The following is a 57,671-nucleotide window of genomic DNA, read 5'->3' on the forward strand; positions in this document are numbered from 1 at the left end:
CAAAGTTGGCCAGCGGATTTTTCCAGATCAGCACACGGGTCTTGATGCCTCGGCGACCTCGAGCATCCAGCAGTTCACCGATGCGATCGCTACCGGGTTTGAAGCGCATCGCCGGGTCAAATCCCCAACTGATGATTTCGACACTCTTGTACGCCGCCTCGATGGCCTCGTAGACCGCACCGAAAGCCTCCTCGCCGTTGATCAGCGGAGTAACCCGCACCCCGCCGCGCGGAGGGTAAATGATATTTTTGGCGTACCAGTCCATGGTCAAGAAGATCACCTTGTGCTCCTTGGGCGTGAACGGGATCACGGTTGTGCTGTACGTCGTGGTCATTGGAGGGCTCCCTGCACTCAGAGGTGCTTCGGCGTGCTTGCGGGGTTCGCGATAGCGGCTCGAGCTGATCGGCCTGCGCGTGAGTGCCGGTAAACGCCAGCACTTGAAGGTGCGCAATGGTAGCCAACATGAACTGCGCAAGAAGTTGCGCAATTGCCCGCAGAGCACCGCTACGCAAGGGTTTGAAAAATTCAAAACAAAATGTTTCTTTGTCTGGATGTGGGATTACCTCAACCAAACCACCCGCCAATCCAGTGAGCCGAGCCCTGGCTCTGGAATGGTTTGCTGGGTGTTTTCGGTCAATTGCGTCTCCATCATCCGATCGACGGCGAGCTGTTCAGGGGGGGAGTAGAACGCCTTGTTGCACGGGGACACCCGCGTCCCCATAAAAAAGGCCGACCTGTCTAAACAACAGGTCGGCCTGGGGCAGCGCGGCTAGCGGTCAGACATGCTCGCTGCTTTTAACCGGCAGCGGCCTGTGCTCCGGCGCTTCATGGCCAGGGTCCTCCACGACCACCGGCACTTCATTGCCATCGCAGTCATGCAGTTTGCCATCGCTGAAGTAGTCGCCTTCGCGCAGCGCGGCCAGGTCCTGGAAACGCAAGGTGCGCTCAGTGCCGGCAGCAAATACCGACTGTTGGTCGGAGTTGCCAGTGGTGAAGTGGTTGAAGGTCAGGTTGAGCGCGATGGCCATGATTGCCGACGAACTGATGCCGGAATGGAAGATCGTGGCGAACCAGCTGGGGAAGTGGTCGTAGAAGTTCGGCGCGGCGATTGGGATCATGCCGAAACCGATCGAGGTGGCGACGATGATCAGGTTGACGTTGTTGCGGTAGTCGACCTTGGACAGGGTGCGAATGCCGCTGGCGGCGACCGTACCGAACAACACGATGCCAGCCCCGCCGAGCACCGAGGTCGGCACCGCGGCAATCACCCGCCCCATGAACGGCAGCAGCCCGAGGATTACCAGGAACAGCCCGCCGGTGGCCACCACGTAGCGGCTCTTGATCCCGGTCACGGCCACCAGTCCGACGTTCTGGGCGAAGGCGCTCTGGGTGAAGGAGCCGAAGATCGGCGCGATCATGCTCGACAGCATGTCGGCCCGTAGGCCATTGCCCAGGCGCTTGGAGTCGACCTTGGTGTCGATGATCTCACCGACCGCGAGGATGTCCGCGGAGGTTTCCACCAGGGTCACCATGACCACGATGCACATCGACAGGATGGCGGCGAAGTGAAAGGTCGGCATGCCGAAGTGAAACGGCGTGGGGAAGCCGAACATCGGCCCTTCGGTGACGCTGGAAAAGTCCGCCATGCCGAGGAAGACCGCAATCAGGGTCCCGATGACCATGGCCAACAGGATCGACAAGCGGGAGATCGTGGCGCTGCCAACCTTACTCAGCACCAGCACCAGCACTAGGGTCACTGCAGCCAGGCCGATGTTAGCCATGCTGCCAAAGCTTTCGGCATGGCTGTTGCCGCCCATGGCCCAGCGCGCAGCCACCGGCATCAGCGTCAGGCCGATGGTGGTGATCACGATACCGGTCACCAGCGGCGGGAAGAACTTGGTGATGCGCGAGAACACCGGCGTGATCAACAAGCCGATCAACGAGGCGGCAATCACCGCCCCCAGAATCGATTGGAAGCCGCCCTCACCGCCACTGCTGACAATCGCCACCATGGTCGCGACACCAGAGAACGACACGCCCTGCACCAGCGGCAACTGACAACCGAAGAACGGCAGACCCAGGGTTTGCAGCAGCGTTGCCAACCCCCCTGCAAACAACGATGCCGCAATCAACAGACCAATGTCTGCCGGAGAAAGCCCGGCCGCCTGGCCGATGATCAGTGGTACCGCAACGATACCGCCATACATGGTCAGAACGTGTTGCAGGCCGTAAGCCATATTCGCGCCGACCCCGAGGTTTTCATCCTCGGGCCGTTGGTGTGAAACAGAGGGCGTTTTCATCGTGGGGGGGTCCCTGGGTTTTTGTTATGCGCACACTGTATTCAACACCCAAGACAAATGTCCATAGAGTTGTATACAACTTGTCGGTCACATAATGGACAAGCATCCACCCCAGCTCGCTTCCAACCGTCTAGCCCGCACTTTCCGGGCTTTACCGCCGGTCGAAAAATAGCTGATCGATCGATCAGCTTTTTTCTGCCAATCCTTCACTTAGTGTTTAGCGGCGATCAATTCCGCCAGGGTCGCCCGGAGTGCCGGATGCTCAGGCACCTGGAGCGCGAACTCGCTGTGCAGTAACTCGATCAGCGCCTGCACGTCGCTGATCTCGCGCCGCTCGCTGGGACTGCCCAGGCGATGCAGCGCATAGCTGCCGTTGTTCAGGGTGCGGCGCACGCCCTCCCCGGTCCGTGCCACCATCAGGCGCTGCAGGAACGGTGAATGAGGGTGAGTCGAGACGTACCAGTTACCAATCTCGTAATCGATATCGCCCTGGCGCTGCAGGTCGAAGATATACATCGCCCGCCACTCGCCGGCGACCTTGGCCTGCAAGGTGTAGCTATCGTCCTCGCGGGTGATGCGATATGGCTCATGAGGCGTTGCCTGTTCCTGCTCGGTGTCGAGCAGCAGCGGTGCTGTCGGCACCATGCCGCCAAAGCCCACATCGGTGATGTAACGCACGCCATTGAGGGTCACCAGGGTCAGGCGATGGGTGCGTGCCGCCCAGGCGTCCTGCGGTGCGTTCATCACCACGCGCCCGGTAATACCGCGCACCTGGTACCCCAGGTGCTGCAACAAGGTCATGTACAGGTTGTTGAGCTCGTAGCAATAACCGCCACGCCCCTCATGCAGGACTTTGCGCTGGATTGATGGCAGGTCGAGGGGCACCGGTAACCCGGCCAGGGGTGAGAGGTTCTCGAACACAAAGGTGCTGGTGTGCCGTAGCTGCAGCTCGCCCAGCGCTTCCAGGGTGGGCGCGGGGGGCGTGGCAAAACCAAGACGTTCAAGGTACAGATCGATGTGTTCGAGTGCAGTCGGGGTCATGGGCGATTCCTTGGACATGGGGGCGCACCGGGGACCTGGGACAGTCGGGTGCCGTGCCGATGGGCAAACGTTATACGATAGCCGCCCTTGGCAACGACAATTGATTTCCCTCATCGGCCCGGGGCAGAAAAAGGTGACGCCCGACCATGCACATCGACCCGCAGCTGATCGTCCATCAAACCGCCCACTGGATCGTCAATCACCGGATCAACTCGCACCTGCCGGGCTACCTGATGCTCGGGGCCAGGGCCAACGTCAATGCGCTCCACGAGCTGCCCGCCGAGGCGCTGGCTGAACTGGGACTGTTACTGGCGCGAACCCAACAGGTGATGCAGAGTCAGTTGCAGCCAAAGCGGCTGTACATCGGCCGCTATGGCCACACCCCTGAGCAGCCCATTCACTTTCACTTCATCCCGGTGTTCGACTGGGTGGAAGACCTGTTCTGGCAAGACCCGCGCTATCGGCTACTGCAGCATTACGGTGCGCCCAACCCGCCCCCCCTCACCGATGGCGCAGAGCTGACGCTGTTTGTCTGGCGCGAGTTCTGTGAACGTCCCGATCCACCGCCCGTACCCGGGCTGTCCATCGACCGGACCATCGAACGCCTGCGCCAGGCCTTTAGTGCCGACTGAGGACATCGCTCGGACGCCCCTCGGGAGAGGCCACTTGCGTGCGGTTCCTGCCGAAGTTCTTGGCCTGGTACAACGCCGCATCCGCGCACTCGATGAGCCACTCGATGCTGTCGCCTTCCCTGGGCACAAACGCATGGCAACCCAGACTGACGGTCAAATGCCCCGAAGGCGCGCCGCGGTGGAGTATGTTGGCGTCCTTGATGCTGCGCCGAATCTGCTCGGCAATGACAACCGCCCCCTGGATATCGGTATCCGGCAACAGCACCGCAAACTCCTCCCCGCCGTAACGTACCACCAGGTCGGACGGCCGCTGGCAGCCCCCTTTGACCACCCCAGCCACCCGCGCCAGGCACTGGTCGCCAGCGACGTGGCCGTAGCTATCGTTGAAGCGCTTGAAGTAATCAATATCGAGCATGATCAGGCTTAGCGGACTCTGCTGGCGCAGCCCGCGGGCAAACTCGATCTGCAGCGCCCGCTCGAACAACCGCCGGTTCGCCAGGCCGGTCAGGCTGTCATGGGTGGCGATCACTTCCAGGCGCTCCTGGGCCGCACGCAGGTCTGCTTCGATGCGCTCACCGTTGCGCACCTGCAGCACAAACACCCAGCCGAACAGGCTGACACCGAGCACCACCAAGGCCACGATGACACTGGACTGCACCGCGTTGGCATACCAACCTCGCAGCACCACCGCCTCTGGAATGGCCGCCGCTACAACCAGCGGGTAGGCGTCCAGTTGCTGGTAACCGTACAGCCGCAGCTCCCCGTCCGCGCGCGAACGAATCATCGCGGTGCCCGAAGGTGCATTCGGCAAATGGTCCTGGAAGATCGCCCCTTTGGCCAGCGACTCACCGATGCGCAACTGCGCGCCTGGCCGCCGTGCCAGCAAGGTGCCATCCGCCAGCGCCAGCACCATCAAGGCGTGGTCGTCCAGGCTGAAACTTTTGAAGAACTGATCGAAGTACGCCATGCGGATGCCCGCCATCAGCACCCCCTGGAATTGACCATTGCGGTCATTCACCCGCCGCGACAACGGGATGATCCACTCACCGTTTTGCCGACTGCGGATCGCCGGGCCGATGCGGGCCTGCAACGACGCATTGTGTTGATGGAACTTGAAATACTCACGGTCAGCGACGCCCTGCCGGGTCGGCAACTCACCAAAGGAAGTCACCACCCACTGCCCTTGGCGATCGAATAGAAACAATCCATGTAACTGTTCCAGCGCCTGCACCCGACGGGCAAAGGTGCGCTGCAAGCGTGGGTTCAGCGCCACGCCAAAGCCGTCAGCCTGAATCCAGTCGACCAGGCTGGTCACCACCATATCGGCAGCCACGAAAGTATCTTCGGCCTGTTGCGCCATCGCTCGCGTGAGGTTCACCGAAGCGATTTGCGCCTGGGACAAGTCGTGATCCCGGGATTGCTCGAGCTGCAGGTACAGTAAACCGCACAGACTCAGGCACACCGCCGCAATAAAGGTGACCGCCGCCTTGCGCAGGGGTAAACGCTTCAATGGGCCGCCGAGCGTGTCGCGGGGGGCGTGAATGGGGGTTGGCAAATGCATCATCCTTGAAGGGTAAAACGCAGGCAGACGCCCGGATCCCTTGATCGACGGAGCTTAGTCTACGGCGGTGACGGGGGGCAAACCACCACTGCGCGATAACACCCGGACATACTTGTCTCACAACCAGTTCCGGCAGCCCCCAAGTGCTCTGCTAGGCTGAACCCTTCACTGTTATCGGCCACCCAAGGAGGAACGCATGAGCCATCGGGACCACCCGCCCACCATCGACACCGTGGTGTTCGACTTGGGTAACGTGCTGATTCGCTGGAACCCGAGAAACCTCTACCGCAAGCTGTTTAGCGATGATGAGCAGGCCATGGAGACCTTCCTGTCCGAGGTTTGCAACACCGACTGGAACGAACGCCAGGACGCCGGACGCCCATGGCAGGAAGCCATCGACGAAGCTATCGCCCGCCATCCGGCACAAGAGGCGCTGATTCGCGCCTACCGCGAGCGCTGGGAAGAAATGCTCGGCGGCGCACTGGAGGAGACCGTCGAGATCCTCGAAGAACTGCACGCCAAGCACGTGCGACTGCTGGCCCTGACCAACTGGTCGGCGGAAACTTTCCCCATTGCCCTTGAGCGCTTTGCCTTCCTGAACAAATTCGAGGGCATCCTGGTCTCGGGCGCCGAAGGCATCATCAAGCCCGCACCGCAGATTTTCCAACGGCTCAAGACGCGCTACCAGTTCGAAGGCCACCACGCGGTGTTTATCGACGACCATGCCCCCAACATCGAAGGTGCTCGCCGGGAAGGCTTCAATGCGCTGCTGTTCAGCAACGCCGAGCAACTGCGCAAAGACCTCACCACCCTGGGCCTGCCCCTATAAAAATGGTCGTGTCGAGCAACTGTGCACCTGTCGAACACCCGTAACGACAGCGGCTACAAAAACCGCGCCCAGCCCATCAACGCATCGGCGGCACCCGAATATCCCCCGAGCGACACTGGTTTTTCACTCCCTTGCCACACGCCTGGAACGACAGGTCCTTGGCCATGCACACCCGCACCTCCGACAACTCAGGGCCACGACAGATCACTGCTATGCCGTCTGACGGTATCCCAGGGTTGCTGCGGCGGAACATCTGCGTGATGTCCTGGGCAGAGAAATACACCTCCTTGCTCAAGGGTTGCAGCGGCTCAGGGATTTTCACCGCGCCAAGCGCCTTATCCGCCGCCGCCAGATAGCCCATGGCACCCAGCCCACTGCAAGTACCGTGCTTGGCCCACTCATGCTTGAGCAACGCCGGCGTGACAAACAGCGTCAGTCCCCGCGCCCGCTCGGCCGCCGACAACCGCGCATTCGGCGCGCAGGATTGCGGCCAGCCACCCTTGGCGTATTGCGGCCACAGACCGTGCAGCACAAACCCGTAGCCCTTGCCCGAACACTGGGCATTTTCCGGGCGCGTCAGACAAAAGGTCGGCGACCAGGACAACGCCAGCAGGTAATAGTCGAACACCCCCGACGCCGACTCGTTCTGCTGTTTATCGCGCGAAGATTGCGGCGCATTGTTCAGCACCACACTGACAATCGCCACCACACCAAACAGGACCCACACAGACAGTTTTTTCATTCACACACCTGAAAACGAAACAGCCAATCAGCCTATTGTGAGGGCTGGTCGAGCAAGACCAGAAGACATTCTTCTCCAGCTGACGCCGGCGACTGGCAATCACTCGGTCAAGTGCAGTACCTTGAAAGCGCAGACCACTCTGAACGCACGATAGGGAATCGGAATGAGCAAGGCAGACGAACTCGCCACGAAACTGAAGCAAAAACAAAAAACCCGTGTGGACGCCGAGGCCCGCGCCGACCTGGCCATTGAGCACTGGCCGAGCCAGGTCTATGACATGTACCAGCAACTGGAAACCTGGCTGGAACCGCTGACCCACGCCGGCCTCAACATCCGCCGCGTACCGACCCGCGTGTTCGAGCGCCTGCCATCCGGCGAGACCTTCAACTACGCCATCGACCAGCTACAGATCGAGGGCAACCACAACACCATTACCCTCGACCCCATCGCCCGCTTCACCATTGGCGGCACGGGCCAGGTCGACATCCGCGGCAAAGGCCAGGCCCTGTACATCCGCCGCACCGAGAACGACATGGCCGAGCCCGTATGGCAAATCCAGCCCGTGCCCCGCACCGGACAACCACGCCCCACGCCGGTAGCGCTGGATGAACTGAGCTTTCTCTCGGTGATCGAGCAAGGGCTGGAGCTCTGACAGTTCCTGACCGGTGCACAAGAGCGGGCGACCCACAGGGGTCGTCCTTTTTGTTTCAGCCAACGACGCTGCATCGATAAAGACCACCCTCCGCGCGCTACCTTGTATTCGAAAAATCATAGACAGCGTCAAGCCCGCGTCTCGGTCGACGCACCACGCATCCTGCAGCTCTACCGCTCGACCCGGCCCAGGGCAAAACCCTGGCAGTGATGTAAGTATCCGGTGGCTCGCAGTCCTCAACACCGTCAATCAACTGCGGGTACTGGGCCACTGAATGCGCACGCTCACCCTCCCCAACCAGTCCTGCGCACCAAAAGCCTTCCTCGAGTTCGATGCACACAACCATATGAAACGATCGCTGTTCTATGACCGGGTGGTGGATGTGATGGAAGAGCTGGTGAAGTTCACGGTGCTGTTGCGTGATCGGCAGGAGCTGAGTGGATCGGTATTCGGAGCGTAAGGAGACGGCGCAGGAGTGAGTAGGCGGGTTAATCAGTCAGCTATTTAGGAACGAGACAGCATCTGGATTAACCATATCACCAGCTCGTCAAAGGAATCAGCACGTATAAACGGCTATTGCTTGAATGCCACTGCGAGTGTCGCACACTATATTTAGCCCACCACTGCATTCGCATTATCCTCAATACTTTTCGAGCACACCTCTTGCTTCTGTAAGCCGCTGGAAAGAGAAACGACAATCCCAACGGTGCAACAGTCTCAACTTCGCCTAAGACATATCAGCATTTCAGTTGCACAGAAATTTGAATGCCCAGCCGGACTACAGCTTTAAATCGCCCCGCGGAAAAAGCAGTTCCTCCCGGAAAAGGGGCCCCTGAGTGATCAAATCGCAGAGTTGATCCGACGACTGGTCGAGCAGATTGCTCAAATACTGCGATAAACAAGGCTGCCGCGTTAGTCAACGGACACCATCAAAGGCTTGGAAACCGGGTGGTTTACCGCTTGCACGATATTTTTCATCAAGCTTGTTCGCGGTAGACGTATCCAATCCTCCGCCTCAACCGTAAACAATGCATCTAATGAGTTGACGTATATTAAGTTCACTCTCCCTTGTACAAATTCCAAGCCCGGTACAAATAATTGCAAACAACAGCCAAGTGATGGCCTAGCGGCATCACTGAAGAGCCTAATATCAAACTGTCATTTGTAGGACGTATGCTGATCCAACACAGGCTACATCTGAGGCGGGCGTAAGAACTATGCGCAGGGAAATAGGACTGTGAATGTAGGAAATAGGGAAGGATTCTCACTTGACGCTAATGCCGCCCAGCGATTAATCTCCCGCCCTTAGAGCACGGAAGCCGCCCAAATCCCCATATCAGCGCGCGGGACCCGGGCATTTCCTGAAATGAATTCACCGGCGCGCCCAGTCGCGCCGCTTTGCTGTGCGGTAAATATCTTGAAGCCTCGCTCCTCCTTCCAGATTCAAAAATCGGTCATCTTTGCCCTGGTCCTGCGCGAGGCCCGTGCGCGTTTTGGTGAACGCCGCATGGGGGCCGTGTGGACCCTGGTGGAGCCCATCTGCCATCTCTTGATCTTCACTTTGCTGTTCTCCCTTATTCGCGGCCGTACCGTCGCAGGCGTTGAGTATCCGGTGTTTGTATTGGTAGGGATGGCACCCTTCCTGCTCTATCGCAACACAGCCCTACGATTGATGGATAGCCTGCGGGAAAACCGCTCGTTGTTTGCTTACAAACAGATCAAACCGCTAGATACCTACGTCGCCCGAGTGCTGGTAGAGACCTGCATCAGCGCGGCGGTCTACTCGATTCTGGTCTTTGGCTTCGCTTGGTTTGGCTTCGATATGGCAGTGAGCAACCCGTTACAATGGTTGACAACCCTGGCTATCGGACTGCTGTTTGCCTTTGGCCTGGGCATGATTCTCGCCTTGGTTACCCATGCCTTGCCAAGCATCAAGCCCGTTATTCGCATGGCGTTCTTTCCTCTGTACTTCATCTCCGGCGTCCTGGTTCCTGCGTCCTATCTCCCTCAAGCCATGATGCCGCTGCTATTACTGAACCCTTTTTTGCATCTGGTCGAACTGATTCGCGCCGAAGTTCTCCCGCACTACACACCCGTCGACGGTGTGTCTGAAATGTACGTGATCACGCTCACGGTGATCCTGCTATTCATAGCCCTAGGTAGCTACCGCGCCCGCCGGTTACACCTGATTTCCACCAAGAACGGATGAGTACAGGCCAAAGTGTTCGAGCTTAAAAACGTCACCAAGTCCTACTTGACCCCCAAGGGTCGTCGGCATGTATTCCGCAACCTGTCGCTGTCGATTCCGCCAGGAAAAAATATTGGGCTCATCGGCCGTAACGGGGCCGGCAAGTCGACCTTGATGCGCCTATTGGGCGGTGCTGACATTCCCGACTCCGGCTCCATCGTCACCGATCAGAGTATTTCCTGGCCCGTGGGATTGGCGGGAGGCTTCCAGGGCAGCATGACCGGTCGCGACAACATCAAGTTTGTCTGCCGGGTCTACGGTGCCGAAGGCGAAGCGATGCGCGAGAAAATCCGTTACGTCCAGGAGTTCGCGGAGATCGGCGACTGGATCGACGAGCCGATCAAGACCTACTCCTCCGGCATGCGTTCGCGGGTCGCCTTCGGCCTGAGCATGGCCTTCGACTTCGATTACTACTTGATCGACGAAGTAATGTCGGTGGGCGACGCTCAGTTCAGACGCAAGTGCTCCGAGGTCTTCCAGGAAAAACTACAACAATCGAAGGTCGTGCTGGTTTCCCACACCATGCCGGAAATCGAAAAGCTTTGCGACATCGTATTACTGGTACGCGATGGCGGAATCCAGATCTACGAAGATGTAGCCGAAGGCATCAAGGCCTACAACAACTGACCACACACCCTCTTATATCGCAGCACCGTTCCACTTCAAGGATGCATCACATATGAGCAGTACGGGTAAACTCAAGAGTTGGCGCCTGGCAATTGGCCTTGTGCTCCTGCCACTTGTCTTGGCGGCAATTTACTACGGCGCGTTCGCCATCGACCGCTACGTCAGCTCCGCCCAAGTAGTAGTACGCCAGGACGGCGGCAATCAGGCAGCCTCGGTACCAGGCCTTGCGACCCTGCTCACCGGCACCAACCCGGCCTCCCGGGAAGAAACCCTCTACTTGCGTGAATACATCGTGTCCATGGACATGATGCTGCTGCTGGAGGAGCGACTGCACTGGGTCGAACAATACGCCGCCCAGCGCAGCGACATCTTCTTCTGGCTGAACAAAGACGCAGAGCGCGAAGACCTGCTCAAGTACTATCAGCGCATGGTTTCCGCCCATTACGACGAGACCACCGGCCTGCTGCGGGTTGAGGTGCAAGCCTTTACCCCGGAACTCTCGGAACAGATGCTGCGCACCATCCTCGAGGCCAGTGAGCACTTCGTCAACGAAGTCAGCCACAGTATTGCCCGCGAGCAAATGACCTTTGCCAAAGGCGAGCTGGAAACCGCGCGGATCAATTACGCCGAGCGCAAGACCGAACTGTTGGATTTCCAGAACGTAAACAAAGTACTGGACGGCGCAAACACCGCACAGAGCCGCGCCACCATCATTGCCGACCTGGAAAGCCAGTACACCAAAGAGCAGGCGATCCTCACCGAAATGCAGTTCAAGCTGCGCCCTGACTCACCTCAGGTGAAACAGCAAAAGCAAAAGGTCAATGCAATCACCCAGCAACTGGCCAAGGAAAAACGCCTGCTGGTCTCGTCACCGGGTGGCTCGCAACTGAACGTGGTTGCCTCGCGCTTCCAGCAATTGACTCTGGACGCCGGCATTGCCGAAGAAAGCTACAAGACCGCGGTAGCCGCTCTCGACAATGCCCGCATCGAGGCCAGCAAGAAGATTCGCACCCTGGTCACCGTAGTCAGCCCGAACACGCCACAACTCGCCCTGTACCCAGAGCGCTTGTATAACCTGGCAACGATCTTGCTTGGCTTGCTCATGCTGTACGGCATTACCCGCTTCATCCTGGCTTCGATCGAGGATCATCGTGATTAAATCCCTTGCTGTCCCACCAAAATTCAAACTGAAGCTCGCGGCGCTGACCCTGGCAAGCCTGGGCCTGGCCGGATGCGGCGGCACATTGTCCGGCGCTGGACCGTACAAGGGTGATATCGAAACCAAGAACGAGTCGTACAACCTGGTCGAAATCAACGCCAACACCATCGGTCCGTACATGCGCGGCGCCGTGCGTCCGGTGCAAGCCTCCATCGCCAAGCCGGTTGCGCCCTCCGCGCGCCTTATGGCGGGAGACATCCTGAACGTACTGATCACCGATAACGCTCCAGAAGGTTCGGCATTGTTTGCTCCGCTCTCCAGCGGCGGTACTCAACTGAAGACCCGCATTGATGACCAGGGCATGATCTCCCTGCCTTACGTAGGTCGTCAGTTCGTCGCCGGCATGACCCTCAACCAGGTTGAGGAAATGATCCGCAAGCAACTCAAGGGCGTAACTACCGACGTGCAAACCCATGTCGAGCTGGTTGGCGATCTGTCGGGCTCGGTATTGGTTGCAGGCGCTGTCAAATCTCCCGGCCGGTTCAGCACCTTGCAGGGGCCTCTGACCCTGCTGGATGCGGTCAACCAAGCTGGCGGCCCGGTCATGGAGCCGCACCTGGTGAACGTCACCGTGCGCACCGGCAGCCAGGTACAGCAGTTCAACTACGAAGATGTACTGTCCGGCAACAATATGGTGCTGCGTCCAAACTCGGAAGTTGTTCTGGATCGTGCCCGCAAGCGTTTCGTTGCCATGGGTGCTGTCGGCGAACCTGGCCTCAAGGACCTGCCAGCGCAAAACACCAGTTTGCTGGACGCACTGGGCAGCGTCGGCGGCCTGCGAGAAGCCAACGCCAATCCCGAGGGCGTATTTGTATTTCGCATGGGGGAAGGAACCAATCCAAAGCCTACGGTCCTACGTCTGGACATGCGTGACCCGGCAGCCGTTTTCTACGCCCGCCAGATCATGATCAAACCGGACGACACGATCTACGTGACGAACGCGGCAATTTATGAATGGCAAAAGATCATCTCGCCAGTCGTTCAGACCATGCTGCTGGGTCGCGCTACCGGGGCTTACAAGTAAGGATTTACCCAGACAACCAGATTCTTCGTTAGCTTGACTTGCGTACACCCCGGGGATTCGCAAACAAGCTGACGAAATAGCAAAAAAATTTTATTAACCCCCTGTCCGAACCGTCGAACGTCGCTGAACTGACGAACGCTCGATAAGCTACACGTTTACGGACTGACACCCTTCAGGATGAAAGATGCGCTTCCAGAAAGCTTTATTCATGTCAAACTTTGGTATCGACATGGGCTTACCCGAGTTCCGGGTAGGCTCGTACGCGACCTATCTTTTGCCATTCAGCAAGGTTTTTGAAAAAGCCACTGGAGGCGAATGTAAATTTCTGCTTGGTTCTCACACGCTCGACCTGCTCAATCGCAAGAGCAAGATTACTGAAATCAATGCAAAAAACAGTTTTGTTGTAAAAGGCAAGGAGTACGCCAGCCTGTTCGGCCTGGGTGACGACTTCCTGCTGGAAAGCTATAACGACTCCTTTGGTGACAAAGAAGAGCAGTACGTAAAGTATTTCAAAAAACTGTTTGGTGACTGGGCACCCGACGTAATTTTCTGCTGGGAATTCCCGACAACCCTGTTCAGGAAAATTTTCCCTAAGGCATTGGTGCTCGACATCATGCCCGGCGCATATATGCGCCCGCCCTACCCTAAAACAATCAGCGTCGATCCAGTAGGTTTGTATTCGAGCTCTTTCCTTAAGAACTACGACGAATCACAGGATTTCAAAGCGCTGGACGACACCACCGAATTCCTGAAAATTCGCGACCTGTACAGCCATTACTTCAATCACGACACAGACGTGAAAGACGTAATTCTTGACCTTGTCGATCCAACTCGCAAGTTCGACAAGTACTGGTTAGTCCCGATGCAAATCTCAGGCTATTTCGGCTTTTATGAGAACTGCAAGTACAAGGACCAGTTTGAATTCCTGACCGACGTATTGGAAAAAGCACCGAAAAATGTCGGCGTGATTGCAACCCAATATATCGGTAGCCTGGTGTCAGAAAAAACCCTGAACAACCGCAACCTTGGGTACATTCGAAACCTATATCAGAATTTCCTGTACAGCACTGAATTCGAGAAGCTGGACAACATTTCTCAATACATTACCCCATGGGCGGACAGCGTAATTACCGTATCCAGCACACTGGGCTTCCAGGCGCTGCTGCACGAGAAAAAACTGATCTCTCCATCGACGTCGCATCTTTCGTATATTGCGTCCGATTATGCTGACAATGCGCGCAAGCCAGATGAAGCCCTTATTGCTTCGCTGTTCTGCCGCCAGAACATACTCGTGGAAAAACTGCTCCACGACGTCGAGTACTTCAAAGCAATTCTCGTGGGTCTAGACGAACGCAAAAGTGACTCGGCAATCGACGTGCTTTCCGCACTGCCGAGACCAGCAAACCTTTATAAAGATTACCTGTCCTACTCCCCATTTAGCGGAGCAGACAACCAAATCAAAAAAATGGGTGGCATCATCAGCAGCAAGAAGAATTCGCTTCGCAGCCTGCTGGATCGCATTGAAAAATACGATGTGATCTCATTCGATATTTTTGACACGCTGCTGAGAAGAACCGTCTTCAAGCCAGAAGACGTATTTGTGCTGATCCAGAAGAAACTGGAATCCGAGCATAAAGACTTGCTCCCGGCAGTCGTTGTGAAGCGATTCCCAGAGTTGCGCGTTGGCTTCGAACGTCAATTGCGCAAGGAGTACGATCAGAATCACAACACCACAGACGTTTACGCGGAAAAGAACGAAGAGTTTTACACGCTCGAAGTTTATCAGCGCATGCTGGCGGCTTTTGGATTGAATGAGAGCCTTGCCGAACATCTGCTAGATATTGAGCAAGAGGTTGAGTTTTCGGTCCTGGAAGCTCGCTCGCTCGGTAAAGCGCTATACGATGTCGCCATCGCGAAAGAAAAACGCGTCCTGCTCATTTCTGACTTTACTCACACCGAGTCCTTTGTAAACAAGGCCATTACCCAGGCCGGTTACATCGAACATGAAAAGCTCTACGTATCCTCCGAGATCGGCCTGAAGAAACACTCCGGTAATCTTTTCAAGCATGTCCTTGCCGACCTTGAAATCAAACCGGAATCGATTCTGCACATCGGTGATAACTCGACTGGCGACTTCCTGCGCGCCATCAACAACTCGATATTCCCGACCAAGATCCTCTCGACCAGAGAGCGCATCAACCAAGTCTTCAAAAATCGCACGGTCGATCTGACTGTATTCGATCAGAGCTTCTACCTGCGCACCGCGGCCAACCTGTACGCCGAAGAGTACTACGATGCACTGTTGGTCGCAGGTGACAAACCCGTCGACAGCGCAAAGGAAAAACGCGACCTGTTTTCGACCCCGGGCGAGTTTGGCTTCCTGGCGATGGCCCCCGTCCTCTACGAATTCACTAAGTGGATTCTGGACAACGCCCTAGAACAGCAATGCAAAAAAGTACTGTTCTTCGCTCGCGACTGCTTCTTGCCATATGAAATTGCTAAAAAGCTGGTCCAGAGTGTAGAAAAGTATCGCGACTTGCAGCCTGTTTACCTTGCTGTTTCCAGAAAGGCGCTAACCTGCCTGAACCTGCACCAGCCGGATGATTGCTTCAAGGTCCGTATCGACGACTTCTCGCGCCACAAGACGCTGGCAGAGCTTCTCAGCAGTCGATTCAGAATCGACGCGAGTCGTGTGAGTGATAACCACCTCAAAAAGTGGAATATCGATGGCGTACAAACCCTGATCAAGGACACAACCCTTGGCGCGATCTATGGGCTGGTCCATGAATACCTGAAAGATGACTGGCAGGCATGGGACGACGTAAACGGCGTTTCCAAAGATGCATTCAGAGCCTACCTCGCAGAAAACGATGTAGCTAGCTCTGACGACGTTGTTGCTGTCGACTTTGGCTACAAAGGCTCGGCACACTCGGTCGTGTCCGAATACTTCTCCGCTAAATTCATCCCGCTGTTCTTCATGACCTACAACGGAGAAATGGGTAACGATCCTTACCCAGAGGCCCAAGCCTACCTCTTCAGTAATATGAACGTACGGCACAAGACCTGTACACCGCTCATTTCCCACAACCTGATCATTGAAACAATCATCAACGAGCCGTTGGGCAGTCTCAGCGCTTACACATTGGTCGATGGTCAAGTCCACCTTGAGCGCGAAGAATTTGAAAGCGACATGCACAAGGCCAAGATCCGCGCCATTCACAACGGCGTGCTGAACTTCAGCGACTTGTGGATTCAGAAAATCGAGCCCCTTGGCGCCACCATCAAGCTGGAAAGCAACTCAGCCACTTACTTGATGACTCAGTTCTTCTCACGCCCGGAAAACATCGACCTCGAAATTCTGCGAGGCCTGGTGTTTGACAACGCTTTCGCCGGCGCTGAGAACAACTACATCCTGTCCCCTCGCGGGGCAAATGACAAAGACATCTGGAAAGAAGGCTTGGCCCTCGTCAAGAAAAATGCAAAGCCGACAAGCGCCGTTGCTGCCGCCGCGAACAATGTAAAAAACATCACCACCGCAATAGTCAAGGCAACCGCCCCTATTGTTAAGGCTGCTACCTCGTCGGCACCAAAGCCGGAAGCACCTGCAAAACCAGTCGCGCCAAAAGCGCCAAGCGCTGCGGCGAATACGGCCCCCGCGACTCCAAAGCCGCCAGCGGCGCCAGCCAAACCGGTCGCCCCCCCGGCGTACACTGGCGAAAAAAGCTACAAATCAGTAAAATCCCTGCATCGATCGCAGTTCCTGCACGCGCTTTCATCGATCGCGTTTCCGGGCAAAACTTGCAACATCGATAAAGAGTGGATTGGCCTGGTTGAGTCGGAAGGCAAAAACCATGTTGCGATCAAGTTCCTTAAGGAAAATGGTGGTATTTGGAGCTCAGAACTTTCACTAAAAGACAAAGTTTACCTGTCAGCCTTCGGCGGGAAATAATCATAATCGGGTATGCGCACCAAAAGTTGCGCATACCCGACTGACAGAAGCTACGCGAATACTTCTGTCAGAGCCGAGAGCAACTCGCCTCCAATCATGATAAAAAATGAATAAATCCATAATTAAATCTTCAAGTCATTTTCACTTTATCGAATGTAAAGGGGCGGATACCGTAACTGTCATTTTTGCAGCTAGAAATGATCGCCCACCAAAATTTACTTTTTGGAAGGCCGGGAACGCACTGAACTCACACGTTATTTTTCTCAATAGCGATGTGCCTCAGTGGTATCGCACTGGAATACCTGGCATTTCAGGCGGTATCAGGGGGGCAGTCAAGTCTATCCTGGACTTCAAGAAAGACGTTGGAGCAAAGCGACTCGTCATGACGGGTAGCAGCATGGGTGCGTACGGCGCCTTGCTGTACGGCTCCATGGCCAAAGCCGATCAGGTGCTAGCGTTCGGTGTGGAACCTATCCTGGGTGTACCAGGTGGCAAGACCGATATCACTCGAAACCATTTACAGTATGTATACCCAGACCTCACTAGCCTTCACCTCCCTCCTACGACTGTCTACTATGGGGGAATGGACATCAACGACATTCTCGGGGCATGGTTACTGCGCAAGCGAAAGCGCGCCGAGATCATCTGCATCAATGAATCGCAGCATGACACGCCCGACTTCCTGAGCAGACAGAAGCGTTTGGGCACCGTTTTCAACGACATGGTTCTAGGCAACAGGATCAGTAACTTTGGCTACTCCGCAGGCGATGCGGACGACGACAAAACTGTTCATTTCCTATGGGTACTAAACAATTTACTCGTTGAAAAAAACTGGCTGGAAATAGGCAAGCGAATCAACTCGCACCCGCTTATCGCACTCAACAGCCCACTAGTTCAATACCTTCAAGGCATCGCCAACTTCCGCAATAATGATCTGAACGGTGCACTTGAAACCCTGGAACACATGACTACCCACACGCCTGGTTTCTGGGAAGCATGGATGAATCTTGGTGCAGTGAATCTGAAGCTCGGTAATTTCGAGAGTGCCATTAAGTCATGCTGGAACGCCGTAAAACTGCGCCCTCATCGCTCTATTGCACATGTCCAACTGTCACACGTCTATACGAAGGCCGGCCTGAACGAACAGGCATTTGATCACGCGGAATGGGCGTGCAAGCTCAACTATTCCCGGCCCGAATATTTCGACAATCTCGCTAAAATTGCCGACATCGTAAAGCGCCCAATTCCCGACAAAGAAATTCTGCAGTTGAATTACGATAGAAACGTCAAGGCCGCTCAAGAGAAGTTCGCTGATTACGACTTGAAATTCTCATAAGCATGGTCCCCTCTACTTCGTAAGCCTCTGCTCGATTTTTCTCTCGAAAAACATATCAGGTTTAAAAATGATCAAAATCACCCCAACCATCGAATGCTCCAACAACGCCCCCTTCGTCCTGTTCGGCGGCATCAACGTCCTGGAATCCCTGGACCTGGCCCTGACCGCTTGCGCCGAATACGTGCGCGTCACCGAGAAGCTGGGCATTCCTTACGTGTTCAAGGCCAGCTTCGACAAGGCTAACCGCTCTTCGATCCACTCCTACCGCGGCCCAGGCATGGAAGAAGGCCTGCGGATATTCGAAAAGGTCAAAGCTGAATTCGGCGTACCGGTGATCACCGACGTCCACGAGATCTATCAGTGCGCTCCGGTGGCCGAAGTGGCCGACGTGCTGCAACTGCCTGCGTTCCTGGCGCGCCAGACTGACCTGGTAGTGGCCCTGGCCAAGACCGGCAAGCCGGTGAACATCAAGAAGCCGCAGTTCCTGAGCCCGTCGCAGATGCAGAACATCGTGCACAAGTTCAAGGAAGCCGGTAACGACCAGTTGATCCTGTGCGACCGCGGCACCTGCCTGGGTTACGACAACCTGGTGGTGGACATGCTCGGTTTTGGCGTGATGAAGCGCACTTGCGACGACTTGCCGATCATCTTCGACGTGACCCACGCCTTGCAGCAACGCGATCCGTCGGGCGCTGCGTCCGGTGGTCGTCGCGAACAAGTGGCCGAACTGGCGCGTGCTGGCATGGGCGTTGGCCTGGCCGGTCTGTTCCTGGAAGCTCACCCGAACCCTGACCAGGCCAAGTGCGATGGCCCTAGCGCCCTGCCGCTGGACCAACTGGAGCCATTCCTGGCACAGATCAAGGCCCTGGATGACCTGATCAAATCGTTCGCACCGCTGAACATTGCCTGAAACAGCGGTTCTTGAAGCAAGGATTGTGAACATGGCAAGTACAGAACAACGGGTCGCGATTGTCATTCCGGCCCGCTATGGCTCGACCCGTCTGCCGGGCAAGCCGCTGGCCGACATCGCCGGCAAGCCAATGGTGCAGCACGTTTATGAACGTGCCCTGCAAGTGGCCAATGCCCAAGTTGTGGTGGTAGCCACCGACGATGAGCGCGTCGCGCAAGCGGTGCGGGCTTTCGGCGGTGAATGCGTCATGACCTCGCCGGACCATCCGTCCGGCACCGACCGCCTGGCCGAAGTCATGGCCCAGGTCGAGGCGGACATCTACATCAACCTGCAGGGTGATGAACCGCTGGTGCGCCCAGCCGACATCGAAGCCCTCGCTGCAGGCATGCTCGCCGATGCACACGTGAAGGTCGGTACCCTGTGCCACCCGATCGATGCGCATGAAGCCGGCAATCCCAACACCGTGAAAGTGGTGCTGGCCAATAACGGCAACGCCCTGTATTTCAGCCGCTCACCGATCCCCTACCCACGGGATGGCGAAGTCGCGCACTACCTCAAGCACGTAGGTGTGTACGGCTATCGTCGCGAAGTGCTGGCCGACTACAGCGGCTTGCCACAGCCGATGCTCGAGCACGCCGAGAAACTCGAACAACTGCGGCTGATGGCAGCCGGTTACTGCATTCGTGCGTATCTGGTTGAGCCGACCGGTCCGGGGGTCGATACGCCGGAGTGCCTGGAGCAAGTGCGGGCAATCATGAGCGGTCAGGCACCTGCGCCAAAGCCCACCCTCAACGACGTGCGCCTGGTGATCACCGATGTCGATGGCGTGCTGACCGATGGCGGCATCTATTACGACGCCACGGGCGAATGCCTGAAGCGCTTCCATGTCCGCGATGGCATGGGCATGCGCCTGCTGGAAGAGAACGGTGTGCGCGTGGCGGTGCTGTCCGGCCGCGACTCGGCGACGCTGCGCAAGCGCGTGGCTGACCTGGGCATCACCCTCTGCCAGTTCGGCGTCAAGGACAAGCAGGCCGCCTGCAATCAACTGATGGCCGAAGCCGGCGTCAGCGCCGCACACACCGCGTGCATCGGCGACGACTGCATCGACCTGCCGGCCTTTGCGGCCTGCGCCCTGTCCTTCGCAGTGGCGGATGCGCCGACGTACGTGAAAGCCGCGGCCACCCACACCTTGAACGCAGCAGGCGGTACTGGCGCGTTCCGTGAAGTGGCGGACGCCATTCTATTTGCTCAGGGCAAGGATGCCGTGCTTGGTACTGCGGCAGGTTATGCGCAGGTGATGGCGAAGATGGCACAGTAGTGGATGGATTAGCTGGCGCGGGCGAGCTGTTGGTCACCTTCGCCGACTGAAACAAAAAAACGGTAGGAGCCACTGGCTCCTACCGTTTTTTTTGCTGCTGAATAAGCCCGCTCAGGGGCGTCTCGACCCCGAACTTTGCGCCTGCAACACGATCAGTCGAAAATTTCGACGACGCCCACTACCGCGTCTTCGTGATTGGTCACCGCCAGGGCACGGATCTTGTTATCGAGCATGTAGGCTTCGGCTTCAGCCAGCTGTGAATCTTCCTTGATGGTGTGCGGCTTGGCGGTCATGAAGTGGGCTACGGCGGTGTGGATCACCCCTTCGTCTTCCAGCAGCGCACGACGCAAGTCGCCGTCGGTAACGATGCCGACCAGAACACCCTCGTCAATGACAACAGTCAGACCCATACGGCTTTGGGTCATGACCATCAGGCAGTCGTGAAAGCTGGTGGCCGGCGTCACGATCGGTGCCGGTGTGTGCATCACGTCGCTGACACGGGTCAGCAATTTACGGCCCAGGCTGCCGCCCGGGTGGTAGCGCGCGAAGTCCATCGGTTTGAATTGCAGCGCCTCGATCAAGGCCACCGCCAAGGCGTCGCCCATGGCCATGGTTGCCAGGGTCGAGGTGGTCGGCGCCAGGTTGTTCGGGCACACTTCGCGCTCGACCGAGATGTCCAGCCAGATATCGGCGTGCTTGGCCAGGGTCGATTTACCGTTGCCCGTCATCGCGATGATTTTATTGCCGAAAGACTTCAGGCTTGGAATCAGCTTGATCACTTCTTCGGTTTCACCGCTGTAACTGATCAGGATCAGCACATCGATCGGCTTAAGCATGCCCAGGTCGCCGTGGAAGGCTTCGGCTGGATGCAGGAAGAAGCTCGGAGTGCCGGTGGAAGCGAAGGTGGCAACCATTTTTTGCCCGATCAGGCCGGATTTGCCCATGCCACAGACCACAGCACGGCCTTTGCAACCGAAGATCAGCTCGACGGCGTTCTGGAACTCACCGTCCAGGCGAGTGGCCATCTGGGTGACGGCCTGCGCCTGGGCAATAAGGGCTTCTTTAGCAATAGCGAGGTGATTCATGTTTGACTTTCGTCCCTGAAAACAACGTAGTGTTAAGCGGCGAATTTTAAGGTCTTTGCAACATTTAGCAAAGTCCCAATCCTGCCCTGAATGGAATTTAAACGGTTTAATGCCGCCCCGAGCCACAACAGCAGCGTTTTTAGTAAACTTTTCGTTGAATCAGCGATCTGTATCACGCAGCATATTGTTACCAAAACCGCTACAAATCGGACATACGGCACTTGCCTAAGTTGAAGTTATGAAACTGGATCTACACCCCCTGCATGGCCGCAGAACCCTCTATCGCTGGCAACAAGGCACCCTGGAGCAACACTTACGCGCCCTGCTGCCAAGCTGGAGCAATAAGCCACTATCCATCAACAGTCAGGACCTGGCCTCCAACGCCTCATTCGTCAACTATGTCCGCCACCATCAACTGGTCGACCCGAGCAATGGTCAAACTGTAGATCTGGTAGAAAAGTCCATTCGCAAGGTGGCCTTTATCGGCAGTCAGGAGGCACGTTTCTATCGGGCCCGGGACATGCTGCGCGGCAGTGAACAGTTTCAGTATCCGGTATGCCTGGGAGTCATCGAAACTCCTTGGGAAAGTCTGATCTTCACCGATTTCGTCAGTGGCAAACCACCACGCATGCACCTCATTGCCAAGCAACTGGCACTGGGCATTGCTGAACTGGAGAGCCTCAGTCACCGCTACCTGAACAACCGCCCACTACACCAGACACCGCTTTACTGGAGCATGGACTTCTTCCGACCCTGGTTCCTACTGCGCCCGCGCTTCAACTTCGCCCGCTGCCTGCCGGAACTCGAGCGCTTGGCTCAGGGCGATGAGCGCTTCACGGGCCTAGCCGATTCATTCAAGGCCTTCGAGCCGCTGCTGGCGCGCCTTGCCCGCGCCGCACGCCGCAGCCCACGCTGTATCAGCCACATGGACTACCTGCGCAAAAACCTGTTTGTCGAAGGCCGAAAATTGCAGCTGATCGACTGGAGCGAGGTCAAGGTCGGGCGCGTGGGTTTCGATGGCGGGGCTTACCTGGGCAGCTTGTTCCGGCGTAAAGACATGCCGCAGTTTCTCGCCGCACAAAAGGAGTTCCTCGACACCTATCGCGAGGCACTGCCTGAAGACTTCGACACGGACGAAGCGCTTCGCAACCTACACTACATGTTCCTGCTTAATGCACTCTTCCATTGCCTGCGCCCGGAGACTATCGCCGAGTACCAGGCCAAGGAACGCATGCCACTGCTGCGGCAGAAATATGATTACTTGCTCAGTTTGCTCTAACGCGACCGACAAAACTATGGCACACTGCCATCAATAATTTTGTTGATCTTTCCCACGTATTCGTCCGAAAGACCGTTCTCCAATTATTAAATTGTATTAACATCCTCGCGATTATTGTTAACGGTGGGAACCTCCAGCGTTAACACCTCCACAACACTCACTCGAATGGACCTGCGCTCCACGTTTATGGATGACGTTTCCTCCCGCCCGCGTTTATTGGTCCTCTCCAAGGGTGCCCAACGCATCGTCACGCTACCCTCCTTGCTGCCCGATTACGCGCTGTATAACGGGAGTGTGGGCGACATGAACCAGGCCGACTGCGTCATGGCCTGGGGCCGTAAACCCAGTGCGTTGAAGGCCATGTCTCACGCCGCACAAGCGAACCTGCCGATCCTGACATTGGAAGATGGTTTCATTCGTTCGGTGGGCCTGGGTACCGATGAGCCTCCACTGTCCCTGATTGTCGACGACATGGGCGTCTACTACGATGCCAGCGCGCCTTCACGGCTCGAGCAGTTGATCGCCGATCCGCTGAGTGATGCCCAGGTCGAGCGGGCTATCGCGCTGCAACAGCTGTGGCAACAGCAGCGGGTGTCAAAATACAACGACGCGCGTATCACCCAGCCCGAACTTCCCACCGACTGCGTGCTGGTGGCCGACCAGACCTTCGCCGATGCGTCCCTGCAAGGGGCCACTGCGGCCGATTTCAGCGCCATGCTCGAAGCTGCGCTGGCGCGTTACCCCACCAGTACCATTGTGCTCAAGGTCCACCCGGATGTGGTCGCGGGGCGCAAACGCGGGCATTTCGACCTGGCGGCACTGGCCAACCACCCGCGAGTGCAGGTGTTGGCACAGAATGTCCACCCCGCCGAACTGCTGCCGCGCATGCGCGCGGTGTATGTGATGACCTCGCAACTGGGCTTCGATGCCCTGCTGTGGAATGTCCCCGTGCACACCTGGGGCATGCCCTTCTACGCTGGCTGGGGGCTGACAGAGGATCGCCTGCCTGCACCGTCACGGCGCCAGCCAGTCAGCCTAGCGCAGTTGATACACGCCAGTCTGGTGCGTTATCCGCGCTACGTCAGCCCTGAAACGGGCCAGCCTTGTACACCAGAAGTGCTGATGAACTGGCTCGGGCTGCAGCGTCGCCATCGCAGTGCACTGCCCGAATCCATTCAGATGCTGGGGTTCAGTCGCTGGAAAGAACCGCTGGTGAAACTTTTTTTCAATGGTTCAACCATTCGCTTTGTCAAGCCCAGGAGAGCGCCGGACCCTCGCTTGCCTGTGGCGTCCTGGGGTTGCAAACATGACGCCGATCTCACGCAACACTCGCAACCGGTCAGCCGGGTCGAGGATGGTTTCCTGCGTTCGGTCGGCCTCGGTGCCGGCAAAGCCCGACCGCTGTCCTGGGTCGTCGATAACCTGGGCATCTATTACGACGCCACGCGCACCTCGCGCCTGGAACACATTTTGCTCAACCAGTGCTTTGACCCTGCGCTGGTAGCTCGAGCACAGGCCCTGCGCGAAGCCATCTGCAGCGCCGGCCTGACCAAGTACAACTTGCCCGGCAACGCCTGGCAGCGCCCCGCCGCGGCACAACGAGTGATTTTGGTAACCGGTCAGGTGGAAGGCGATGCATCCATTCGTTTTGGAGCAAACCGCATCCGCAGCAACCTGCAATTATTGCAGGCGGTACGCGAGCAGAACCCCGGTGCCTGGGTGCTGTACAAGCCGCACCCCGAAGTACTGGCCGGCACCCGCGCCCGAGGCGACGACGAGGCGCAGACCGTCAACTGGTGCGATGAAGTGATTGGCGATACACCACTGCAAGAACTGCTGGAGTCAGTCGACGAGGTTCACGTCCTGACCTCTCAATCGGGCTTCGAAGCCTTGCTGCGCGGTGTGCCCGTGACCACCTACGGCCAGCCGTTCTATGCCGGCTGGGGTTTGACCCGCGATCAAGACCTGCAACCCGAAGTACAGGCCAGGCGCACGCGCCGGCTGAGCCTCGATGAACTGGTGGCCGGCACTTTGCTGCTCTACCCCACCTATGTCAGCCGCATCACCAACCGCTTTACCACTGCAGAACAGACTCTTTACGAATTACAGAATTGGCACGCCTTACCGCAGCCAGGAGCACCATCCAGATGGCAGGAATTGAAACAGCGCTTGAGCAGTTTATTGGGCATCAGTCGCCTGAGAAGCTGAAGGCGCGGGCGCCCCATCGCCCTCTTCCGCCTCAGCCGCACAACAGCTACTTGTTCCTGCAAGGCGTCAGCTCGCCGTTCTTCGCTCGGCTGGCGAAGGCCCTGCGGGCCATCGATCAGCGCGTACACAGCATCAACTTCAACGTCGGTGATGTGCTGTACAGCGCCGGCTCGCGCCATGCGTTTTCGGCGCGACCAGACGAGCTCGAGGCGTTCTATAGCCAACGGTTTCACGACCTCAACATCACCGACCTGGTGCTGTTCGGCGACTGCCGCCCAGTGCATCGCCCAGCCGTAGACCTGGCTCGGCGCCTGGGCATTCGTGTGCACGTGTTCGAAGAAGGTTACTTCCGCCCCTACTGGATCACCCTTGAGCGCGATGGGGTCAACAACAACTCCCTGCTGCCCCGGGATCCGGACTGGTACCGTGAAGTCGGCAAGCATGTCCCGCGCTATGACAATGGCAACCCGTTCAAGCTGTCGTTCGTCGCCCGTGCCGCGCACGACGTGCTGTACCACAGTGGCGGTGCGCTGAACAAACTGTGCTTCCCCCATTACCGCACCCACGCGCCCTTCAATGCCGCCAAGGAATACGCCGGTTTCATCCGCCAGGGCGTGCGCCTGCTGTTCGCCGGACGGCGTGACGATGCGCTGGTGACCGAAGTGGCCCGTGAACGCCACCCGACCTTTTTGCTGCCGCTGCAACTGGACAGCGATGCGCAAATCAAGGACCACTCGGCGTTCGCCAACATGTTCGAAGTCATCGACCATGTCATCGCCTCGTTCGCGGCCTTTGCCCCAGGCGAGGCCCGCCTGTTGGTGAAAAACCATCCGCTGACCCCAGGCCTGGTGAATTATCACCGCATTACCCAGGCGCTGGCCAAGCAGTACGGCGTGGCCGACCGGGTCGACTTCCTGCAGAGCGGGCACATGCCGACGCTGCTGTCGCACATCGCCGGGATGATCACGGTCAACAGCACCGCAGGCGCCTCGGCACTGCTGCACAAACGCCCGACCTACACCCTCGCCAACCCGATCTACGCCATGCCAGGGCTGACCCAACAGGGCAGCCTCGACGACTTCTGGCGCCATCATGAAGCGCCGGACATGGCGCTGTTCCGGGATTTTCGCAATACCGTCATCCACACCACCCAGATCAATGGCGGCTTCTACACCGGCTGCGGGATCGACATGGCGGTGAACAACTGCCTGGACGTGTTGCTGGCTAAAACTTCGAGAATCGAAAACTTCCTATGACGCACCCGTCTTCACCCCGCTGCATCCTCATCACCGGCGCCACGGGCGGCATCGGTGGCGCCTTGGCGCCGGCCTACGCTGCGCCGGGCGTGACCCTGATCCTGCAAGGCCGGCGCATGGACCGCCTTGAGGAAATGGCCAGCGAATGCCGCGCCCTCGGCGCCCGGGTGTTGCTCGAAGCCCTCGACGTACGTGAGCTGGACGCTTTGCGCGCCATGGTGCGGCGGGTCAGCGACGCCGAGCAGCCGGACCTGGTGTTGGTCGGTGCCGGCCTCAACACCGCAGTCGGCAGTAACGGCGAGGCCGAGTGCTGGGACGACAGCCGCGCCCTGCTGGAAGTCAACGTCATGGCGGCCTTGGCCACCGTGGAAGCGGCATTGCCGGCCATGCGTGCGCGCGGCAACGGCCAGATCGCCCTGTTCAGCTCCCTGGCCGGCTGGCGCGGCTTGCCGGTCACCCCGACCTACAGCGCCAGCAAAGCGGCGATTCGGGTCTATGGCGAGGCTATCCGCGACTGGCTGGCACCGGAAGGGGTGAAGATCAACGTGATCCTGCCTGGTTATGTCGAATCGAAAATGTGCTTCGAGATGCCTGGCCCCAAACCGTTCCTGTGGACCGCCGAAAAAGCCGCCCGGCGCATCAAGCGCGGCCTGGCTGCCAACCAGGCGCGCATCAGTTTCCCGTTTCCGCTGAACCTCGGCACCTGGTTGCTGGGGGTGATTCCCCAGCGCCTTTCTTCGTTCATCCTGCGTGGTCTGAATTACAGTGAGTGAATTGTCCATCTTTCAGGCTGCGGTAGTCGGCCTGCTCCTCACCGTGTTCATCGAACGCCTGCTGATCCCGCGCCCGAACCTGCGCCGACCGCTGAGCAGTTGGTGGTTGCACGCCGGTTTGTGGTGCATGTGCCTGGCCGCGCTCTACGCATTGACCGCGCGCCCGCTGTTCAGCGCGATCAACGTGTTGCTGTTGTGGCTGTTGATCGTGATGGTCAGCAATGCCAAGTACCACTCACTGCGCGAGCCGTTCGTGTGCGCCGACTTCGAGTACTTCAGCGATGCCGTGCGTTTTCCGCGCTTGTACCTGCCGTTCTTCGGCATCGGCAAGGCCGCGCTACTGGCGGTCGGTTTCCTGGTGTACCTGTGGGCCGGATTGACCTTCGAGCCCGAAGTCGCGGGGGGGCGCAGCCATGCACTCTGGCTCGGCCTTGCCGGGCTGCTCCTGTTGCGTCTGGGCCACCGCCGCCGTAGCGCACCGACCTTCGACGCCGAGGCCGACGTGCAGCGCTGGGGCATGGCCGCCAGCCTGTGGGGTTACTTCTGGGCCGCCCGCACCGCAGTCGATCCGAGCACCCTGGGATCGCCGTTCAGTAAAGCCTCCTCCCCCGTGCTGCCGACCACCCAGCCCGACCTGGTGTCGGTGCAGAGCGAATCATTTTTTGACGTACGCGACCTGTGGCCCGGGGTGCAAACCCAGGTGCTCAGCGAATACGACCGCCTCTGCGCGCAGGCCCTGGCCCGTGGCAAGCTGCAGGTGGCCGCCTGGGGCGCCAACACCGTGCGCACCGAATTTGCCTACCTGACCGGCATTCCCGGCGATCGCCTGGGCGTGCACCGCTTCAACCCGTATCGGGTGCTGGCCCGTCAGGGCTTGCCGAGTATTGCCGCCCACCTCAAGGCGCAGGGTTATCGCACGATCTGCGTGCACCCTTACGACGGCAGCTTCTACGGCCGCGACAAAGTACTGCCGGCCCTGGGCTTCGATGAGTTCATCGATGTACGCGCCTTCAACGATTCGCAAAAGGCCGGGCCGTTCATTGGCGATTGCGCCGTGGCCGACAAGATCCGCGAACTGCTCGATGACCCGGCGCGTACCCAGCCCTTGTTCATCCACGCAGTGACCATGGAAAACCACGGGCCGCTGCACCTGGAAACCGTCGACGCCAGCGAATTGCCGAACTGGTTCGACCGTCCGCTGCTGACCGGCATGGACGACCTGGCGCCCTACCTGCGGCACATCAGCAACGCCGACCGCATGCTCGGGCAACTGCGCACCACCCTGCTCGAACAGCCGCGTGAGGCATTGCTGTGTTTCTTTGGCGACCACGTGCCGATCCTGCCCAACGTGTATCAAGCCGTCGGCGCGCCAGTGGGCGACACCGACTACCTGATCTGGTCCAACCGTCACCAGCCAGGTGCCAGCCCCCGTCCGATACGCGTCGATGCACTGTCCAGCCAGTTGCTCGCCTGTGCTCAGCAAGCGCGCACGGCGACGGCTGCAGCGCAGGTGCTCTGAGGTCGTGGCCACGATCGTCCTGGGCAGCGACCTGACACCTGAGACGCTGGCGGATACGCGGCTGGCGCGCCTGGTCACGGGTGGGCGCGGCTCCCTGGCATTCCTGATCGGTGACAACGCCTGCCGCGAGCGCCTGCTCGGCACCAGCATCCACTGGGACCGGGTGTTACTGGCCTTTGAGGACGAGAGCGCCGTGGGCTATGTCGCGTTCAAACATCACCTGCGCGGCCCCTTTGCGCTGCGCCCGCAACCCTTTATCCGTGAGTTCGGCTGGCTGATGGGCTGGCTACGGTTTGCCGGGTTCTGCTTGAGCGAACTGCGGGAGTGGCGTTATCCGTTCTTACTGTACGGCCTGCGGGTGAGCAAGTCGGCACGCAACCATGGCATCGGCTCAGCCCTGGTCCAGGCCTGTTGCCAACAGGCTAAGGCCAGTGGTTTCCCGGAAGTGTTCCTGGAAGTGCCGCTGGACAACGAGCGGGCGCGGGCGCTTTACCTGCATAACGGCTTCCGCCTGCTGCGCAAGCGCTGGGTGCCTTGGCCGCCGGTGCGCAGCATGCAGCGACACGTGGAGGCGGTCCTTTGAACGGTCTCGAATCGCCACCGATCCAGCTGGCGCCGCTGGTGGAAGGCCCCGGCTGGATCGGCATCCTGCAACAGTGGGTGGCCTGGAACGTCCTGCACTTGCCGCAATTTCTCGGGCCAGAAGGTTCGCCCTTCTGGTTGTGGCGCCGTGGGCGGCGTGCGCCCAAAGGCCTGAAGGCCATTGCCGGGATCGGCTACAAGGACTCCTCCGCCCAGGCACGGGTACTCTGTAAACGCTGGGGCCTGCCCTACATCGCCATCGAGGACGGCTTCCTGCGCTCCTCGTCGCTGGGCATCGAGGGTGACACCCCGATGTCCCTGGTGGTCGATCCGGTGGGCATCCACTACCTGGCCGACCGCCCTTCGCTGCTGGAAAACATCCTCCAGGATCCGACCAGCCTGAGCGCTGCAGAGCTGGACAGCGCACGACAACTGATCGCCCTGATGCGCAGCAGTGGCATTGGCAAGTACAACAATGCCCCGGACCTCGACCCGAATGACCCCTTGGGCCGCGAGCGCCCATTGGTGCTGGTGGTGGACCAGACGGCCGGCGACTATTCGATCCCCGGTGGCGGTTTGTGCGAGGCGGACTACGTGCGCATGCTCGACGCCGCCCTGGCGGAAAACCCCGACGCCGAGGTGCGCGTACGCATTCACCCGGACTGCGTCGGCGGCCAGAAGCCCAGTTGCCTGCTGGCTGCCGCCACTGAGCGCGGCGTCACCCTGGAAGCGCGGCCGGTGTCCTGGGCCTCGTTGGCCCGACGGGCCCGGCGAGTCTACATCGGCACCAGCCAGGCGGGACTGGAGGCCTTGATCCAGGGGGTGCCGGTCACCTGCTTCGGCCTGCCGTTCTATGCCGGCTGGGGCCTGACCGACGACCGCATGCCGATCCCCCGCCGTCAGGCGCGGCCGGACCTGGTGCAATTGGTGGCGGCAGCCTATGTGCGCTACTGCCGCTACGTCGACCCATTGACCAGCCAGCCCACCGACGCCCTGACCGTGGCCCATCAACTGGCGCGGCAGAAGGCCCGGGATAGCGAGTTTGCCGGGGACTTCACGGTGCTGGGGGTCAAGCGTCACAAACAGCACAACGTGCGACGTTTTTTCAGCAGTCGCTGGGGCCGCCTGGCATTCGCCGAAGACCGCCCGACCCTGGTCCCGGAAGTCGCGGCCAAAGGTGGCAAGCTGCTGGTCTGGGCGGCGCGCGAACCGGCCGATCTCAAGGCTCGCGCCAGCGAGCACGGGGTGCCACTGTGGCGGATTGAAGACGGCTTTCTGCGCTCCAACGGGCTCGGCGCCCTCAATGCCCCAGCCCTGTCGCTGGTGCTCGACCGCAGTGGCATGCACTTCGATGCCAGCTCCACCAGCGACCTGGAGTCGCTGCTCGAGCACGGGGAGTTCGATGCGGCCACCCTGGCCGAGGCCGCGCGCCTGCGCGAGCGGATCGTGGCCCTGGGGGCCAGCAAGTTCAACCTCGAGAGTGACCTGGCTGGCCAGGTGGGTGCCCGCCCCGGCCAGCGTCGGATCCTGGTGCCCGGCCAAGTGGAGGACGATGCCTCGCTGCGCTGCAGCGGCGGCGCACTGCACAACAATTTCGAGTTACTGCAACAGGTACGACTCAACGCTCCCGATGCCTGGATCGTCTACAAACCGCATCCGGATGTCGAAGCCGGCAAGCGCCATGGCGCGGTGTCGACCGATCGCCTCCTGGGCCTGGCGGACCAGGTGCTGCCGGGGATCGATATCGCCCGTTTGTATGGGCAAGTCGATGAAGTGCACACCCTCAGCTCCACCGCCGGTTTCGAAGCGTTGCTGCGGGGACTGATCGTGGTGACCTACGGCACCCCGTTTTATGCCGGTTGGGGCCTGACCCGTGACCAGCAGCCTTTGCCGCGCCGTACCCGGCGCCTGACCCTGGACCAGTTGGTAGCCGGCGCCCTGTTGCGCTATGCGCGCTATGCCGACCTCCAGCAAGCTTTGCCCTGCGATGCCTGGCATGCCCTGACATGCCTGTCGACCCCAAGGCCGCCGCGCCTGACGCTCCCTGCGCGTCTGCTGCCGCTGCGTAACTACACCCGGACCATGCTCGGCTGCGACCGTGCAGCGGTTCCACTCAAGGACTAGACCATGCCTGCATCACTGAAGGATCTTGGCCGCTACGCGGCGCTTCCCTGGCATTGCCTGCAATTGCTGACCCACGCCAAATCGTTCGAGAACAACCCGGTGCTGGGCAGCGCCCGGCTCAACGCCCTGGGCTTGCACGTACAGCGCCGACAGTTGGCCATGAGCATGGCCGCCATGCGTCGCCGGGCCCTGGCGCCGCGGCTGGATAGCGCAGAACTGGCGAGCTTCGAAGAGCAGGGTTTTTTCGTGCGCGAGAACGCCCTGCCCGCCGAGCAGTTTGCGGCCTTGCGCGCTGAACTGGGCGAGCTGCGCAGCACCGGCTGGGAAATGCGCCAGGGTAAAGCGGTGACCCGCCGGGTCAGCCTCGACCAGGACGTGCTGGCGAAGAACCCGGCCAGCGCCGCCTTTGTCGCCGACCGTAGCGTGCGCGACCTGATCGCCTACGCCTCGTCGAACACCGGCGGCATCACCTATCAATTGCAGTCGATCGTGATCGATGGGGTGAACGCCGAGCAGGACCCGCAAACCCGTCTGCACGCCGACACCTTCCATCCAACCGCCAAGGCCTGGTTGTTTCTCGATGATGTGGCCGACGACCAGGGGCCGTTCAGTTACGTACCCGGCTCCCATCGTCTGACGCCGGAGCGCCTGGCCTGGGAATATCGCCAAAGCCTCGGCGCGGCACGCTCCCACGAGCAGATGCACCGCGAGGGCTCATTCCGCATTCATGAACACGAATTGGCCGAACTGGGCCTGCCGGCACCACGGCGCTTCTCGGTGCCGGCCAACACCCTGGTGGTGGCCGACACCTCGGGCTTCCACGCCCGCTGCCCGAGCCTGCGCCCCAGCCATCGCGTGGAAATCTACGCCAGCCTGCGCCGCAACCCGTTCATCCCCTGGCGCGGCGCCCACCTGTTCGCCCTGCCGTGGATCGCCAACCACCACATGCGCTGGGACATCCGCCTCAAGCGCCTGATGGGCTTCGACAAACGCAGCCACTGGCGCTTCATCGAACAGCTCAACGCCTACGAAAAGCCGTACATCTGAGACAGCGGCTTGCTGGCCAACACCTTCAATGAAGGTGTTCACTTTGTAGGAGCGAGCTTGCTCGCGATGGACGTCAACGATGACACGGGCATTCAGGATGAACGCGGCGCTCTCTGGATCATCGCGAGCAAGCTCGCTCCTACAGTGAATGTGTTCAAACCACAATGTGTGAACGACACCAAACCCCGTGGGAGCGAGCCGGGCGGCGCTCCGCTTGCTCGCGATGGACGTCAACGATGACGCGGGCATTCAGGATGAACGCGGCGCTCTCTGGATCATCGCGAGCAAGCTCGCTCCCACGGGTTCGTGATTGCCGCTGAATAGCGGGTGATGGCCGTTGCCGCCTGGGGTCAACCGATCTTGGCCAGCTCTTCGGCGACGATGGCCACGGTCTGGGTGATTTGCTCTTCAGTGTGCTCACACGAGACAAAGAAACGCACCCGTGCGACGTGCTCAGGAACCGCCGGGTAAAGGATCGGCTGGGCGTTGATGCCGCGATCGAACAAGGCGCTGGACAGCCGTCCGGCCTTGAACGAACTGCCGGTGATCACCGGGATCACGGCCAGGCCGGTGCTGGTGGCGGTGTTCAGGCCAGCGGCCTTGGCCAGGCGCAGGAACAGCTCACCTCGCGCCTGCACCGTCTGCACCCGCTCACGGTCGTTGGCCAGGCAACGCAACGCTGCCAGGGCCGAAGCCGTCACCGAAGGCGGCATGCCGACACTGTAGAGGAAGCCTGGGGCGAGGAACTTCAGGTGCTCGACCAACGCCGTGTTGCCGGCAATGTAGCCCCCGCAACTGGCGAGGGTCTTGCTCAGCGTGCCCATCCAGATATCGACGTCATCCCCGGCCAGGTCGAAGTGTTCGCGAATACCTTTGCCGGTCGCCCCCATCACCCCCAGCGAATGCGCCTCATCGACCATCAGGAAGATTTTGTGCTTGCGCTTGAGTTCGACGAAGCGCGGCAGGTCCGGGTAGTCGCCGTCCATGCTGTAGATGCCTTCGACCACCACCAGCACCCGCTCGAAGTGCTGACGCTGCTCACCGAGAATCCGGTCCAGGGCCTGCCAGTCGTTGTGGGCGAAGCTCAAGCGTCGCGCGCCGGACAACTGAATGCCTTGCAGGACACTGTTGTGGATCAGCTCGTCGTGCAACACCAGGTCACGGGGGCCGAACAGATGGCCGATGGTGGTGACGTTGGTGGCATGGCCGCTGACGAACACGATCGCATCGTCGACCTCGTACAGATTGGCCAACTCACGCTCCAGCTCGCGGTGCAGCGGACGATCGCCGGACACCAGCCGGCTGGCCGACACCGAGGTGCCGTAACGGTCGATGGCGGCCTTGGCCGCCTCGGCCACTGCCGGGTGACCGGAGTAGCCGAGGTAGTTGTAGCTGGCGAAGTTGACGTATTCCCGGGCACCGATGCAGGTCTCGGCGCCCGCCAGGCCTTCGTGCAAACGAAAGAACGGACTGCTCAGGCCCAGGCGCGCCGCGCCCTGCTGCATCACGCGCAACTGCTGATAACCGGGGTGCTGGTCGAAGCGATAAAACGCTTCCGGCACCTTCAGCGCCGCCTGTTGCGCCTGCTCCAGGGTGGCACCGCCGGCCGCGTCGCCCGCTTCGCTGCGACGGCGCTCCAGCGCTTGCTGGATCAACCGTTGCTTGATCCCGACACTCAGGCCGGTGGGCGTTTTTGCAGTCATCGCACTATCACTCAATCAAACATCACTCAATCAGACGGTTAGGTGTCGCAGCGCTGTCGGCCAGTTCGGCGTTCAGCTCGGCCATTTGCTCACGGCTCAATTCACTGCCGTGGCGGGCCAAAACGTTTTCTGCCAGGGCGGCAGGTGCCGCAACTTCATTGGCCCCCGCTTCGCCACGCAGCAGGTCAAGGATGCGCACGCTGAGCTTATCGATGCTGGAACTTTCACTGAGTTCCATCACCGGCAGACGAATACCGAAGCGTTCTTCCAGCGCCACCACCAACTCGACACTCATCAGCGAGTCCAGACCCAGCTCCTGCAGCGGACGCTGGGTGTCCAGGCGTGCGGCCGGCAAGCGCAGGATCTCGCAGACTTCGTGCTTGAGCAGTTCGACGAAACGCTCCAGCAGTTGCTCGTCATCCAGCTCGGCAAGCATGCGCTGGATGTTTTCGGCGTCGTTATCGTCGTCCTGGTCGCCGCCGTGGGCGCGCACCAGTTCGACGAAGCGCGGGGTCGCAGCGCTCGGCAGGAAGCGCGATAACGCTTTCCACTCCAGCTCCAGCACGCCGATCCCGTCGTCACCCTTGAGCAGCATCTGCTCCAGGTGCGCCAGCGCCACTTCGGCGCGCAACGCGGCGCCACCCATGCGACTTTGCAGCGCATCCTTGATCTGCTCGTTGCGCGCCAGGAAGCCAACGTCGTCGATCGCCCCCCAGAGCACGGCGGTGGCAGCCAGGCCGTGACCACGACGATGCCGAGCCAACGCTTCGAGCCAATAGTTGGCGGCCACGTAGTTGGCCTGGCCCGGGTTGCCGAACAGGGTGGTCGCCGAGGAGAACATCACGAAGAAGTCCAACGGCAATTCGCGGGTCAGCTCATGCAGGTATTGCGCGCCCTTGGCCTTGGGCTCCAGCACACGCTGCAGTTGTTCGGCATCAAGGTTACGAATCAGACTGTCGTCGATCACCGTCGCCGCATGCACCAGGCCACGCAATGGGTACGGGCTGGCGGCAATCCGCTCGAACACGCCGCGCACCTGCATCACATCGGTGATGTCACAGGCCAGCGCTTGCACGTCGATGCCCTGGGTCTGCCAGGCCGCCAGGCACGGCTGCGCCTCGACACTGGCCGGGCCACGACGGCCGAGCAGCACCAGGTGCCGCGCGCCCTTGTCCACCAGCCACTGTGCCGTGCGCAGGCCGAAGCCGCCCAGGCCACCGGTCACCAGGTAGGTCGCCTCGGCGCTGAGTTGCAACGACTGCACCGGCTGTTCGCGAGTTTCCACCAGGCGTTCGATCGGGTTGCCATAGGTCACCACGATCTTGCCGATCTGCCGCGCCTGCTGCATGTAGCGGAAGGCCTCGGTCACGTGGTTGGCGTCGAACTCGCGGAACGGCAACGGGTGCAGGATGCCTTGCTCGAACAGTTCCATCATTTGCCCGAACAGACGTCGGGTCAGGTCTGGACGCTCACTCATCAACTGGTCGGCGTCGATACCGAAGTAGCTGATGTTGTTGCGGAACGGACGCAGGCCAATGCGGGTGTTCTGGTAGAAGTCGCGCTTGCCCAGCTCAAGGAAGCGGCCGAACGGCTTGAGCACCTGGAAGTTGCGGTTGATCGCTTCGCCAGCCAGAGAGTTGAGCACCACATCGACGCCACGCCCGTCGGTCATCGCCAGCACTTCGTCGGCATAGGCCAGGGAACGCGAATCAAAGACCTTGTCGACCCCCAGCAGACGCAGGAAGTCGCGCTTCTCGTCGCTGCCGGCGGTGGCATAAATTTGCGCACCGCACCACTTGGCGATCTGGATCGCGGCAATCCCGACGCCACCGGCGGCGCCGTGGATCAGCACCTTCTCGCCCGGCTCCAGGCGCGCCAGATGATGCAGCGCGTAGTACACGGTGAAGAAGGTACTTGGAATGGTCGCAGCGGCCTCGAAGGACATGCCTTCAGGGATGCGCGCCACGGCGTTGGCGTTGGTCACCAGGCGGTTGGCGAAACTGCGCGGACCGAAGCCCACCACACGGTCGCCCGGGACGAAATCGCCGAACACGGCAGACCCTTTGCCGTGGACCACACCGGAAAACTCAAAGCCCATGGTCGGCCCGGAGAAGCCGTTTTCGATGGCTTCGTCGGACAACAGGCCGAGGGCAAACATCACGTCACGGAAGTTCAGGCCGGTGGCGCGCACTTCAATGTCCAGTTCGTCCGCCGCCGGCGCGGTCAGCTCACGGGCTTCCCAGCGCAGGTTGCGCAGTTGCCCCGGCAGGTCGAAGCCCAGGCTGATGCGCGTGTTGCCGTCAGCACTGGCACCGTTTTGTTCGTGCAGGACGCGCAAGCGCGGCACATAACGCTGGCCGTCGGCGCTGATCGCCACTTCGGTCTCGGCGTCGGCATGCAACAGGGCCGGGATCAGGCTGGCGACAGGTGCAGCGTCGGCCAGGTCGAGCAGACGGATGCGGCAACTGGCGGACTCGTTCGCCAGGGTGCGGCCGAAGCCCCAGAACGCCGCATCGGCAATCGCATCGACATCGCTGCCGTGGTCGGCAGCGTACAGGTGACCGGCCGCGCCACGGGTCAGCAGCCAGCACTGCGGTGCGATACCCAGCGACTCGCAGGCCTGGACCAGCGCAGCAGCCAGCATGCAGCGCTCGCCCTGGCCATCCAGCCCTTGGCTGCTGTCAAAGCCGGCCAGGTGCAACACGTGCTCGGGCGCTTGGTCCAGCGCGGCGAGTTGCTGCGCCAAGGCCTGGGCATCGCCCGGCTGCAGCAGGCTGACCTGCTGGCCTTGCTCACGCAGGGCCTGGGCCAGTTGCTCGGCGGCCGCCCGCCCGGCGTCGGCCAGCAACGCCCAGCGCTGCACGGCGATCTCGACCGAAGTGGCCGCGACACTCGCGCCATGGCCAGCCAGCAGCAGGTAACTGCCGCAGGCATTGCCCGGCAGTGCTTCCAGGGTGTGGCTGACACTCAGGCCGTGACGCTGCAACTCATGCAGCCAAAACTGCGGACGCTGCTGACGCGACAACGCCTGCTCCGGCCCCGCCAGCCACCAGTCGGCCTGGGCGCCGAACACGAAGTCGGCCCAGCGCGTCGGGTGTTGCGCCAGCACGGCCAACTGCCCGTGCGGGTTGAGGTGGCTGGCTGCCTGGCGCAGCGCTTCGCCGATGCTGTCCAGGGCCGCCAGATCGGACGGCAACAGCACCCAGTCGTACCCTGCGGCGCTGCTCAGTTGCTCAAAATCGATGACCTGCAGTGCCGGGCAATCATCGCCCAGCATCTGCACCAGCTCCGGTTCCGCCACGCAGTAGCTGTAGTCGACGCGATCGAAATCGATCCCGGCGTACAGGGACTCGGCAAAGGATGAGCCACCAAAACCAAATTCCAGCACCCGCAGGCGTTGCCCGGCCGGCAACGCGGCGAGGCGCTGGGCCAGGGTTTCGCGCAGGCCGGCGAGCAGGCGCTGCTGACCCGCGGCCCCCAGCACCAGGCGCGACAGATTGGCACCGCTGGTTTCCCGTGGCAGCAACTGCTCCAGGGTTTGGCGAGCGTCGAGCAGGGACAGCAGGTGGCGACCGATGCGGCCCACCGAATGGATGATCTGGAAGTGCTCCGGATAGCTCTGGAACAACTCCTGCCAGATGGCCTCGGAAGCCGGACGCTCGCCCGCCTCGGCGACGCACCAGTGGCCGTCGGCATCGCAATTCAAGCTGCCGTCTTCCAGGCCCTGACGCAGCAAGGTCGACAGATAATCGCTCGGCACACCGTCCTGCTGGGACCACAGTGCGACCTGTTCGGCGCTCAAGCGGCCACCTGCCTGCTCGATCAGGTCCTGCACGAAACTCGCGCAGAGGGCATCGAGCAGCGGCTCGACTTCATTGAGGTAACGCTGCTGCACCGGCTCATCGGCCAGACCCTGAAAGTGTGCTACCAGCGGCGTGGCGCTGCTGGCTGCACGCCGCACGGGCACCACCTGACCTGGCGCGGCAAGGCCAACGTGGGCCAGGCGCTTGATGTCATGGGAGCGGTCGCGTTGCAGGCGCACGCCACGGAAACGTGCGTCCTTGATGAACAGCACCGCTGCGCCGCTGGCGTCGTACAGGGTGAAATCCACCAGCAACGAATGCTCGGTACGCTTGTGCTGACGCACTTGGGCCAGGCACGGCACACCGCCGGCCTTGGCAAATGCAATACGCCCCAGCTTGACCGGGATGAACGCCAGACCCTTGTTGCTGCCCGGCTGACCCACCAGCAATTCGGTGATCAGCTGGAACGCGCCGTCGAGCAACGCCGGGTGCAGGTGCAGGGTCGCCAGCTCCTGGCTGATGGCGTCGGGAACGCTCAATTGCGCAAGGATGTGTGCCGGTTCGACCCACACCGCCGCCACGGTTTGATAGGCCGGGCCATAGTTCAAACCCACCGCACGGGTGAGTGCCAGATGCTGTTCGCCGGTGAAATCCGCCGGGCGCTGTGGCAGGGCCGGCGCACGCGTGCCAAGCAGTACGCCACGGGCTTCGCCGGGCAGGCGCGCGACCACGTGCTGGACCCACTCTTCACGCTGGGCCAGGCTGCGCGAGGTGATCCGCAGGGTGCCGTCGGCGTCCTCGATGTTGACGCGGATCTTCTTGCTGCCTTCGTTGCCGAGCAACAGTGGGTTGTGAATCTCCAGCTCTTCGATGTCGACGAACTCGCCCGGCTGGTGCAGCAAGGCCACCGCCAGTGCCAGCTCGGTGAAACCGGCACCAGGGAACAACACCGCTTCACCGACCTTGTGGTCAGCCAGGGTGGGGAACAGTTGCGTGTCGAGACGGTTTTCCCAGGTCAGCGCCCGGTCGGCCAGCGGGTAGCCCAGCAAGGGGTGCACACGCTCGCGCTGCAGCACGCCGAACGACTCGGCACTGACCGGCAATTCAAAACGCTCGCGCTGCCAAGCGTAGTTGGGCAGGCGCAGGTTGCTGCCGGCCACCGGGAATTGTTGTTGCCAATCCGGCTCGGCACCGGCGATCAACAGCCGCGCCACGCAGCGCTCAAGCAGTGCCGGACTGTCGTCCTTGCGCAGCAAGGTGGCGAGCACCTGACCGGACAGCTCGCGCTGGGTCAGGGCATCGGTGACGTAGGAGCGCAGGATCGGATGCGGACCGACTTCGACGAACAGGTTGAAGCCCTGCCCTACCAGCCCGTCCATCGCACCCTGGAACAGTACCGGGAAGCGAATGTTCTGCCACCAGTAGCGGCTGTCCAGACGTTGACCGTCCAACTCGCCGCCGACCACCGTGGAGTAAAACGGGATCTTCGCACTGCGCGGACGGATGTGCGCCAGATCGGCAATCACTTGCTGCTCGATCGGGTTCATCGCCGGGGAGTGGAAGGCGTAGTCCAGGTCCAGCACACGGACAAATACCTGGCGCTCGGTCAGGGCCTGCTCAAGCTCGGCGAGCGCCTCGACAGGGCCGGCCACCGTAGCGCCCCGCGCACTGTTTTCGCCGGCCAGAACCACCCGACCGTCTAGACCCAGTTCCGCCAACAGGCTGGTCGTGGCCTCACCACAGAGGCCAACGGCCGCCATTTTCCCGGTGCCGCGGGTCAGCCCTTGCAAACGGCTGCGATGGAAGATGACCTGGGTCGCGTCTTCCAGGCTCAGCGCACCGCTGGCCCAGGCCGCGGCGACTTCGCCCACGCTGTGGCCGATCACCGCCGCCGGATGGAAACCCTGGGCTGCCAGTACGCGGGTTACCGCTACTTGCAGGGCGAACAAGGCCGGTTGTGCGATCTCGGTGCGGGCATAACGCCCCTCGCCATTTTCGCCCAGCAGTTCGGCGCGCAACGAATAGCCACCCAGCGGCTGGAACAGTGCATCGACTTCCGCCACCGCGGCCTCGAACACCGGATGGCCAAGCATCGCCCGACCCATGCCTTGCCATTGCGAACCATTGCCGGAGTACACGAACACCGGGCCCTGGACTTTATCCAGTGCCTGGCCCACCTCAAGCACCGAACTCAGCTCGCTGAGGCTCGGGTCCTGGGCATAGTCGGCCAGTGCCTGCGCGGCCTCGGCCGGGTCGGCGCTGATCAACAGCAAACGATGGGGATGGGCATCGCGACGGAACATGGCCTGGTAGGCCACATCGTAATAATTGCTCTGCGGGTGGGCGGCCAGGTACTCGGCAAAGCCCTCGGCCGTGGCGCGCAGGCCCTCGGCATCCTTGGCGCTGAGCAGCAGCGGCACACGCCGGGTGCTGCCCGCCGTGGTGGACGCCGGCAGCGGCTCGGCGCTTTGCAGGATCACGTGCGCGTTGGCACCACCAAAACCGAAGGAGTTGATACCGATGGTCAGTTGTCCTTCGGCTTTCAGCGCACGGCTCTCGGTGACCACCTGCAGGTTCAGGTCGGCAAACGGGATAGCCGGGTTGAGTTCTTCAATGCCGATAGTCGCCGGCACTTCCCGCTCGATCAGGCAGTTGAGAGCCTTCATCAAACCAGCAGCGCCGGAGGCTGCCTCAAGGTGACCGAGGTTGCTCTTGATCGAACCGATCGGCAACGGGTTGCCGGCCTTCCGGGCCTGGCCCAGGGCTTCACCGATAGCGCGGGTCTCAATCGGGTCGCCGACGGCCGTGCCCGTGCCGTGGGCTTCCAGGTAGTCGAGCTGCGACGGATCGATCCCGGCCTTGGCATAAGTGCGCTTGAGCAGCGCCGCTTGTGCATCGGCACTCGGCAAGGTCAGGCTCGATTTGCGACCATCGGTGTTGACCGCACTGGCGGCGACCACCGCAAGAATCGGGTTGCCATCGGCCAGCGCCTGATCGTAATCCTTGAGCAGGAACAGACCACCGCCCTCGGAGCGCGCATAACCGTCGCCGCGCTGATCGAACGCTTGGCAACGCCCGGTGCGCGAGAGCATCGAGGCCTTGGCGAAAATCATGAAACCGAAGGGGTGCATGTGCAGGCTGATACCGCCCGTCACGGCCTGGTCGATATCACCGCTGATAATCGCCTGGCAGGCCTGGTGGAAGGCCACCAGAGACGACGAACAAGCGGTATCGATGGCCATGCTCGGCCCGCGCAGGTCATAGAAGAAGGACAGACGGTTGGCGGCAATGCTCATGGTATTGCCGGTGGCGGTGGCCGCATCGATCGAGGCCAGGTCTTCCACCAGGCGATAGGCCTGCTCGACGCCAGCGATACCCAGGTACACCCCGCAGTTACTGCCACGCAGGCTCGACGGCTTGACGCCGGCGTTCTCGAAGGTTTCCCAGCACATCTCCAGCAGTATCCGCTGCTGGGGGTCCATCACCGCGGCTTCACGGGGCGAAATATTGAAGAAGCCCGCGTCGAACGCACTGATGTCGCCCAGGGTCCCGGCGGCAAAGGTGTAGCTGGTGGCAGGGTTGGCCTTGTCCGGATGCAGGAACTCGGCATGGTCCCAGCGCGAGGCATCAACCTGGGTCACCAGGTCCTGCCCCGTCATCAGGTTCTGCCAGAAACTGCTGGTTGTGGAACCGGGGAAACGAAAAGAACAACCAACAATTGCTACCTGTCTACGCTTTGTCAAAACCCATTCCTTTAAAACGCTACCGGACACCGCCCCATCCTGCGGACAGCCGCATGCCTGGCCGATATATTTTTTGGCAAGTCGCTAAACGTCACCTGAGGAGAATCTTTCCTATCTGGAGGTTGCCTTGCATAGCACACATAGGCGCAAGGCTGATGACCTAACGGTTACACGTAGGAAATCTTCAGACATATTTGTGGGAATAATACGCGGTCTCGACGGCCAGGGAAAACCCTAAGCGACAGTTGCCGGGTTAAATGTTCGAATTGGTTCACATCAGCAAAAGCCCGCAGCACACCGGACTACATACTGTCGATAGGCCACCCCCTGCCGCCCCCCTAGCTTTTGCTACGCCGGCCCGCACCCCAAAAACCACCAGATTTGACTACCATTCAAAAGACACCAAGGGAGGCAATCAACATGACAACAGCAGATGAACTGGCCGTAAAACTGAAGCAGCGCCTGGAACGTACCAATGAGACAGAAATCAGCACCGATACCGCGATCGATCATTGGCCGACCCAGGTCAACGAACTGTACCTGCAGATCGAATCCTGGCTGACCCCCTTGAGCGAAGCCGGTCTCGGCATCCGCCGCAACTCCACCCACGTGTACGAGCGCCACCCAAGCGGCACCACGTACAACTACGCCGTCGATCAACTACTGCTCGAAGCCCTTGATCGAACCATTACCTTCGACCCGATCGCCCGCTTCAGCCCCAATGCCGAGGGGCTGATCGAGATTCACCTAACCAGTAAAAATTACCGCATCCTGCGTAGCACGGACGAACACGGCGAGTCGCAATGGCACCTGCAGAAGATTCCACCGCTGGGGCAGGCTGCCATGGCTGCGGTGGCGTGGAATGAGGAGAATTTGATGTGGATTGTTGAAGAGGGGTTGGGGCTTTAAGGAGATTGGATCTTCCACTAATGCATTTGCCTCAGTCAACACCAACTTCCTTCTGCAATGGTGAATTTACCTAAAAAACAGCGATCCTATACCCGATCACTGCATAGCGCACTTACGGACACTTGAGGCAAACGCATGAAAATTCCAACACCTAACAAACTAGAACTATCAAGGGTAGTCATTACAGCGATAGGCATCGCATGGTGCTTTCCGTCAAACGCACAAGAAAACCGAACATGCCAACTTCCAAATTCGGGAAACCTGAACGGAAACTTAACGCTTGACCAAAGCTGCACATACAATCAGACCATCACCATCAACAACTCAAACACCAACATAGATTGCAAAGGCGCAACTCTGGATGGTCAGCTCACCAGAAAAATAGGAATACTAATAACCAGCCAAGGCAACCCACTAAGCAATGTCACCGTAAAAAACTGCATCGTAAAAAACTTTAAATCACAAGGCATATTAATTACCTCAGGAATTCCAGACTACAAACGCACCGAAAATCAAATAAGAAACTATCAGATTAGCCCAACCCAGATAACCCTCGACAATGTAAATATAGAGGACACTGGTGGTGTTGGAGTCTTCTTTCACAGCTACGTAACAAACTCGACCTTAAAAAACTCCACTATACTGAGATCCAAGGGAGTTGGAATTTACTTAGAGCAAAGCTCTCGGAACAACAACATACTTAACAACCTCATCAAAGACAATGGCGAGTCGAACGCCCCAAACAGTGGCCAGCGAGAGGGCCTGGCCATTGACTCTTCTGCCGGAAATCTGATCAAGGACAACAAATTCATCAGTAACTTGGCCGGTGGCATATATCTCTATAAAAATTGCGGCGAAAAATACAGCACAGGGAGATCCGTCATCAGATGGCAGCCCAGCAATGACAATATAATAAAAAACAATACTTTCACCAACGAAAAAGTCGGAATATGGATAGCATCACGCCAGAGCGTAAACTTACAAAAAAGTTACTGCGGGGACAAACCACTTGACCCAGCGGGAAGATATTTCCAAGATTACGCAGACCACAATACTATTGAAAACAATGTATTCTGTAAAAATAAAGCTTACATAAGAGTCGAGGGCAACAACAATACAATTACCAACAACCGAGCAGACACCACCAGCAACTGGATCACCGAGCCAACAACGATGAAAGCACGACTTACCGGTGCCGCAACCACGGGCAACCGGATAGTCAACAATAACTATGAAGAATGCAGTAATTAGATTGTATCTCTACCACTCTCCAACAGAATAACCAGGCTAAAGACTCAATTTTACTCTGAAGCCGCCATATTACCCATCCGCTGACGCATGCCGGCGCTGGCCGCCGGCCCCGCCTGCACCGTGCATTGCGCCAATGGCACCAAATGCCCGTCAGCAATATCCGCCGTCATCAACTGCACCGGTCTGCCAGTCTCACGCTCGACAATCTGCACGCTCTCTCCTTCCGGCGCATAGTGCCTATTCCCCCACGCCACAAAAGCCATGAGCACCACACGAAAGTCCTCCCCTCGAGCGGTTGGCACGTATTCATAACGCAAAGGCCGCTCACTATAGGCACGGCGCTCCAGCAACCCGTCCTCAACCAAAGAATTCAAGCGACGGGTGAGCATGTTCGGCGCAATGTCCAAGCTGCGGGAAAACTCGTCGAATCGGCGCAACCCATGCAAGGCGTCACGCATGATCAGGATGCTCCACCACTCGCCCACCCTTTCCAGACTGCGGGCGATCGGGCATTCGGCGTGGACCAGGGTTTTACGTTGCATGACGGCTCCTAGGGTGATGCGTCCGGGCATTTGTCGCATCAGCATGTTACTTTCATGATGATAGTAACGTCCACATATCACTATCCTCGACAAAGCTGAAGGAGCTGGATCGTCATGAGCAAACGTATTGTTGTCACAGGCATGGGGGCATTGACCCCACTGGGCTGCGGAGTCGAACCGGTTTGGCAGCGCCTGCTGGCGGGGCAATCCGGGATTCGTCGACTTCCCGAATCGCTGATTGGCGACCTGCCGATCAGCATCGGCGGCCAGGTTCCCGATCGCATTCAAGACCCTGAGGCCGGCTTCGACCCCGACCAACTGCTGGCGGCGAAAGAACAGCGCAAAATGGATCGCTTTATTCTGTTTGCCCTGGCAGCCGCCCATGAAGCCCTGGCACAAGCTGGTTGGGCGCCCCAGACCGCCGAGCAACAGGAGCGCACTGCCACCATCATCGCTTCGGGCGTGGGTGGCTTTCCGGCGATTGCCGACGCCGTACGCACCACGGACAGCAAGGGACCGCGTCGCCTGTCGCCGTTCACCATCCCGTCTTTCCTCAGCAACATGGCCGCCGGCCACGTTTCAATCCAGCACGGCCTCAAGGGGCCGCTTGGGGCTCCGGTGACGGCCTGTGCCGCTGGCGTGCAGGCCATAGGCGACGCCGCGCGAATGATCCGCGCCGGGGAAGTGGACATTGCCGTTTGTGGTGGGGCCGAAGCGGCCATTCACCGGGTCAGCCTGGCCGGCTTCGCAGCGGCACGAGCGCTATCAAGCGATCACAACGAAACACCCGATCAGGCCTCTCGCCCCTTTGATGCAGCGCGCGACGGATTTGTCATGGGTGAAGGTGCCGGCCTGCTGGTGATCGAAGAACTGGAACACGCCCTGGCCCGTGGCGCCAAGCCGATTGCCGAACTGGTGGGCTATGGCACCAGTGCCGATGCCTACCACATGACTGCCGGCCCGGAAGACGGTGACGGTGCCCGCCGAGCCATGCAACAAGCACTGCGCCAGGCCGGCATACAAGCGTCCCAGGTTCAGCACCTAAACGCCCACGCCACCTCGACACCGGTCGGCGACAAAGGCGAACTGGCGGCAATCAAGGCGGTGTTCGGCACCCACAGCGGCCTGGCGATCAGTGCCACCAAATCCGCCACTGGCCACCTGCTGGGAGCTGCAGGTGGCATCGAAGCGATCTTCGCCATCCTGGCGCTGCGCGACCAAGTGGCCCCGGCAACCCTCAATCTACAAGCGCCGGATAACTCAGCCGAGGGCCTGGACCTGGTTCGCGGCGAAGCCCGGCAGATGCCGATGGAATATGCACTGTCTAATGGGTTCGGGTTTGGCGGGGTGAATGCCAGCGTACTGTTTCGGCGCTGGGTTTAAGAACACAAACAAGATCAACCGAGGGCGACCCTAGCGGTCGCCCTCGGCGTTTTCCGCCAACAACTTTTCGCCTGATTTGCCTTCTCGAATAGGCTGGCCATCAATCCAGCCGCCCCCCCCCGCTACCCAACGCTTGCATTCAGAACCTGAAAAACCAGCCACAACCAGCGTCCTAGAGCCATCAGAAAAAATAATGAGTGATTTTTCGAGCGCTAGTGGTTAGTGTGCCCGCGAAAAGAAGGCAATATGCCATCATATCCTTCTGCACATAGCATGTTGGGAACCCCCACCCCGGCCGCTATCAGCAGACCTGCCGCCTTGCTTAACGCAGCCGGCATGTCGACACAGCAGCAACCAGTAGCAGCATCAAATTATTGACTGAACACTTAGGTGCAAAATGGCAGTAGCAGTATTTGAAGGTTTAATCGAAGAAACCGGTAACGGCGTGATCAGAAACGGCACCGTCACCGATTACGAGTACATCAAGATCGGCGGCAACCGTATCAGGCACATCCGCTGCCAGAACTATCTGGACAGCATGATCAAACCAGGCAACACCGTACGCCTTTCCTGCGTTAAATCCCTTGGCAAGCACACTGTTTATGCCGTCCAGGAAAGCAATGGCGAAGTGTCCAAGAACCCTCTGTGGTACGCCATGGTCAACTCCGGCGTAGTGGTGGTGTTCTGTGTGCTGGTGCTGTTTTTCCCAGCCATCGCCCTGTATGTATCGGGCTACCCGATCTCGGGGCTTTTCACGTTCTTCGGGGTGACAGGCCTGCTCACATGGTTCGGTTCCAAGGACCACTACCAGGCCCGCAACGCACTGGATAATCTGCCGGCACCCGCAGTAGCCAGTTAAATGGTGTCAGGCGCCACGAGCCTCGCCCGGGCGCCTCGACGCAACCCCATCACCCGCCATTCCTGATAAACTCCTCCCCCGCCTCATCCTCCTGATTCAGATACCCATGCCTCATTCAACTGCATCAACTATCTCCCCAGCTTTCTCTCGTCGGTTCTCCGTTGCGCCCATGATGGATTGGACCGACCGCCACTGCCGCTTCTTCCTCCGCCTGCTCTCCAAACACGCCCTTCTCTACACCGAAATGGTCACCACCGGTGCCCTGCTCAACGGTGATCACGAGCGCTTCCTGCGGCACAACGAGGCTGAGCATCCGCTGGCGTTGCAGTTGGGTGGCAGTGTTCCGCTGGATTTGGCGGCCTGTGCGCGGATGGCGCAGGAGCATGGGTACGATGAGGTGAACCTCAATGTCGGCTGCCCGAGTGATCGGGTGCAGAACAATATGATTGGGGCGTGCCTGATGGGGCATCCGCAGTTGGTGGCCGATTGTGTGAAGGCGATGCGCGATGCAGTGTCGATTCCGGTGACGATCAAGCATCGGATCGGGATCAATGGGCGCGACAGTTACGCGCAGTTGTGTGATTTCGTCGGCACGGTGCGCGATGCCGGCTGCACCAGTTTTACCGTGCATGCGCGGATTGCGATTCTTGAAGGGTTGTCGCCCAAGGAGAACCGTGACATTCCCCCGCTGCGTTATGACGTGGCGGCACAGTTGAAGGCGGATTTCCCGGAGCTGGAGATCATTCTCAACGGCGGGATCAAGACGCTGGAGGCCTGCCATGAGCATCTGGCGACCTTTGACGGGGTGATGCTGGGGCGTGAGGCGTATCACAATCCTTATGTGCTGGCCGAAGTGGATCAGCAGCTGTTTGGCAGCACGGCACCGGTGATTAGCCGGGCCGAGGCGCTGGCGCAGATGCGCCCGTACATTGCCGCGCACCTGGAGGCTGGCGGCGCGATGCACCACATCACCCGGCATGTCCTGGGGCTTGGCACGGGCTTTCCGGGGGCGCGCAAGTTTCGCCAGCTGTTATCCGTGGACATCCACAAGGCCAAGGACCCACTGGCCCTGCTCGATCAGGCGGCAGCCCTGCTGGAAGGCCGCTAGTCGTCGACGCGGTTGAACCTGTGGGCGGTTTTGCCATCGTAGTTAGCGGATAGCGCCGGGCCTTTCAAACATCTGTTTTGCAGATGTTGCCGCCCAGGCCGTTGTAACGCATCTGCGCCCTTGAGTGGCTGTCAGCGCTCGGGTAATGTCAACAGACCCACAGGATAGAGCACACCCATGACTTCCAAGCTGGAACAACTTAAACGATTCACCACCGTCGTGGCCGATACCGGCGATTTTGAAGCGATTGCCCGCGTCAAACCCGTGGACGCCACCACCAACCCCTCCCTGCTGCTCAAGGCAGCAGCGATTCCTGCCTACGCCGAACTGCTCAACGCCAGCGTCACCGACTGCAAGGGTGACGTGGGTCTGGCCAGTGACCGTTTTGGGGTCGCCGTGGGCCGGGAGATTCTGAAAGTGATTCCCGGGCGTATTTCCACTGAAGTGGATGCGCGCCTGTCGTTCGATACCGCGGCCATGCTCAAGCGTGCGCACCGCCTGATCGAACTCTACGACAAGGCCGGCATCGGCCGTGACCGCGTGCTGATCAAGATCGCCTCCACCTGGGAAGGCATCCGCGCCGCAGAACAGCTGGAGCGCGAAGGCATCCAGACCAACCTGACCCTGCTGTTCTCCTTCGCCCAGGCAGTAGCCTGCGCCGAAGCCGGGGTGTTCCTGATTTCGCCGTTCGTAGGGCGCATCTACGACTGGTACAAGAAGGCCAACGGTACCGACTACAGCGGCGCCGATGATCCGGGCGTGCAGTCGGTGACGCGCATCTACAACTACTACAAAGCGAATGACTACAAGACCGTGGTCATGGGCGCGAGCTTCCGCAACCTCAATCAGATCGAGCAACTGGCGGGCTGCGATCGCCTGACCATCAGCCCCGACCTGATCGAGAAGCTGGCGGCCGACACCGGCAAGCTGGAGCGCCAACTGGCACCAGGCCATGCCGGAGAAGCGCGCCAGAGCCTGAACGAGGCGCAGTTCCGCTGGGCGTCGAACGAAGATGCGATGGCCACCGAGAAGCTGGCCGAAGGCATTCGTCAGTTTGCCCGCGACCAGGAGAAGCTGGAGGCGTTGCTGCAGGCCAAGCTGTAAGGTCAATCAGCGCAATGCAAAAAGGGCGAACCCGGTTGGGTTCGCCCTTTTTTGTGTGCCGTTGGGAGTGGAGATGCCCGTGGAATTGGGTTCCCGGACAGGCTCGCCCCTACAAGATCAGTGCCGCTCCAGCGCGTTTACCAGGTCATGGAACGCTTCCCGGTTGGAGTCGTTGAGACCCATGAGGATCTTGTGCGCTTCCAGCACCTTGATCCGCACCACTTCTTCGGACAGGTCCTGGTCAGGCAGGTCAGTCAGGCGCTCCGGGCACGGTACTGGGCGATCAACGATGTTGAACACCTGCTCGAAACCCATGGACTCCAGCAGACGGGTGATGTCTTCGTGGGTGGTGACGACGGTCGGCAGCAGGCCGACCTTTTGCCGCGACATGATCGACAGCTTGGCCAGCAGGCCCAGGGTGGTGCTGTCGATGCTACGGGTTTCGGTCAGATCGATCACGATCGCGTTGAAATTCAACGCGGTGAAGATCCGCTCGATAGTCGCATCCAACGCCGAACACAGGGTCAGGCGAACTTCACCGACGAACTTCAGGACAAAGGTGCCATCCTGCTCGGCGAACTGGATTCTACCGGTACTCATTGAAGATTCCTGCTCAACACTAACAGGGCGATATCATCCGGCATCTCCCCTAGCGTGGCCAATCCAAAAACCTGCTGCAGACCGTCCAGGCTGCCGCCCGCCGATCTTACCCGTTGTGGTAAGGCGGCCTCTTTTTCTTTGAGTGTGGGTTCTGGCAAAAGGTCCAGAATGCCATCGGACATCAGCGTCAGGCTGAACACCGACGGCAGCTTGATGACGTGGTCTTCGTAGGTGGCTTCATTAAACAAGCCCACCGGCAGACCGCGACCCTCGAGGTAACCCACACTGTCTGGCGTGTACAACACTGGCAACGGCAGGTGTCCGCCGATGCTATAGGTCAACAAACCCGTCTCCTCGTCGATGACTCCACCGACCATCGTGACATGTTTGCCCAGCTTACAGCTGATCAGGCCCCGGTTGATATGGCCGAGGACCTCTGAAGGGGTGAACTCCGGCAAGGTACCGTTGCGCTTGGATTCGAACAGCAGGCGCGTGGTCATGAACTTCAGCAGCACGGTGACGAAAGCCGAAGACGCGCCATGCCCGGAAACATCCGCCAGGTAGAACGCGACCCGGCGCTCGTCGACCCGAAAGTAGTCGACAAAATCACCCGACAGGTACAACGACGGGATGATCTGGTGGGCGAACTTGAACTCGTCGATGGTCCAGGGGCTCACCGGCAACATGTTCATCTGCACTTGGCGACCGGCGTTCTGGTCTTCCTGCAGCAGGTTCAGGCTGGCTTCGAGCTCACGGTTGGCGGTTTCAAGTTTGGTTCGGTACCGCTGATTTTCCAGGAGCAGACGCGCGCGATCCAGGGCCCGGCGCACGGAGTGCTCGAGCACGGCCAGGTCTTCCAGCGGCTTGATCAGGTAGTCTGCCGCGCCCAGGCGCAGGGCTTCGACCGCGTCATTCATCACGCCGGCACCGGACACCACGATCACCGGTGTTTGCGGCGACAGGTCGGTTACCTGGCGAATGAGTTCGAGCCCGCCCATCTGCGGCATGCGCAGATCGCAGATCACGAGATCGGGGTGGCTTTGCTCGAATACCGCTAGCCCTTGCAGTCCATTGCTGGCCTGCAGGACGCTGAACCCACTGTCTTCCAAATAGGCCGCGAGACTCGCGCGCACTACTTCGTCGTCATCGATTATCAGCAGCGTGGCACTGGTTTTTTGCATGTGGGCAAACGGCGCCAGAATTAGGTTGGCGTAGCTGGCGGGGTGATTGGCCCGGCGCACACTACTGGATTCGCTTTCTAGCCTCTCTGCTGCACTGCTTTCGAGCATTCGCCCGACACACATGTTCATCAGAGGTGCCCTTCTAAGGCGCAGACGGTACTCCCATCCGCGAGGCGTTTCAAGCTCACGCCGATGGTCATCAGGCGTCTTTGCCGTACAAATCACCGGGAGTTATAAGAACCGCAGAATTCGCAACGAAATGGAAGGTTGCAACGCCCGCCCTAAAACCAGGAAGGCGGCCCAAAGGCCGCCTTCCTGTTATCGAAGCGCCGACTCAGAAATCGTCTTCGACCTGGCCATCCTTGACCTTGAATTCGCGGTTCTGCAGGTAGGCGTTGCGAATAAAGACGTACTTGTCACCATTGATCAGCTTCTCGGCCGACAACAGGCTGGCACGGGTATCGATCACGCCCATGCCGAGCGCCATGTTGCGCGCAGGAATGTCGTGCATGTAGCGGTAGGGTTCGGCATAGCTGTCAACATACTTGGACGGCGCGTCACGCAGGGTGCTCGGGCCGAGGAACGGCAGCATCACGTAAGGGCCGCTGGGCATACCCCAGTAGCCGAGCGTCTGGCCGAAGTCTTCGTCGTTGCGGTTCAGGCCCATCTTGGTGCCCACATCGAAGAACCCGGCCAGGCCCAGGGTGGTGTTCATCAACAAGCGTGCAGTGTCGACGCCCGCCGCATGGGGCTTGACCTGCAGGATGTCGTTGGCCAGGTTGCCGACGTCACCGATGTTGCGGAACATGTTGTGAATGCCGTCTTCGAGAAACTGCGGCGTGACGAACTGGTAGCCCTGAGCCAGAGGCTTGAGGGCGTAGGTGTCCAGCACATCGTTAAAGGCGTAGATCGGGCGGTTGATGCTTTCCCAAGGATCTTCTTCGGTGGCCGCCTGGGCAGCGAACGGAACCAACAAAACGCCGGCAAATAGACTTAGTCGAGCCAGGCAATTGCTCCAGCGCATAGCAGAAACTCCTTGGATTGTACTGGCGCGGATCGCAAAACCCACGCGGTAAGCTCGCTAGTATAAGACGGATGCCGGCTTTCAGGGAAACGCCCTACGCCGACTTGCACGCTCACCCGCGCGGTCAAGAAAGTGTCACTCAACTGTCACGAGGCAGGCCTACCCTCTCTGGTTATTTCAGGGATGTCAAAATGCACCAAGTCCAGGTACACCCCCAAGCCCTCCCCCAACCCACCGCCGTACTCTTTGGCCTGAGCGGCTGCCTGGTGGATTTTGGCGCCCAGACCCGACTCTACGGCAGCGACTGCGGCCGCCATGGCCAATTGACCCCTGGCGCCGAGCAAGCCTTGTTGTCGCTGCGGCTGCAGGGCATTCCCTGCGCCTGGCTGGATGAGCTGACCCAGCACCAGAGCCAGTCGTTGGCGGCCGACCTACCCGACTGGATCACTGCCAGCCCACGCTCCCTGAACGTCAGCCCATGGCCAGCCCCCGATGCTTGCTGGCAATCCTTGATGGCGCTGAACATTCATCGCCTGGACGGTTGCGTGCTGGTCAGCGGTGAACCGCGCCTGCTGCAATCAGGCCTCAATGCCGGGTTGTGGACCATTGGCCTGGCATCCTGCGGCTCACTGTGCGGCCTGGCGCCCAACGAATGGCAGGCCCTGAGCCGGCAAGAGCGTGAGCTCAAGCGCGGCAAGGCCACCTTGCAACTCTTCGGACTGGGCGTGCATTCGGTAATCGATCACCTCAGTGATCTCGATGCCTGCCTGTCGGATATCGGCCTGCGCCGACGCAAAGGCGAGAAGCCCTGAGCGATCATTCTTGATCAAGATCATGCACTTCGCTCGCCAGTGGATTAATCTACAGGTCAGACGTAGACCTTTGGAACACTGCTGCGGTCTATGCCAGTGCCTATCGATAAAAGGAAAGTAGCCATGCCTGCCCGCGAACTGCAAGACCAGCTCAATACCCTGCGCGAGCAACTGGAGCAGAACCCACCGCTCTCGCCCGAAGAACGTGACCACCTGCTGGACCTGATGAAGCAGATCGAAGCCCAACTGCAGCTGGAACCCGCCACCAACGACAGCAGCCTGGCCGATGGCGTCAACCTGGCCGTGGAGCGCTTCGAGCTCGATCACCCGGCACTGGCCGCCACCTTGCGCAACATTGTGCAGACCCTGGGCAACATCGGGATCTGATCCACACGAATACAAAAAAGCCCCGCTGACAATAGCGGGGCTTTTTCGTTTCTTGAGTGGTACACAACCCCTGTAGCAGCAGCCGAGCCCACGAGGCTGCGTTCGGCTGCGAAGCAGACGCCAAGGCCCCACGACACCGTGGCGAGGACTGCGTCCTCTAACGCAGCCTCGCGCGCTCGACAGCTGCTACGGGAGGTGCCCTACCAGTGCTTACTGGCGAACCAGGCGGTGGTTGGGCAGTTGCACCTCTTCGGTACTGCGGTACGGGTTGATGTCCAGTCCGCCACGGCGCACATAACGCGCATAGACGGTCAATTTCTCCGGCTTCAGCAAGCGCTGCAGGTCGAGGAAGATCCGCTCCACGCATTGCTCGTGGAAGTCCGAGTGCTGGCGAAAGCTCACCAGGTACGCCAACAGACTGGCGTGATCCAGCGCCGCGCCACGGTATTCCACCGCCACGCTGCCCCAGTCGGGCTGACTGGTGACCGGGCAGTTGGATTTGAGCAGATGGCTGTGCACACTCTCCTCGACGATGCGCGTCTCATCACAACGCAGCAGTTCCGGGCGGGGATGCTCGTAGTTACTGACGCTGATATCGAGGTCGTCGATGCACACCCCCGGCAGGGCCACCACACCTTCGGCCTGCACTTCGCCCAAGCTACGGATGCGCACGCCCACCGGCTTGCCCGCTGCCGCCGAGAGGTCCTTGGCCAGGGTGGCTTGCAGGGCCTGGGTGTCGGCGAACGGCGTCTGGTTCAACGAGTTCAGGTACAGCTTGAACGACTTGGACTCAATGATGTTCGGTGAGTCGGCCGGGATGCTGAACTCACCGATGGCCACCACCGGCTTGCCCGACGGCAGCAGCCAGGACAGTTCGAAGCAGTTCCAGAAATCCACGCCCTTGTACGGCAGGGTGTCGGCCGTCAACCCCAGCTCGGCCCATTTGGCGGTGCGCGGGATGGGGAACAACAGGGACGGTGTGTACGTGGCGATGTATTCGCTGGATTTGCCCAGCGGCGAGTGTTCGGCTGCGGGATGCATGGCGGAAACCTGACTGAAGAATCAGCCGATTCTACCAGCCTTTGCTCCCGCCTTTGAGTGCTTACTGACTGACCGTCAGTTTGCCGACCATGCCCGCCTGGTAGTGACCCGGGATGTTGCAGGCGAATTCCAGGTTGCTCGCCTGCGTGAAGGTCCAGGTCAATTCGGCAGTTTTGCCCGGCTCCACCAGCACGCTGTTGGGATCATCGTGCTGCATCGCCCCATGGTCCATGCCCGCCATCGAGCCGTGGCCCATGGCCGCGTGATCCATGGCCGGCGCCTTCATGGCCGTCGGGGTGAGCTGGCCGCTTTGCTGCATCTTGAGCATTTCGGCCTGGTGCTGGCTGTGCATCGCCACGTCACCCAGGTTGAACTCGTGCAGCAACTGGCCCTTGTTGATCAACACGAAACGCACGGTCTCACCGGCCTTGATCTGCAGGGCCTTGGGATCGAACGTCATATCACCCATGACAATCTCCACCGTGCGCGTCGCCTTGGCCGCCGGGGCGGGCGCACCGAAGGCGTAAGTCTGCGCCGGCGCAGCCAGCAACGGCGAACTCAGTACCAGCAAGCAGCCGGCCAGCACCCAGGATTTACCGAAAAACATGATCACACTCCCACAAGATAAGGTTCAGCTTGTGGGAAACTCTAAGGGTGCGCCGCTGCCAGGCAACTGACGAGTTGATTACAACTTTGTCAGGTTGAGCTGGCTGAGCGCACGCCACGGTATAACACTAGTGTCCCCTCTACCCCGAGCCGCCCATGAAACTGCTGATCGTCGAAGACCAACCGAAAACCGGCCACTACCTGCGCCAGGGCCTGACCGAGGCCGGGTTCAACGCCGAACTGGTGGCCGACGGCATGACGGGCCAGCAACGGGCGTTGAGTGGGGAGTATGGGTTGCTGATTCTCGATGTGATGCTCCCTGGCCGCGACGGCTGGCAGATCCTGCACGCGGTGCGCAGTGCCGGCCTGGACGTGCCGGTGCTGTTCCTGACAGCCCGGGACGCGGTGCAGGACCGGGTGCATGGCCTGGAACTGGGCGCCGATGATTACCTGGTCAAGCCCTTCGCCTTTTCCGAGCTGCTGGCCCGGGTGCGCAGCCTGTTGCGCCGTGGCAGCGCGGCCCCGCAGGAAACCACCCTGCAACTGGCGGATCTGCGCCTGGACCTGATCCGCCGCCGGGTCGAACGCAACGGCCAACGGCTGGACCTGACCGCCAAGGAGTTCGCCCTGCTGGAAATGCTCTTGCGCCGCCAGGGCGAAGTGTTGCCAAAATCCTTGATCGCCTCCCAAGTCTGGGACATGAATTTCGACAGCGACACCAATGTCATCGAGGTGGCGATCCGTCGTTTGCGCCTGAAAATCGACGATGACTTCCCCAACAAGTTGATTCACACCGTACGCGGCATGGGCTATGTGCTTGAAGAGCGTCCAACCTGATGCCCCGCCTGTCCCTGAGCAGTCGCCTGGCCCTGCTGTTTGCCGCGTGCACCGCGGTGGTCTCGCTGTTCGCCGGCGTGCTGTTCAGTCGTGCCAGCGAAACCCACTTCATTGAGCTGGACCAGCAACTGCTGGACAGCAAGCTGGTGGCCCTGCGCAGCGCCCTGCAAGGCGCCGACGAGCCGGCACTGTTTGTCCAGCGTAAAGCCCGGCTGCAGGAAGAAATGAAGCACCAGACTGACCTCACGCTGCGGGTACGCGGTGCCGATGGCCACGTGTGGTTCGACAGCGCCGCCAATCTGCCAGGTGATTTGCCCACCCTGCCCGGCCTGTCCAGCCTGCACAGCGCCGGCACCGCCTACCGGGTCTACAGCGCACCACTGACGCCAGGACGCTCCGACGGTGCGCAACTGACCCTGATGCTCGACATCACCCACCACCAGCACTTTCTGCAGCGCATGCAGCATTTGATCTGGCTGACGGTCGGGTTGTCGGCACTGGCCACAGCCTTGCTCGGCGCCTGGGCGGCGCGCCGTGGCTTGCGTCCGTTGCGGCGCATGAGTGACGTGGCGGCCGGGGTGTCCGCCAGCTCCCTGACCCAACGCCTACCGGAAGTGCAGATGCCCGCCGAGCTGGCCGAACTGGCCCATGCGTTCAACGCCATGCTCGGGCGTCTCGACGACTCGTTCCAGCGGCTGTCGGCGTTTTCCGCCGACATTGCCCACGAACTGCGCACGCCCCTGTCGAACCTGCTGACCCACACCCAGGTCACCCTGACCCGTCCACGGGACCTTGAGGACTACCGCGAAGCGTTGCACAGCAACCTCGAGGAACTGCAATGGATGGCGCAACTGGTCAACGACATGCTGTACCTGGCCAAGGCTGACCACGGCTTGTTGATGCCCCGGCGTGAACCGCTGCAACTGGCGCAAGAGGCGGATGCGCTGCTGGAGTTTTACGCGCCTCTGGCCGAGGACGCGCAGATCCGCCTGACCCGCCAGGGCGAAGCCGCCATCAGCGGCGACCGCAGCATGCTGCGCCGGGCACTGTCCAACTTGCTGGACAATGCCCTGCGCTTTACTCCACCCCTGGGTGAAGTACAGATGCAGATAGTTGATGAGGCGCAGGGGTTGCACCTGACTATTGCCAACACCGGCGAAGGCATTCCCGCTGCCTTGTTGCCGCGCCTGTTCGACCGTTTTTATCGGGCCGATCCGGCGCGCCGTGAAGGCAGCAGTGAACATGCGGGGCTGGGCCTGGCGATTACCCAGTCAATCATCCGTGCCCATGGCGGGACCATTCGTTGCGAATCGGCCCAGGGCTGGACGCGCTTTGTGATCGAGCTGCCAAGAGGTAATTGAGCCCGTCTGTAGGAGCAAGCTCTGCGCCTACAGACTGGGGGATCAGGAATACCGCAACGCGTGCGCCGGCTCGATCTTCGCCGCGCGCCAAGCGGGGTAGACCGTGGCCAGGAAGCTCAGGATAAAGCCGGCCGAGCAGATCAACAGCACGTCGCCGCCCTGCAACTCCGAAGGCAGGTTGCTGACAAAGTACACGTCAGAACTGAAGATGTGCTGGCCGCTGACGCGCTCCACCCAGCCCACCAACGCACTGACGTTGAGCGCCGCGATCACGCCGAGGACGCCACCAATCAGCGTCCCGACGATACCGATCACCGTACCCTGGACCATGAAGATCGCCATGATCTGCCGCGGCGTGGCACCGATGGTGCGCAGGATCGCAATGTCGGCGCCCTTGTCGTTCACCACCATGATCAGGGTGGCGATGATGTTGAACGCCGCCACTGCGACGATCATCAGCAGCAACAGGCCGATCATGGTTTTTTCCATTTTCATGGCGCTGAACAGGCTGCCCTGGGTGTGGGTCCAGTCATCGGCCTTGTATCCGGCCCCCAGACTGCCGGCAATCGCCGCCGACACCTGGGGCGCGGCGTACAAGTCCGTCACCGCCAGGCGCACGCTTTGCACCTGGTTGGGTGCCCAGCGCTGCATTTGCGCGGCATCGGCCACATGGATCAGGGCCATCGAACCATCCAGTTCGGCCCCCACCTTGAACACCCCCACCACATTCAGGCGTTGCATGCGTGGGGTGATACCTCCCGGCGCGCTGCTGACTTCCGGCACGATCAGGGTGATCTTGTCGCCGACATTCAAGCGAAAACGCCGTGCGGTGATTTCGCCAACCACCACCCCGAACTCGCCGGGCTTGAGGTCATCCAGGCGCCCTTGCACGATGTGCTGGGCAACAATCGATACCTTACCTTCCTGGGCTGGGTCGACGCCGCTGATCTGGATCGGCTGCATCGAGCCCTTGTAGGAGAGCATGCCTTCCATCTCGGTGAAGGGCACTGCAGCGGTCACGGCGGGATTTTTCAGCGCGGCGGCGGCCACCGGCGCCCAGTCGTCGATCGGCTTGACGCCAACGATGGTCGCGTGGGGCACCATGCCGAGAATCCGTGAGCTCATTTCGCGCTGGAAGCCGTTCATCACCGACAGC

44 protein-coding genes and 2 pseudogenes (1 of these 46 running past the window's edge) are annotated in these 57,671 nt (G+C 60.1%); 31 read left to right on the plus strand and 15 right to left on the minus strand.

The window, feature by feature from the left end:
* The 3 genes and pseudogenes from AACY45_RS06225 to AACY45_RS06235 all read right to left on the minus strand — a co-directional run.
* Nucleotides 1-334 (minus strand): annotated as a pseudogene (locus AACY45_RS06225) (hypothetical protein); the annotation flags it as partial.
* 442 nt (nt 335-776) lie between these two features.
* Nucleotides 777-2,300 (minus strand): nucleobase:cation symporter-2 family protein, encoded by a 1,524-nt coding sequence (locus AACY45_RS06230; RefSeq protein ID WP_339544645.1) that lies wholly within the window; start codon nt 2,298-2,300, stop codon nt 777-779.
* Between the two features lie 210 nt (nt 2,301-2,510).
* Complete coding sequence (locus AACY45_RS06235; protein ID WP_339544646.1) at nt 2,511-3,341, minus strand: arylamine N-acetyltransferase family protein; 831 nt, start codon at nt 3,339-3,341, stop codon at nt 2,511-2,513.
* Nucleotides 3,342-3,487: 146 nt separating this feature from the next.
* Here AACY45_RS06235 and AACY45_RS06240 point away from each other — a divergent pair, with 146 nt between their 5' ends.
* Nucleotides 3,488-3,973, plus strand: a complete 486-nt coding sequence (locus AACY45_RS06240) for an HIT family protein (RefSeq protein ID WP_339544647.1) — start codon at nt 3,488-3,490, stop codon at nt 3,971-3,973.
* On the opposite strand, the gene AACY45_RS06245 is transcribed toward AACY45_RS06240, so the two are convergent.
* Complete coding sequence (locus AACY45_RS06245; protein ID WP_339544648.1) at nt 3,960-5,528, minus strand: sensor domain-containing diguanylate cyclase; 1,569 nt, start codon at nt 5,526-5,528, stop codon at nt 3,960-3,962. The two genes, AACY45_RS06240 and AACY45_RS06245, sit on opposite strands and share 14 nt — an antisense overlap.
* A 202-nt stretch (nt 5,529-5,730) precedes the next feature.
* On the opposite strand from AACY45_RS06245, the gene AACY45_RS06250 reads away from it, so the two are divergent.
* Nucleotides 5,731-6,363, plus strand: coding sequence for an HAD family hydrolase (locus tag AACY45_RS06250; RefSeq protein ID WP_339544649.1), 633 nt, complete (start codon nt 5,731-5,733; stop codon nt 6,361-6,363).
* A gap of 76 nt (nt 6,364-6,439) precedes the next feature.
* Here the strand turns inward: AACY45_RS06250 and AACY45_RS06255 are convergent, their stop codons facing one another.
* Entirely contained in the window at nt 6,440-7,105 is a 666-nt protein-coding gene (locus AACY45_RS06255) for a ribonuclease T2 (protein WP_339544650.1), read from the minus strand.
* Between the two features lie 163 nt (nt 7,106-7,268).
* Between AACY45_RS06255 and AACY45_RS06260 the strand changes: the two genes are divergently transcribed.
* The 10 genes and pseudogenes from AACY45_RS06260 to kdsB all read left to right on the plus strand — a co-directional run bounded on the left by AACY45_RS06260 (nt 7,269) and on the right by kdsB (nt 20,388).
* A complete protein-coding gene (locus tag AACY45_RS06260) occupies nt 7,269-7,757 on the plus strand; it encodes a hypothetical protein (RefSeq protein ID WP_339544651.1) in 489 nt (162 codons plus the stop codon).
* A gap of 182 nt (nt 7,758-7,939) precedes the next feature.
* Nucleotides 7,940-8,265: pseudogene (locus tag AACY45_RS06265) on the plus strand (NADPH-dependent FMN reductase); the annotation flags it as partial.
* A gap of 909 nt (nt 8,266-9,174) precedes the next feature.
* Nucleotides 9,175-9,966, plus strand: coding sequence for an ABC transporter permease (locus AACY45_RS06270; RefSeq protein WP_339544652.1), 792 nt, complete (start codon nt 9,175-9,177; stop codon nt 9,964-9,966).
* Nucleotides 9,967-9,978: 12 nt separating this feature from the next.
* Nucleotides 9,979-10,632 (plus strand): ABC transporter ATP-binding protein, encoded by a 654-nt coding sequence (locus AACY45_RS06275; RefSeq protein ID WP_339544653.1) that lies wholly within the window; start codon nt 9,979-9,981, stop codon nt 10,630-10,632.
* A gap of 52 nt (nt 10,633-10,684) precedes the next feature.
* Nucleotides 10,685-11,791 carry an ABC transporter permease gene (locus AACY45_RS06280; RefSeq protein ID WP_339544654.1) on the plus strand — a complete coding sequence of 369 codons (1,107 nt, stop codon included), beginning with the start codon at nt 10,685-10,687 and terminating at the stop codon, nt 11,789-11,791.
* Nucleotides 11,784-12,875 (plus strand): polysaccharide biosynthesis/export family protein, encoded by a 1,092-nt coding sequence (locus AACY45_RS06285; protein ID WP_339544655.1) that lies wholly within the window; start codon nt 11,784-11,786, stop codon nt 12,873-12,875. The genes AACY45_RS06280 and AACY45_RS06285 overlap by 8 nt, the downstream gene beginning before the upstream one ends.
* 184 nt (nt 12,876-13,059) lie before the next feature.
* On the plus strand, nt 13,060-16,824 hold the full coding sequence (locus tag AACY45_RS06290) for an HAD-IA family hydrolase (protein WP_339544656.1): 3,765 nt from the start codon (nt 13,060-13,062) through the stop codon (nt 16,822-16,824).
* Between the two features lie 106 nt (nt 16,825-16,930).
* Nucleotides 16,931-18,160, plus strand: coding sequence for a tetratricopeptide repeat protein (locus tag AACY45_RS06295; protein ID WP_339544657.1), 1,230 nt, complete (start codon nt 16,931-16,933; stop codon nt 18,158-18,160).
* Nucleotides 18,161-18,227: 67 nt separating this feature from the next.
* On the plus strand, nt 18,228-19,070 hold the full coding sequence (gene kdsA / locus AACY45_RS06300; protein WP_339544658.1) for a 3-deoxy-8-phosphooctulonate synthase: 843 nt from the start codon (nt 18,228-18,230) through the stop codon (nt 19,068-19,070).
* 31 nt (nt 19,071-19,101) lie between these two features.
* On the plus strand, nt 19,102-20,388 hold the full coding sequence (gene kdsB / locus AACY45_RS06305) for a 3-deoxy-manno-octulosonate cytidylyltransferase (protein WP_339544659.1): 1,287 nt from the start codon (nt 19,102-19,104) through the stop codon (nt 20,386-20,388).
* Between the two features lie 152 nt (nt 20,389-20,540).
* Here the strand turns inward: kdsB and AACY45_RS06310 are convergent, their stop codons facing one another.
* Entirely contained in the window at nt 20,541-21,473 is a 933-nt protein-coding gene (locus AACY45_RS06310; RefSeq protein ID WP_339544660.1) for a KpsF/GutQ family sugar-phosphate isomerase, read from the minus strand.
* 238 nt (nt 21,474-21,711) lie between these two features.
* On the opposite strand from AACY45_RS06310, the gene AACY45_RS06315 reads away from it, so the two are divergent.
* From AACY45_RS06315 to AACY45_RS06355, 9 genes are all read left to right on the plus strand, one after another.
* On the plus strand, nt 21,712-22,752 hold the full coding sequence (locus AACY45_RS06315; RefSeq protein WP_339544661.1) for a phosphotransferase: 1,041 nt from the start codon (nt 21,712-21,714) through the stop codon (nt 22,750-22,752).
* Between the two features lie 186 nt (nt 22,753-22,938).
* Entirely contained in the window at nt 22,939-24,960 is a 2,022-nt protein-coding gene (locus tag AACY45_RS06320) for a capsular polysaccharide biosynthesis protein (protein WP_339544662.1), read from the plus strand.
* Nucleotides 24,900-26,216 carry a capsule biosynthesis protein gene (locus AACY45_RS06325; RefSeq protein ID WP_339544663.1) on the plus strand — a complete coding sequence of 439 codons (1,317 nt, stop codon included), beginning with the start codon at nt 24,900-24,902 and terminating at the stop codon, nt 26,214-26,216. Before AACY45_RS06320 ends, AACY45_RS06325 begins: the two co-directional genes overlap by 61 nt.
* Nucleotides 26,213-26,989: an SDR family NAD(P)-dependent oxidoreductase gene (locus tag AACY45_RS06330; RefSeq protein ID WP_339544664.1), complete on the plus strand. Its 777-nt coding sequence runs from the start codon at nt 26,213-26,215 to the stop codon at nt 26,987-26,989. The genes AACY45_RS06325 and AACY45_RS06330 overlap by 4 nt, the downstream gene beginning before the upstream one ends.
* Nucleotides 26,990-26,996: 7 nt before the next feature.
* Nucleotides 26,997-28,508, plus strand: a complete 1,512-nt coding sequence (locus AACY45_RS06335; RefSeq protein ID WP_339544810.1) for an LTA synthase family protein — start codon at nt 26,997-26,999, stop codon at nt 28,506-28,508.
* A 4-nt stretch (nt 28,509-28,512) separates the two neighbouring features.
* Nucleotides 28,513-29,091, plus strand: a complete 579-nt coding sequence (locus AACY45_RS06340) for a GNAT family N-acetyltransferase (protein WP_339544665.1) — start codon at nt 28,513-28,515, stop codon at nt 29,089-29,091.
* Nucleotides 29,088-31,214 carry a capsular polysaccharide biosynthesis protein gene (locus AACY45_RS06345; protein WP_339544666.1) on the plus strand — a complete coding sequence of 709 codons (2,127 nt, stop codon included), beginning with the start codon at nt 29,088-29,090 and terminating at the stop codon, nt 31,212-31,214. The genes AACY45_RS06340 and AACY45_RS06345 overlap by 4 nt, the downstream gene beginning before the upstream one ends.
* Nucleotides 31,215-31,217: 3 nt before the next feature.
* On the plus strand, nt 31,218-32,261 hold the full coding sequence (locus tag AACY45_RS06350; protein ID WP_339544667.1) for a phytanoyl-CoA dioxygenase family protein: 1,044 nt from the start codon (nt 31,218-31,220) through the stop codon (nt 32,259-32,261).
* Nucleotides 32,262-32,270: 9 nt separating this feature from the next.
* Nucleotides 32,271-32,501: a hypothetical protein gene (locus AACY45_RS06355; RefSeq protein WP_339544668.1), complete on the plus strand. Its 231-nt coding sequence runs from the start codon at nt 32,271-32,273 to the stop codon at nt 32,499-32,501.
* 110 nt (nt 32,502-32,611) lie between these two features.
* Here the strand turns inward: AACY45_RS06355 and AACY45_RS06360 are convergent, their stop codons facing one another.
* Nucleotides 32,612-33,964: an aminotransferase class I/II-fold pyridoxal phosphate-dependent enzyme gene (locus tag AACY45_RS06360; RefSeq protein ID WP_339544669.1), complete on the minus strand. Its 1,353-nt coding sequence runs from the start codon at nt 33,962-33,964 to the stop codon at nt 32,612-32,614.
* Nucleotides 33,965-33,986: 22 nt separating this feature from the next.
* Entirely contained in the window at nt 33,987-41,510 is a 7,524-nt protein-coding gene (locus tag AACY45_RS06365; protein WP_339544670.1) for a type I polyketide synthase, read from the minus strand.
* A gap of 420 nt (nt 41,511-41,930) precedes the next feature.
* On the opposite strand from AACY45_RS06365, the gene AACY45_RS06370 reads away from it, so the two are divergent.
* Both AACY45_RS06370 and AACY45_RS06375 read left to right on the plus strand, forming a co-directional pair.
* Nucleotides 41,931-42,419, plus strand: a complete 489-nt coding sequence (locus tag AACY45_RS06370) for a hypothetical protein (RefSeq protein WP_339544671.1) — start codon at nt 41,931-41,933, stop codon at nt 42,417-42,419.
* Nucleotides 42,420-42,554: 135 nt separating this feature from the next.
* The gene (locus AACY45_RS06375) at nt 42,555-43,670 is read left to right on the plus strand and encodes a right-handed parallel beta-helix repeat-containing protein (RefSeq protein ID WP_339544672.1); all 1,116 of its coding nucleotides are present in this window, start codon (nt 42,555-42,557) and stop codon (nt 43,668-43,670) included.
* Nucleotides 43,671-43,720: 50 nt separating this feature from the next.
* Here AACY45_RS06375 and AACY45_RS06380 read toward each other — a convergent pair whose 3' ends face one another.
* Nucleotides 43,721-44,212 (minus strand): winged helix-turn-helix transcriptional regulator, encoded by a 492-nt coding sequence (locus tag AACY45_RS06380; protein WP_339544673.1) that lies wholly within the window; start codon nt 44,210-44,212, stop codon nt 43,721-43,723.
* Between the two features lie 114 nt (nt 44,213-44,326).
* Between AACY45_RS06380 and fabF the strand changes: the two genes are divergently transcribed.
* The 4 genes from fabF (at nt 44,327) to tal (ending at nt 48,666) form a co-directional block, all read left to right on the plus strand.
* Complete coding sequence (fabF, locus tag AACY45_RS06385; RefSeq protein WP_339544674.1) at nt 44,327-45,595, plus strand: beta-ketoacyl-ACP synthase II; 1,269 nt, start codon at nt 44,327-44,329, stop codon at nt 45,593-45,595.
* Between the two features lie 397 nt (nt 45,596-45,992).
* Entirely contained in the window at nt 45,993-46,454 is a 462-nt protein-coding gene (locus tag AACY45_RS06390; protein WP_339544675.1) for a hypothetical protein, read from the plus strand.
* A gap of 106 nt (nt 46,455-46,560) precedes the next feature.
* On the plus strand, nt 46,561-47,562 hold the full coding sequence (gene dusA / locus AACY45_RS06395; protein WP_339544676.1) for a tRNA dihydrouridine(20/20a) synthase DusA: 1,002 nt from the start codon (nt 46,561-46,563) through the stop codon (nt 47,560-47,562).
* A gap of 177 nt (nt 47,563-47,739) precedes the next feature.
* A complete protein-coding gene (gene tal, locus AACY45_RS06400) occupies nt 47,740-48,666 on the plus strand; it encodes a transaldolase (protein WP_339544677.1) in 927 nt (308 codons plus the stop codon).
* Nucleotides 48,667-48,783: 117 nt separating this feature from the next.
* Here the strand turns inward: tal and rssC are convergent, their stop codons facing one another.
* The 3 genes from rssC to AACY45_RS06415 form a co-directional block, all read right to left on the minus strand.
* Nucleotides 48,784-49,266 (minus strand): anti-sigma factor antagonist RssC, encoded by a 483-nt coding sequence (gene rssC, locus AACY45_RS06405; RefSeq protein ID WP_339544678.1) that lies wholly within the window; start codon nt 49,264-49,266, stop codon nt 48,784-48,786.
* Nucleotides 49,263-50,447, minus strand: coding sequence for a two-component system response regulator RssB (gene rssB / locus AACY45_RS06410; protein ID WP_339544811.1), 1,185 nt, complete (start codon nt 50,445-50,447; stop codon nt 49,263-49,265). The genes rssC and rssB overlap by 4 nt, the downstream gene beginning before the upstream one ends.
* 334 nt (nt 50,448-50,781) lie before the next feature.
* Nucleotides 50,782-51,471: an MlaA family lipoprotein gene (locus AACY45_RS06415; protein WP_339544679.1), complete on the minus strand. Its 690-nt coding sequence runs from the start codon at nt 51,469-51,471 to the stop codon at nt 50,782-50,784.
* Nucleotides 51,472-51,662: 191 nt separating this feature from the next.
* Here AACY45_RS06415 and AACY45_RS06420 point away from each other — a divergent pair, with 191 nt between their 5' ends.
* Nucleotides 51,663-52,283, plus strand: a complete 621-nt coding sequence (locus tag AACY45_RS06420; RefSeq protein ID WP_339544680.1) for an HAD family phosphatase — start codon at nt 51,663-51,665, stop codon at nt 52,281-52,283.
* A 123-nt stretch (nt 52,284-52,406) separates the two neighbouring features.
* The gene (locus AACY45_RS06425; RefSeq protein ID WP_339544681.1) at nt 52,407-52,670 is read left to right on the plus strand and encodes a DUF4404 family protein; all 264 of its coding nucleotides are present in this window, start codon (nt 52,407-52,409) and stop codon (nt 52,668-52,670) included.
* A gap of 210 nt (nt 52,671-52,880) precedes the next feature.
* On the opposite strand, the gene queF is transcribed toward AACY45_RS06425, so the two are convergent.
* Together queF and copI are read right to left on the minus strand one after the other, a co-directional pair.
* Nucleotides 52,881-53,711: an NADPH-dependent 7-cyano-7-deazaguanine reductase QueF gene (gene queF, locus AACY45_RS06430; RefSeq protein ID WP_339544682.1), complete on the minus strand. Its 831-nt coding sequence runs from the start codon at nt 53,709-53,711 to the stop codon at nt 52,881-52,883.
* A 61-nt stretch (nt 53,712-53,772) separates the two neighbouring features.
* Nucleotides 53,773-54,318 (minus strand): copper-resistant cuproprotein CopI, encoded by a 546-nt coding sequence (gene copI, locus AACY45_RS06435; protein ID WP_339544683.1) that lies wholly within the window; start codon nt 54,316-54,318, stop codon nt 53,773-53,775.
* A 155-nt stretch (nt 54,319-54,473) separates the two neighbouring features.
* On the opposite strand from copI, the gene AACY45_RS06440 reads away from it, so the two are divergent.
* Both AACY45_RS06440 and AACY45_RS06445 read left to right on the plus strand, forming a co-directional pair.
* Entirely contained in the window at nt 54,474-55,154 is a 681-nt protein-coding gene (locus tag AACY45_RS06440) for a heavy metal response regulator transcription factor (RefSeq protein ID WP_339544684.1), read from the plus strand.
* Complete coding sequence (locus tag AACY45_RS06445; protein ID WP_339544685.1) at nt 55,154-56,515, plus strand: heavy metal sensor histidine kinase; 1,362 nt, start codon at nt 55,154-55,156, stop codon at nt 56,513-56,515. The genes AACY45_RS06440 and AACY45_RS06445 overlap by 1 nt, the downstream gene beginning before the upstream one ends.
* 42 nt (nt 56,516-56,557) lie before the next feature.
* On the opposite strand, the gene AACY45_RS06450 is transcribed toward AACY45_RS06445, so the two are convergent.
* Nucleotides 56,558-57,671 carry the 3' portion of a lipoprotein-releasing ABC transporter permease subunit gene (locus tag AACY45_RS06450; protein WP_339544686.1) on the minus strand. It continues 131 nt past the right edge of the window, so the window shows 1,114 of its 1,245 coding nt (coding positions 132-1,245); the start codon falls outside the window, past its right edge — the gene reads right to left on this strand; it ends in the stop codon at nt 56,558-56,560.

Origin of the sequence: Pseudomonas sp. RA_35y_Pfl2_P32 (assembly GCF_963970735.1) — a bacterium.
Lineage (GTDB): Bacteria > Pseudomonadota > Gammaproteobacteria > Pseudomonadales > Pseudomonadaceae > Aquipseudomonas.

Excerpts from the sequence above, each read along its gene's own strand:
- AACY45_RS06230 (WP_339544645.1), bottom strand. The coding sequence starts at position 2,300 with ATGAAAACGCCCTCTGTTTCACACCAACGGCCCGAGGATGAAAACCTC.
- AACY45_RS06235 (WP_339544646.1), bottom strand. The coding sequence starts at position 3,341 with ATGACCCCGACTGCACTCGAACACATCGATCTGTACCTTGAACGTCTT.
- AACY45_RS06240 (WP_339544647.1), top strand. The coding sequence starts at position 3,488 with ATGCACATCGACCCGCAGCTGATCGTCCATCAAACCGCCCACTGGATC.
- AACY45_RS06250 (WP_339544649.1), top strand. The coding sequence starts at position 5,731 with ATGAGCCATCGGGACCACCCGCCCACCATCGACACCGTGGTGTTCGAC.
- AACY45_RS06255 (WP_339544650.1), bottom strand. The coding sequence starts at position 7,105 with ATGAAAAAACTGTCTGTGTGGGTCCTGTTTGGTGTGGTGGCGATTGTC.
- AACY45_RS06260 (WP_339544651.1), top strand. The coding sequence starts at position 7,269 with ATGAGCAAGGCAGACGAACTCGCCACGAAACTGAAGCAAAAACAAAAA.
- AACY45_RS06280 (WP_339544654.1), top strand. The coding sequence starts at position 10,685 with ATGAGCAGTACGGGTAAACTCAAGAGTTGGCGCCTGGCAATTGGCCTT.
- AACY45_RS06290 (WP_339544656.1), top strand. The coding sequence starts at position 13,060 with ATGCGCTTCCAGAAAGCTTTATTCATGTCAAACTTTGGTATCGACATG.
- AACY45_RS06295 (WP_339544657.1), top strand. The coding sequence starts at position 16,931 with ATGAATAAATCCATAATTAAATCTTCAAGTCATTTTCACTTTATCGAA.
- kdsA (WP_339544658.1), top strand. The coding sequence starts at position 18,228 with ATGATCAAAATCACCCCAACCATCGAATGCTCCAACAACGCCCCCTTC.
- kdsB (WP_339544659.1), top strand. The coding sequence starts at position 19,102 with ATGGCAAGTACAGAACAACGGGTCGCGATTGTCATTCCGGCCCGCTAT.
- AACY45_RS06310 (WP_339544660.1), bottom strand. The coding sequence starts at position 21,473 with ATGAATCACCTCGCTATTGCTAAAGAAGCCCTTATTGCCCAGGCGCAG.
- AACY45_RS06315 (WP_339544661.1), top strand. The coding sequence starts at position 21,712 with ATGAAACTGGATCTACACCCCCTGCATGGCCGCAGAACCCTCTATCGC.
- AACY45_RS06320 (WP_339544662.1), top strand. The coding sequence starts at position 22,939 with ATGGATGACGTTTCCTCCCGCCCGCGTTTATTGGTCCTCTCCAAGGGT.
- AACY45_RS06325 (WP_339544663.1), top strand. The coding sequence starts at position 24,900 with ATGGCAGGAATTGAAACAGCGCTTGAGCAGTTTATTGGGCATCAGTCG.
- AACY45_RS06330 (WP_339544664.1), top strand. The coding sequence starts at position 26,213 with ATGACGCACCCGTCTTCACCCCGCTGCATCCTCATCACCGGCGCCACG.
- AACY45_RS06350 (WP_339544667.1), top strand. The coding sequence starts at position 31,218 with ATGCCTGCATCACTGAAGGATCTTGGCCGCTACGCGGCGCTTCCCTGG.
- AACY45_RS06360 (WP_339544669.1), bottom strand. The coding sequence starts at position 33,964 with ATGACTGCAAAAACGCCCACCGGCCTGAGTGTCGGGATCAAGCAACGG.
- AACY45_RS06370 (WP_339544671.1), top strand. The coding sequence starts at position 41,931 with ATGACAACAGCAGATGAACTGGCCGTAAAACTGAAGCAGCGCCTGGAA.
- AACY45_RS06375 (WP_339544672.1), top strand. The coding sequence starts at position 42,555 with ATGAAAATTCCAACACCTAACAAACTAGAACTATCAAGGGTAGTCATT.
- AACY45_RS06380 (WP_339544673.1), bottom strand. The coding sequence starts at position 44,212 with ATGCAACGTAAAACCCTGGTCCACGCCGAATGCCCGATCGCCCGCAGT.
- fabF (WP_339544674.1), top strand. The coding sequence starts at position 44,327 with ATGAGCAAACGTATTGTTGTCACAGGCATGGGGGCATTGACCCCACTG.
- AACY45_RS06390 (WP_339544675.1), top strand. The coding sequence starts at position 45,993 with ATGGCAGTAGCAGTATTTGAAGGTTTAATCGAAGAAACCGGTAACGGC.
- dusA (WP_339544676.1), top strand. The coding sequence starts at position 46,561 with ATGCCTCATTCAACTGCATCAACTATCTCCCCAGCTTTCTCTCGTCGG.
- tal (WP_339544677.1), top strand. The coding sequence starts at position 47,740 with ATGACTTCCAAGCTGGAACAACTTAAACGATTCACCACCGTCGTGGCC.
- rssC (WP_339544678.1), bottom strand. The coding sequence starts at position 49,266 with ATGAGTACCGGTAGAATCCAGTTCGCCGAGCAGGATGGCACCTTTGTC.
- rssB (WP_339544811.1), bottom strand. The coding sequence starts at position 50,447 with ATGCAAAAAACCAGTGCCACGCTGCTGATAATCGATGACGACGAAGTA.
- AACY45_RS06415 (WP_339544679.1), bottom strand. The coding sequence starts at position 51,471 with ATGCGCTGGAGCAATTGCCTGGCTCGACTAAGTCTATTTGCCGGCGTT.
- AACY45_RS06420 (WP_339544680.1), top strand. The coding sequence starts at position 51,663 with ATGCACCAAGTCCAGGTACACCCCCAAGCCCTCCCCCAACCCACCGCC.
- AACY45_RS06425 (WP_339544681.1), top strand. The coding sequence starts at position 52,407 with ATGCCTGCCCGCGAACTGCAAGACCAGCTCAATACCCTGCGCGAGCAA.
- queF (WP_339544682.1), bottom strand. The coding sequence starts at position 53,711 with ATGCATCCCGCAGCCGAACACTCGCCGCTGGGCAAATCCAGCGAATAC.
- copI (WP_339544683.1), bottom strand. The coding sequence starts at position 54,318 with ATGTTTTTCGGTAAATCCTGGGTGCTGGCCGGCTGCTTGCTGGTACTG.
- AACY45_RS06440 (WP_339544684.1), top strand. The coding sequence starts at position 54,474 with ATGAAACTGCTGATCGTCGAAGACCAACCGAAAACCGGCCACTACCTG.
- AACY45_RS06445 (WP_339544685.1), top strand. The coding sequence starts at position 55,154 with ATGCCCCGCCTGTCCCTGAGCAGTCGCCTGGCCCTGCTGTTTGCCGCG.